The organism is Halobacillus litoralis, assembly GCF_020524025.1.
Taxonomy (GTDB): domain Bacteria; phylum Bacillota; class Bacilli; order Bacillales; family Halobacillaceae; genus Halobacillus; species Halobacillus litoralis_D.
Genome location: NZ_JAIVKN010000001.1, coordinates 460,137 through 517,807 on the forward strand (window position 1 = coordinate 460,137; position 57,671 = coordinate 517,807).

Genomic DNA, 57,671 nt, shown 5'->3' on the forward strand with positions numbered 1-57,671 from the left:
AAGATATTGAATGGGCAGATGCGATTGTCTTCAGCATGCCGACACGCTTTGGCAATATGCCGTCTCAAATGAAACAATTCCTTGATCAACAAGGTGGCCTGTGGGCGAATGGAAAAACGATAAACAAAGTCGTAAGTGGAATGACTTCCGCACAAAATCCGCATGGCGGCCAGGAAGCTACGCTGCTTTCCTTATACACATCCATGATGCACTGGGGAGCCATTATTGCAGCCCCGGGCTACACCGATCCTGTCACCTTTGGTGCTGGTGGGAATCCATACGGAACAAGTGTAACCGTCGATCAAAACGGAAGCATGGTGGAAGATGTTGAAGCTGCCGTCAAGCATCAGGCAAAGCGTACAATCAACATCGCTGCCATGGTGAAGAACGGAAATCAATAGGGAGAGAAAGAGTCCATGGGTGCGTACCCGCGGGCTCTTTTTTACGAGAAAATTTCACGCGCCCCTGCCTATCGATGCTTATTCGAAATTCTCGATGATCGAGATATACTCATCTTTGGTCAGTGTATTCTGCCCGTCTGAGAACAGCGTGGATATCGTATATGTAATGCCATCTTTCTGCCAATAAGCGTTTCCGTGATTGCTGTATTGAACGTCTACTCCGTTATTGGTTGTGATTTTTTCTATTTGATCGCCACTGGCTTGGATAGGTCCTGGAACCTGGCTCATTTGAATATCTAGGATTCCCTTTTCAGAAGGAGCTTCAATATAAATGTTCAGCAGTTTCCCGTTCGGGGATTCACTGATCTCGGCTTTGGCCTGTTCGGGTTCAAAAGGGAGCAGTGTAGGTATTTCAGGTTTATATCCCAATTCTTCGATTATTGCAGGTAGATCCTTCACTTCAAAGGCATAGCCATCTGCTGAGGCGCTGCATCCAGCAGCTATAAAGATAAAAACCAAACTTGTAAGTAGTAGGACTTTCTTCATCAAATACCTCCTTATCCATAACTACGAAATTGTAAAAAAAAGGTTTCATTTTTTTGGAAGGATTTTAAGATTTTTTAAAATAAAGCTTTGTTAAAGTCTGTGGATGATTTAAGCCCCTGATATGAGAAGACGAAGGATGTTAGATGGCGCCGTTCCGCTTGTTGAGTAAGGGGCAGAGAAGCAAGTGGTTTTCAAGACAACCTTTTACTCAACGAACGGAATTTCTCCGACAACTTAAGTCTTAAAGAAACTAGTAATTTTACTGAGCTTTAACAGAGCAAGGATTTGAGTTCCTTGTACTGTGGAGCAGGATTGAGGAATAGTTGAAGAGAAGAAAGGACTCAAGGGATCGGTGCACTTTTATGGGAAGATGAATTGACTACTGAATAATAGAAAGGGGGACAACTGTGAGAAATAAAATTCAGAGTTGTTTTATTCACCTTGTTCATTTTGAAGAGTCGAAAGCGTGGTATAAAGAGGTGTTGGGATTTTCAGTTCTGGATGAAGGAGAAGGATATGTGAAATTTCAATTGGAAGGCCCGGACCTTATACTCCTGCAGGCACAGGTCGACGCCATCAACCCGCTGCCCTATGCGCCTTTCTTTTTTGAAACCGATGAATTGGAAGCCGATTATGCGCGATTGAAAGCAAAAGGGGTGAAGGTGGAACAAGTCGAACACTTCGGTGGATCGATGTACGGCTGTCATTTTTATGATCCGGAAGGCAACCGTTTATTAGTGTGTACTGCAGATAAGGATTCCTCTTAAAGATTTTCCATTTGCTGTGAGTAGATAAATCAATGGAATTTTTTGAAAACAATATTGACGGGATTTGGAAATTGCTATATAGTAAATGAAAATTTAAAATTTGCGTGATGAAAAGGACACCAGTTATGTCAGACGGTTATCAGAGAGGGAAGAAATGGTGAGATCTTCCTAACGCAGGGGCATAACTGACCACCTTGGAGCTGTAGGGGTGAAAGAAAAGTAGCTTCTACCGTTATGCCGCGATACGGCAGACCAAAGCCACGGACGTTTCATACGTTCTGGGAAATTGGGTGGAACCACGAGTGAACACACTCGTCCCTTACTTTAGGGACGGGTGTTTTTTGTTTTTCATCAAGATGAATCCCTGAATGATTTCAAGTGAAGGTGCATGAAAAAATTAAATCATGAGAAAGTGAAGAAAAGGACAGCAGTTATGTCAGACGGTTACCAGAGAGGGAAGAAATGGTGAGATCTTCCTAACGCAGCGACATAACTGACCACCTTGGAGCTGTAGAGGTGAAAGAAAAGGAGCTTCTACCGTTATGCCGCGATACGGCAGGCCAAAGCCACGGACGTTTTATACGTTGTGGGAAATTGGGTGGAACCACGGGTGAACACACACTCGTCCCTTCGTCAGGGATGAGTGTGTGTTTTTTTATTCTGATAAAAATAAAAAGGAGTGCTTGAAAATGAGTGAAAAAGACATTGTCGTTTCCTTTCCAGATGGAAACAAAAAGAGCTATCGGAAAGGCGTGACATTAGAAGAAATAGCCCAGTCGATCAGTCCAAGTCTGAAAAAGAGATCAGTGGTCGGCGAGGTGAACGGGGAACTTTATGATTACCGGAGGCCGATCCATGACGATGCAGCCATTGCTCTTCATGATTTGTCCTCTAAAGAAGGTGTCCAGGTGATGCGGCACACAGCCGCCCATATCATGGCGCAGGCTGTGCGGAGGATTTATGGAAACGTTCATTTAGGAGCGGGGCCGGTCATTGAAAACGGATTTTATTACGATATCGACGGGGCGGAAAGTATGAGTGTGGATGATCTGCCTGCTATCGAAAATGAAATGAAGCGGATTGTTTCAGAAAATTTAAAAGTGGAACGCGAAGCCGTCTCGAGGAAAGAAGCAGAGCACCTTTTTGCCAAAGACCCATTAAAGCTGGCGTTATTGGAGAAGATTCCTGAAGGGGAAGAGATTACAGTGTATCGACAAGGGGAATTCATCGACTTATGCCGGGGCCCTCATCTGCCTTCCACTCAGCATTTAAAAGCATTCTCGCTTACAAACGTTTCCGGCGCCTATTGGCTGGGAGATCAAAAGAATAAAATGCTGCAGCGGATTTACGGTGTTGCATTTTCCTCAGAGAAAGAGCTGAAGGACTATTTTTACTTCAGGGAAGAAGCGAAAAAAAGGGATCACCGTAAATTAGGCAGCGAGATGGATTTGTTTATGTTTTCTGATGAAGCACCGGGAATGCCGTTTTATTTATCCAACGGGCAGATCATGAGAAACGAACTGCAGTCGTTCCTGAGAAAGCTGCAGGGTTCTTTTCATTATGAAGAAGTCCAGACACCGATGATGATGAACGAGCGTCTGTGGAAGCAGTCCGGGCATTGGGATCATTATAAAGAGAACATGTATTTTTCTGAAGTGGATGATCAGCCGTTTGCTTTAAAGCCGATGAACTGTCCGGGGCATATGCTAATTTATAAGAACAAGCGTCGCTCTTACCGAGACCTTCCCATCCGTATGGCAGAATTCGGCCACGTGCACAGACATGAGTTTAGTGGTGCATTAAACGGCCTGCTCCGTGTACGTGCTTTCTGTCAGGATGATGCCCACATTTTTGCTGCCCCGAATCAGATTGAAGAGGAAATTATGTCGGCATTAAAATTAATGGACGATGTGTATCAAACATTCGGGTTTTCATATGAAGTCGAGTTATCGACACGTCCTGAGGATTATATGGGAGAAACGAGCTTATGGGACCTTGCTGAAGGGGCGCTGAAAAATGTGCTGGAAAACATGAACTATAATTACAAAGTGAATGAAGGGGACGGCGCCTTCTATGGTCCGAAGATTGATATTCATATTAAGGATGCTTTGAAGAGAAGTCATCAATGCGCAACCGTGCAGCTGGACTTTCAGCTGCCGGAGAAATTCGACCTATCCTATATCGACGAACAGAATGAAAAAGTACGTCCTGTCGTCATTCACCGGGCTGTCTTCGGTTCGATCGACCGGTTCCTAGGAATATTAATTGAACACTTTGCCGGCGCTTTTCCTGCATGGCTGGCGCCAGAGCAGGTGAAAATCCTGCCTGTATCAAGTAACGTTCATGAACCGTACGCAGCACAAATAGCAGACCGGCTGGTGGAGAAAGGCTTCCGGGTGGACCTGGATGCCAGGAATGAAAAGCTCGGCTATCGAATCCGGGAAGCGCAGATGAGCAAAGCTCCTTTTATACTCATTATAGGAGATCAGGAAATGGCGGACGGGTCGGTTCAAGTCAGAAAATATGGCCGGCAGGAGTCAGTAAAAATGAACATCGAGGACTTTCTAGTTATGATGACTCAGGTGGTTGAGAAAAAAGAGCTTCGGTAAGAAAAGGGAAGGGTGAAGGTTTCCGGTGCTGACCGGAGTATTTATCCTTCCTTTCTTATGTTTGTTGAACAATTAAAAAAGGTGGTTGTGTAGATGGATTGTTTAAAGAAACCCTATCTTTTGGCTTCCGTGTACAAGAAGCAGAAATTGATCCCTCTCAACCATCTTCACGTATTTGAAACAATTACCTGACTAAAACACTGACATCTTTTTCCTGGTTCCGATATGATAGAAAGAAGAGAGCACAAAGGAGGGAACCATTTGAATAAACCAGAAGTGCTGCTAAACGTTTTTTCATCTATGGACGGGAAAATAACGACGGCTCCCGGCCGTAATGTGTCGGAATGGACTGCGGCAGGGATTGACGGAGAGGCCCATGACGTCACCCATCGATTATACGATGAAATGGAATGTGACGGTCTCATTTCAGGCAGTGAAACGTTGATGGTGTACGGAAAAGACTGGGTACATCTGGAGAATCCAGTGTATGAACCAAAGAAATCAAAAGCCTATATCGTTTTTGACGGCCGCGGGCGGATCGATTGGCACCAGACAGAGGGGCTGCTTGTTGTCACGCGGGAAGATGTGTCAAAGGACTACCTCAATCAACTAACGGATAAGGGAATCGACTACATATTAGCGGGGAGAGGGAAACAGATTGATCTGCCTCTTGCCTTACATAAACTTTATGAAAAAGGATTTCGTAAGCTCGGACTGACAGGCGGCGGTTCCATGAACGGAGCTTTTTTGAGAGCAAAGGTCATTGATGAAATCAGTCTGGTTCTCGCTCCTTTAGCTATTGGAGGAACTTCAACCCCGTCGGTCTTTGACTGTGAGGACTTGAAAGATTTAGAGGGTGTAACCACATTAAAGCTTTTGAATGTCGATCGTGTAGGAAATGATTCTGTTCGGCTTCATTATGCTGTAATTGAATAAAGGGTGAAAATTCTCTTTTGTGATGGATGTTTTTTGATGGACTAAAGAAGCGGAAAGCAGACAGGGTGTATACAGTTGTAAGCCTATAAAATTTTAAAAATTCAAAAAGGCGGGGGATCGTCATGGAATTTGTAAATCTTCAACAAAGAGTAATCGAACTTGTACAGGGGGGTAAAAATAACGAAGCTTTATCCCTTATCGAAGAGGCAAAGCAGCAATTTCCTCATAAACTGGACCGCTTAGGGCATTGGAAAGCGAACCTCTACACCTTAGAAGGAAAGAAAGAGAAAGCAATGGCTGAACTAGAGGAAGTGTTGGAGAACGGACTGTGGTGGAATCCGGAAATTCTCACATCAGACCCTGAGCTCGAAGGGATTAAAGGGATGCCGGAGTTTACAGCTGTCATAGACAGATGTCAGTCGATCTTTGAGCAGGAACAACAAATCACCGAAATGAAGTGGAAAACATCGGGGGACCCGGATAATCAGAAGGTTATATTTCCTCTGCACTGGAAAGGATCCAATATGGAGGATTTCGCCCAGCAATGGTCTGAGGAAGAGATCTTAGCTGATTACTTCCTTGGAATTCCTCAGTCGTCTCAAATCTTCAGCTATAACTGCTACGCCTGGGATGACAGGGAAGTGGCTGTAAGCGACGTTCTTCATGCATTCCGTGCGTTTGAACAAAAGTATGATATAAAAGGTAAAGAAGTGATTCTTGCCGGTGCGTCCCAGGGCGGTCATCTTGCTGCTCTGATGAGTTTAAGAGGGGATGTGGAGGAGTTTAACGAGTTCATTGCCGTTGTTCCTGCCTTTGAAGCGGATGAAATTAAAGAAATCATAGAAACCAATCCTAATCCAAAAGCTAGAGGCTGCATCATCACCGGTGACCGCGATCCCTTTTATAAACAGGCACTGGAAACAGCAGATCTTCTAAAGTCACACAATATCCCTTGTGAACTTATGATGAAAGAAGGCATGGGGCATGAACTTCCGGAGGATTTCCCGGGTGTATTGAAAGAAGCTTCTGCCTTTGTAACAACAAAATAAGCAGGTGAATGAATCAACTGACAACATATGAACATGCATCCTTACGGTTATGGGAATCTCTTATTAGGGAGGTCCTCATGACCGTTTTTTTGTCTTTGAATTAAGAATTCCAAAAAATTCTAACACATGAGTTTTAGCTTTTGGCACACGTGGAAAACCCTCCAAACATTGATTGAATCTTTAATAAAAGGAGAGATATTTTGCGTTTCTTTGGAGTCGGTTTTGTCATAATTGCCGCTGTATTATGGGGAGTGACTGGAGGTCTTGCCGGCATATTAATGGAAAGAGGATGGAACCCGTTAGTCATCTCCTTTTACCGAGGAGCGGTGGGGTTTGTTTGTCTTTTCTTATGGTTTTTAATCCATCCAAAGCGATATGCACAGGGGGATTGTAAGAAAACGATCCTCTGGTCGATATTAGCTGGAGTTGGTGTCGTTGGGAACTTCAGTTTTTACTTCATTAGTATTTCTGAATCAGGTGTGGCTGTAGCTTCTACTCTCATGTATACAGCACCGGTGTTCGTGTTCATGATTTCCTTTGTATTTTTCAACGAGCGTGCGACCCTCTTCAAAATCATGGCTATCTTAGTCGTTATGGGCGGCATAAGTATGCTGACAAACATTTATGCCGTCGGTTTAAGCAATCTGGATTTTGTGGGGATCACGACTGGATTACTATCCGGTCTATCTTATGCTTTGTTTATCATCAGTTTCAAGTATGCCTGCAGTAACGGACGTGCGCCATTCCTATTAAGTATAGCATTTGCGACATTTACAATCCTGGTGTTTCCTTTTATTGATCAGAAAGAGGCATTTTCTGCCCTTTATTCGAGTGATGTTGTTTGGTTTATCCTGCTTGGGATTATGGGAGCAGGTCTCTCTTTTTTCCTGTATATCCAAGGTCTTAAATATACCTCTTCTTCTGCTGCATCGATTGTTGCGATGGTAGAGCCTGTCACAGCCTCTTTGTTTGGAGTAGTCGTTTTGGGAGAAGTGCTTTCTCTCATTCAGGCAGTTGGAGCGGGAGTGATTTTAGTTACCATTACCTGGCTGAGCGTGCGTTCAGGGGATTGAAAGATTTTCACCCGGGTCCTTCATGGACAAATGAGGCTGCGTAACGATCCGTTTTTATACTAGCAGACACTTCTATTTCAATCCTGGATATTAGTAATGATTGAAACGTTTACAGGATGTGGGTCGTATATAGAATAACAACCATGTAGTAGAAGGAGTGCTGAATGTCCTATGCCCAAATGTAATCATTGTCAGAATCAATGGTCGTGGATTGATTGTATGAGAAAAGCTTTCAGGCTGCGCAGTGAATTTATATGCCGTTACTGCGGTGCTAAACAGTACCAGACGCAGGCAAGCATGCGGAGGACTTCTCTGCTTAGCCTGATACCATTGCTTCTATTGCCGGTGGTCATCCTTTTTAATTTGTCGATTCCCATATCCCTTGCTTTCTTTTTTATAGCTGAGGTTCTGTACTTGTCTGTGTTCCCTTTCGTTCTTGAACTGACCAGCAAACACGAGCCGCTTTGGTAATCATGCTCATAGGCATCTATCCTTTTTCTGATCAGGATTCATAAGTGAACGAGTGTATATGATGCTCGTGATAGGGAGAGAGCGAAGCGTGAATCAGGGTCGTTAAGTGCGGTCTTAGTTAGAACAAGCGGTATTTCCTTGTCAGCGGGGCTGCTTTTCTTATAAAACGGAACCGGGATGGGAAACTGGCGATATCCAGACCAATCGCATAGGCTTCCTCATCAATCCGGTTCTTTTCTATAAGGAATTCTTCTGGATGGCCGGCATTGAGGAGCAGTTCCGTGTTGTACCATACATTCGTGCGGCAATAGGTTAGGAAGAAGGAGGACAGCGTTTCGTCACTTCGCTGCATAAAACGGTCGATCCATTTGAGTAAACGGGCGTGATGCTCAATCAGCTCCTCCTGGACGATATCAATAAGGTCGGCGAGTACATCATTGATTCGCTCATGATCTCTGCGTCTGTTTAACATGAGACGGGCATCCGGCCATATTTCATCTTCTTGAAGAATTTCGTGTAAGACAACGGGGAGATCTCTGTTGATGTGGGCGTTGATTCCAAGCAGGGCATCCTGAAGGACAAACGTTTGTTTTTCTTCAGCCATTTGAAAAGCAAGGGTCCAGGCTCTCGGACAAGTCCAGCTCTTCTCATAGGCTTCCATCGCATAAAAATAGTAGTGAGCAAACCGGACGAGGACACGCTCCATCCATATAGAGTCTATGAAAAAACCCGATTCCAGCCTGTGCTGCATTTGTTTTGTCATTAATAAGTAGACTCGATGAAAGACACAGCGGTAATCCTTCGTTTCATCAAGGTTTTTTAACCGGTTCCTCATTTGTTCAATGACGTCCTCCAAGGTTTCCAATTGACTAACAGGTTTGCTGATCGATTTCATTCTCCAGCCCTCCCTGAGTTTTTATGAATGATCAAAAAACAGGAGCTACTTTTAATGAATACATTTCAATAAAAGGATATATTCACCAGTATATCATGCTGTGTTTAATAATGGAGGAGGTTATCCCATCGGCTAGGCTTTACTTGTTTTAATATTCTTACAAAAGGACGTATAATGGCAGGGGAGTTGAAGACTTAGTTTCGATAGGATGGACATTTGAAACTAAGTCTTGTTTCTGTGCGGGTGTTTAATAGAGACTTTCGAAAATCAGAACTCACATGACTTACAAGAACACCTGCCAGCTTTAGTTCAGCTGCCATGAAAAAAGAGAAATGAAGTTTTATAAAAGGGAGAGAGTTACATGACGCAGTCGCTAATTTTTGATATGGATGGAACACTATTTCAAACCGACCGAATTTTAGAACGATCGCTTGAGGATACATTTGATCATCTACGGTCATTAAACGAATGGGACGCAGAGACACCTATCGATCAATACCGTGAAATTATGGGAGTGCCCTTGCCGCAGGTGTGGGAAACATTGTTACCCCATCACTCTATGAAAATGAGAGAATACACAGATACATATTTTCTGGACCGGCTCATTGTAAATATCAAAAGTGGACAGGGGGCTTTATATCCACATGTAGAGGAAGTATTCCGTTTCTTAAAAGAGAATGAGTGCTCGATCTACATAGCAAGTAACGGACTGAAACCATATCTAAAAGCCATTGTCGATTACTATCATTTAGACCAGTGGGTGACAGAAACATTCAGCATCCAGCAAATCGATTCGTTACATAAATCAGAGCTCGTTGGGAAGATCATTGAAAAATACAACCTGACAAGCGGCGTGGTTGTCGGAGACCGATTGTCTGATATTCGTGCTGCGAAGGATAATGGTTTTCTTGCTATCGGCTGCCATTTTGACTTTGCTAAGGAAGAAGAACTTCGGCAGGCGGATCGGGTTATTTTTGATCTGAAAGAGCTTGAAACGCTCGTTCCTCTATGGTCTAATTAAATACAGATGTGAAGCACTTCCAGGTGTGTACGGTGGAAGCAGGAGTTTTCCAATCAAAGTCATTTTCCGTTTATCTTATAAGCGAGTAGGTAAAAGATTAGTGGAGTCGTTTTGATACCCCGACCCCTACAGTATATAAACGGTACCCAAAAAATTTTAAACGTTTATATACCCTTACCTGTATGTGTGTATGGTAAGGATTATCATTCTAAGTGGCTGTGCTCACACCGACTAAAAAAGCGGTGCTTGCGGCAATCCATTCGTTCAAGCTCACTGACAGCGGGATGCCATCACTCACGGACACCTTCCTTTCATCTACTACCGGTAAATGATAGACAGCCATTTGTTTCTGGCCGTAGCACACCATTAGGGCCATTTTGGAAAGAAAGTAAATACGAAGGTTTTACAAACGATTTTAGCTGTAATGATTTTAGATGCAGTTAACAAAAATTTGAATCGAGAATTTTAGTTAAATGGAAAAGGGGAATACGAATGATAGAGACGATAATTCAATGGGGATTGATTATTTTAGTTGCCTGGTTTGTGATGGGGCGTTTTATGCCGGCGAAAGGGGTCGCTTCGATTACAACAGAAGAGGCAAAAAAACGGACGAAGGAACGTAACGTGCAGTTTGTTGATGTTCGTACACCAGGTGAATACAAAGCCAATAACCGTAAGCCATTCAAAAATATCCCGCTGTCAGAGCTCGCTAATCGCTCCAATGAACTAGACCGGCAGAAAGAAGTCGTGGTCATCTGCCAGAGTGGAATGAGGAGCAGCAAAGCAGCTAAAATACTGAAGAAACAGGGATTCAACCATGTAACTAACGTGAAAGGCGGCATGAGTGCCTGGATGTGACTAGTGAAATAAGGAGTGAGTGGTAATGTCAGAGAAACGATTTAATCCTGAGAAAGCTCAGAAGTTGTTAAGTGAAGAACGCAGAGAGCGCATGAACCCAGAGAGACTGATGGATCAATTGGGTCTTGAGGAAGGGGAAGTGACAGCTGATCTAGGAGCAGGTAACGGATTTTTTACTATTCCTTTTGCCAAACGAACGAGTACCACCGTCTATGCGGTTGACATTGAACCTAAAATGCTTGAAATGCTGAAAGAGCGCGCAGACCAAGAAGAGCTGGATAACATTCATTACGTTGTCAGTGATTTAGAAAAAATTGATGTAGCGGACCAATCGGTTACCAAAGTGATGGTCTCTTTTGTTATCCATGAAGTGGGTGACGTCAAGCAGGTATTAGACGAGATTAAACGGATTACCAGGCCTGGCGGAGAAGTGATGTTCATTGAATGGGAAGCGGTGGAAACGGAATCCGGCCCGCCTCTTGATCACCGTATATCATCAGGTGCGTTAATGGAGATCTTAAGTGAGAATGGGTTCAGCCCAGAGTTTATTTCGATCAGTCCGGAAAATTACGCCGTTAAAGGAACACTATAATTCTAAAAGAGGGCCCTTGTTCAAAAATGTTGTTTTTATGTTGTTGCAAGGTTTCTTCATTGTGTACATTAAAGAGTGGTTTTGATTTGTACAAATATAAACAACACTCTTTAACAGTGGCTGTTTAGATAATAAAAAAAGCACGATCTCTTTTCTAAAAGAGATCGTGCTTTTTTACATTAACTGCCCGTCTGAGACAATCTTTTCCGCACATTTTCATTCAATGCATCCATCTCTTCAATAAACTGCTTACTCGAAGCAATAATCCGCTCCGACGACTGCTCTGTTGTTTTCAGCGCATCAAATACGTTATCAAAAGACTCCTGAAGAGCTTCCATACTGATCGCTGGATTCTCCATCATTTCTGTCGTCTCTTCTGCGTTCTCCTTCAGATTCCTGGAGTTCGAAAGCAGCATCTCCTCAGTAGCTTTATTGACACCGTTCACCGTATCGATGACTTTTCGCTGATTATTCAAAGCGATCTGGATCGAAGCGGAGACGGTGATGATGTTTTTCGTCAGCGTTACCGCATTGCGGATTGATTCCTTCAGCTTTTCATTGTTTTTCTTGATGATGTCCACAGAAGAAATACTCTGATGCAGGACACTCTTCATCTGCGTCATATTTCTCGTCCGCGTAATGATCTTCTCTTTTCCTTCGGTAAGCAGGGCCGGATCGTATTCGCCTGTCGCTTCTTTTTCTTGCAAAAGCTCAAACAGCTTCTTCCCGAGGTAAATCTGCTTGTCCAGGTCATAAATTCGCTTCTGGGCGTTTTCTTTGATGAGCTGTAGTTCGACGCTGTCTTCTTCCAGGCGGTCTTTCCCTGCCAGCAGGCTGCGTACGACGGTATCAATCTTCGAGTCGACGGTTTCATATTTCTTCATGTAGCGGTCGATGGGCTGCTTTTTGCTTAGTTTGTAGAAGAACTTCTGTACGCCGTTGCCTTCGGTGCGCTTTGGATCAAGGTCCGATACGATCGTTTCGAGTTCTTTCAATGTCTCGGGGATGTCATTGTTGCCTTTGGTCATGAGGTCGTTGACCGGACGCTTCAATGTTTCCATTGTCTCCCCGGCGACGCGCTGTTCTTTTTCTCCGAGGTCCCCGAGTTCTCTCATCACATCGGATAGGGAGTCGTCTCTAGATGAGTCGAACCTTCCTGCGTAGGCTTCGGCTTCTTCGTTCAGGCGGTCGATATCTTCTTTATCAATAAGCGTCATCGCTTCTCTCAGATCCTGTTGGTTCATTTCCGCTTCTTTATCTTTATAGAGAGAATGTTTACTCATGTCCATACCTCCTGTATGTCATTCGTTGGTTTTAAGAATAACAAAACGACCGTTTACTTTCGCGAAAGGAAGTTTTCGTCTTCCTTATTATATTTGGAAGCAATGATTCGTTTGGTTCTGGAAAAATTATGTGTATGGCTTTCTTCTTCTTTTCGCTCCAGTGTTTCGATAAACTTCTGCAAATCATACATCGTCTCCACCAGTTCATGTTTCCGATTTTCCTTGTTTTTATCAGACAATCGTTGAAACGATGCGATGAAGTCAGGAACGTCTTTGTCCATCATGGTCTCAAGGGCGTATTGTTCTTCGATATCGAGTTCATCCATCCGTCTGAACTGTTTCTCTGTCCGTTCCTTCAAAGACGCCCACTCCTTTTGAAGGTCAGGATGGTTCTCGAGAAATGGGAAGTCCCATTCTTCGAAGATTGTGTCCTCAGGATGTTCAAACATTGTACTTTCAACGGATACTTCCATATGGTCTAAGTAAGTATTCAGATGGGCAAACAACACTTCCGAAAAATCTCTCAGCGTGCCTCCGAGCCCTTTTCTTCTCGTGAATTCTTCTTTTAGAAAAGTAGGAAAGAAGGCTTTTTCTTCTTCAATCATCTCAAACCGACCCAGCAGCATTTTCGGCGGCTTGCCGTAAAACTCGATCGTGCCCCTGAACGTGTTGGACTTTGGAATCACGACGGTGAAAAAGACGCCGTTCCAATATCCATCCATAATATTTCTCTTTTTCATCTCTACCAGTTCTTTGATATCCAGATCGAAATATACAGGGCGTTTCCCTTTAATCACCTGCTTCATATCTCTCATCGTTTGGAAATCGATGTAGTGCTGATATTCGGAGGTATGTGGCATAAAGGCTCTTTCCAAATTCTCAAGCGTAAAAGAGTAGAGGTTTTCCATGCTTCGTCAGCCCCTTTATAGTCCTTTCTTTTACCGTGACAAAACGTTTCTATGATACTTCAATAATATCACGAATTGGTATTTGAGACTAAAATAGTCCTGTGTCGCCTCCCACTGATAGGGCGGGGAGGGAGCCGTTGATAATTGAGGAGAATCTATCTTGCATTTGATAAGAATATACGTAAAAACATAGTGCAATGTTTCAAAATTTCACATGGAGGATTTAAGTCCTTTAATAATGCTAAACTGCTTGGCTGGAAGTGATGTTTAATAGAGATTTTTTAATTCACTAGCTCCAAGCCATTAATTAAGACATATGAAAAACATCTCGAAGTTGAGTCTTATAGAAACGTAGGCGATTGTCCAATAAAGGCGATCACTTTTTACTCACGAAGCCGTTTAGTTCAAGAACGGTTTAAGATGTTACAATTATGTTTGGAAAGAAAAGGAGTAACTGGGGGGGAACAAAATTGGATAGTGAACAAAAATTATATCAAGCAGCAAAAGAACTGCTTGAAGAAAGATACCCGACCGGCTGTGGTGGTGCAGCAGCAATGTACACGAACGAGGATGAGATATTGACGAGTGTTGCTCCAGAGGTCATAAATGCTTCAACAGAGTTATGTATAGAAACAGGTGCGATTTTGGAAGCACATAAATTGAATACCAAAATTACTCATTCTATTTGTATTGTAAGAGACAATGAAAATGAAGAAATTAAGGTGTTAACTCCTTGTGGGGTCTGTCAGGAAAGATTGATTTACTGGGGAAAAGATGTAAAAGTAGCAGTAACTTCAAATGACGAGAAGCCATTACTTTTCAAAACACTAAAAGAAGTTCAGCCTTACCATTGGTCTGAAGCATACAAAAATGAAGAATTATTTGACTAAAATTTGATTTATATTGAAAGTTAATTGACCCATTTTATAACTACAGTGGTTGAAATAAACTACTAAACTAACGAAGAAGCAGGAGTGCTAAAAGTAAAAACCCATGTCGAATATTTGTAGATCAATTCGATTTTCCTAATACCCTCAAGAAGAGAATCGTTTTTCTAAGCTCTAGAATGAAAGGGGAATAATACATGTTTACATATAAAATTAACGAAGACACCGAACTTCGTTTACTAGAAGTAAGGCATGCTGAAGAACTATTTCAACTCACTGATGCTTCAAGAAATAGTTTACGTAAATGGTTACCTTGGATTGATAGTACAAAGACAGTTGAGAACACAAAGGGATTTATTGAGGGCACATTAAAGCAATTCTGTAACAATGATGGCTTCCAGGCGGGGGTCTGGTATAAAGGAGAATTAGCAGGTGTCGTTGGGTTACATACGATTGATTGGTCAAATAAATCTACTTCCTTAGGTTACTGGCTTGGAGATTCTTTTCAAGGAAAAGGATTAATGACAAAGTCGTGTCAAGAAGTCATAAATTATTGCTTAAATGAACTTGAACTTAAGCGTATAGAAATACGCGTGGCAGCTGGGAATGAAAAAAGTTTAGCCATTCCACACAGGTTAGGCTTTAAAAAAGAAGGCTGTCTTGAAAAATCTGAATTGCTGTACGACGAATATGTAGACCATTATGTTTTTGGACTAATTAAATAAACTTAAAATAAATGTCTTGGTTTCCTGTATCCTTGTATCGGGGCAATAGCTATTCTTTTTATCTGAGGAAGCTCCGAGAATACTGTGCTGGTGACAAGGAAAATAGAATGGATAACGCAGGAAATGAATGTTATATACATCCTGCTAAGGGGGTACTTATGAAAACTCACTTTTATTTAGGTTGGTTCAGAAACTTTTTTCCAGAGGGTCTGAAAAGGGTTTTACAGGAGGATATCATTGATAGAAAATCAATGGTTATGATCAGCTCGAATCCATCTACTTATGAAGATGATGGTGCTACTGAACGGTCATGGCTTGATCAGGCAGGCATTAAGTTTGATGAATATCATTTAATTAATGACCGCATCCAGAAGGAAGATGCCCAAAAGTTAATTCACAACGCTTCTGTTATTTTCTTACTGGGTGGAAATATTCTTAAACAAAATGGTTTTTTGATGGAATATGAATTGTCGGATTGGATTAAAAAAAGCAGAGCCGTTGTGATGGGGGCAAGTGCTGGTGCAATCAACATGTCTGCTAAATGGTTATGCTCAAAAAATTTTGGAGATGAAGTTGAAGTAAGCTCTGTTTACGAAGGAATCGGCCTTGACGAGTTCTCCGTCTTATCTCATTTTGATCTTGAAAATAACATGGAGCTTGTTCATAGAGAACTGTCTCCCTTGTCAGAAGAAATAAATATTTATGCGTCGAACAAAGATTGCGCAGTACGCGTAAAGGGAGAAGAAATTGACATCTTTGGTGATGTATATTTAATTTCCCGCTCAAAGATTCAGAAATTGGAAGAGTCGCTTTAATCGAGGGTAATGGCTAAAGAGGCTGGAGGTTAATGAGTGAAGAATATTTATAAAGAAAGAATAAGAGAGGTTTTTCCTGATCTGAAGATTAATCAAGTCGAAATAAATGATACCGGACAAAATAATGATGTGATAATCGTAAATAATACGCTTGTTTTCAGGTTCCCCAAATACATAGAAGGTATAAAAAAATTAGAAAAAGAAACGAAAGTATTGGATCATATAAAGGGGAAGGTTAGTTTACCTATTTCTTATCCTCAATACAGATCTTTTGATCCTTATGAAGTAGGAAAGGTGTTTACGGGCTATCCATTTATTCAAGGTACTCCCTTGTGGCCTCAAACAATGAATGAAATAAATAATGAAGAACAAATACAGGACATTTCCTCTAAATTGGTTGAATTTCTTTCTGAACTACATTTTCAACCTATTGACAACTTAGATATAAAGAAACAGAGTGTTGAGCATATACACCAATCGATAGTAGGGTTATACGATAATTTTAAAGAAAAGCTATTCCCATATATGAATAAAAAGTCAAAGTCAGAGGTCTCTCAAAGCTTTGAAGACTTTTTAGCTAATGATAAACTTCTGAATTTTAATACGGTTCTAATCCACGGAGATTTTGGTGCATCTAATATTTTGTGGAATTCAAAAAGTAAGAGCATATCTGGAGTTATTGATTTTGGAGAAACGGAAATTGGCGATCCAGCATACGACTTTGCAGGATTATTAGCGAGTTATGGTCAACCTTTCCTCCAAAGGTGTTTAAGTTTATATCCAGAAGGCGGGAAAATTCTAGAAAGAATAAACTTTTATAAAGGCACATTTGGTTTGCAAGAGGCCCTTCATGGATTCGATAATAATGATTTAGTGGCATTCAAAAATGGAATTAAAGAATATAGATAACTAAAATTATAAGTAGGATTCTACCAAGTAACTCAGTTTCTAGTCTTAAGCTTACAGGGCGATTATTCAATAAGAATAGTCGCTTTTTCATTGATAGAGTAATCAAATATTCAAATATCAATATTCGATACAAAAACGATATTATAATTTTTTTGAAGAACAGAGTTGTAAAGCGCTTTCATTATATGTATAATACGAATCAAGTTAAAAAATCCAAAACGTTTTGGAAGTGATTATTTAGGCTATGGCAACCATCAAAAATATTGCAAAACTCGCCGGAGTTTCTGTTACAACAGTATCAAGAGCTTTGAACGGATATCCTGATGTAAATGAGAATACAAGAAAGCGTATAGAAGAAATTGCAAAAGAGATCGAATACAGTCCGAACGCTTTGGCTAGAAGTCTTGTGATGAATAAGACTAAGACTATTGGATTACTGGTATCTGGTCTTTCACGGGAAGGTGCAAAGGATAACATTGTATTCGACGTGCTGACAGGTATTAATGAATTCTGCGGTGAGGAAGAATATGACCTTGTTCTTTTTAATACGACTACCTCGAAGCAGAAGGAAAAGACCTATGCTCAACTATGCAGAGAGCGTCGGGTAGAAGGAGTCATTGTTCAAGGAATCAAAAATGATGATCCTTACCTTCAAGAGATCTTTGACAGCAATATCCCATGCGTTCTCATTGATGTTCCCGTCGAGAGTGAAACTGCAGGGTACGTCACAACGGATAACGTTGATGGATTAATGAAAGCAGTCAGGCATCTTGTAGAGCTTGGACATGAAAACATAGCCATGATGAATGGACATGATCAGGCCTTTGTAAGTAAAGAACGATTCAAAGGATTTGAGCTCGGGATGAGGGAAGCTGGCCTTTCGGTACGCAAAGAATGGGTTTGCAACGGGGAATACAGTGAAAAAAAAGCTGAGAAAGTAGCGTTGGAACTGTTAACCGCTTACCCTGAGATTACCGCAGTTGTCTGTGCAAGTGATCTTATGGCACTTGGGGTAGTACGTGCAGCTGAACATCTGGGACGAAAAGTGCCTGATCTATTATCAGTAACCGGTTATGACGACATTACACTTGCGTCATACGTGACGCCGGCTCTTACGACGGTGGGACAGGATTGGTTCCGAATGGGATATGCCGCCGCAGATCTGCTGCTTAGTATTCTCCAACATAAATCGGGGGAAAGAGCACGATTAATTGAAAATGAATTAAAAATAAGAAATACAACAAAAGAAAAACAATAATTTTTTTGATATTACCCAAAACGTTTCGGTATATTTTTTTTCAGCAAAATCCAAAACGTTTCGGGTGGAGGGGGATATGTATGGATTACCGTGTATTAAAGGATAATGAGTTATTTTTACTTACTGATAAGAGTGGAGATATTCCACGTGATCATCCGTATGGTCTTGGATTGTACAAGCAGGACACTCGGTTTTTAAGCGAAATGTCGCTGACGATTAACCGAGAACCATTAATCCTATTGAAATCCGAGGCGGGTGGAACCTATGAATCTTCTATGTTGTTAACTAACCCGCATATGGAAGAGGATGGAGAAATCGAGCTGTGGAGAGAATCGATAGAGATCGAAAGGTTCCGTTACATTTCGGATGACGTTCTTTATGAAACGATTCAAGCGAAAAGCTACTATCCAACACCTGTCAGTTTTTCATTGGAACTATCGTTTGAAGCGGACTTTGCTGACATGTTTATCATTCGCGGTTTTCAACATGGTGAAGTCGGCACAAAGCAGGAAACGAAAGTAGAAGATGACCGGTTAATCTTCGGTTACGAGGGTTCAGATCAATTGAATCGCTCTACTCAGGTAATTTGGGAGCCGACTTCAGGGGCTCATGCAGAAGGAAGCACAATTACGTTTCCATTTGAATTGGTTCATGAAGAAGTAAAGGAAGTGACGGTGCGGGTCGTCCCTCTCGTCGGTGAAGAAAAGAAAGAGGCCCTTCCTGCTTCTGAAGCTCATCAGAACCTTAAAAAAACTTACGAGGAGTGGAACGATACCATCACGAAAGTTATCACCGATCATACTCCGTTGAACCGATTGATAGAACGGGGGGTTCAGGATCTTCGAGCTTTGTCTACTGATGTCGGTTTCGGGTCATTCTTTGTGGCGGGGCTTCCCTGGTTTGGTGTTCCTTTCGGACGAGATAGTCTCATTGCAGCCCTTCAGACGCTTCCGTTCAAACCGGAGATTGCTAAAGGAACCTTACGTACGTTGGCCCATTATCAGGGCACTAAGAAAGATGAATGGCGAGATGAAGAACCTGGAAAAATCATGCACGAAATTCGCTATGGTGAGTTGGCAAATACCAATCAGGTTCCGTTCACTCCTTACTATGGAACGATTGATGCAACACCGCTGTTTCTTATCCTGTTAACAGAATATGTTAGATGGTCGAAAGATCTGGAGTTGTTTAAAGAACTTCTACCAAATGTTGAAAGCGCTCTCGAGTGGATTGATCAATATGGAGATCGTGATGGGGATGGGTTTATCGAGTATCATCAGGAATCGAGTAAAGGCATTGCCAATCAAGGATGGAAGGACTCAGCAGATTCAATTGTCCATCGAAACGGGGCGTATGCCAAATCACCAATCGCTTTAGCCGAGGTTCAAGGGTATGTGTACCAGGGACGAATCGGAATTGCAGAGCTGTACGAAGCCGCGGGATCTTCTAAAAAAGCGGAAAAGCTGAACGCTCAGGCAGCCGACTTAAAGAAAAAGTTCAATGAATCTTTCTGGATGGATGATGTCGGTTATTACGCCATTGCTCTCGATGAACACAAAAAACAGGTGGGTACGATTACATCCAACCCCGGACATGTGTTGTATTCCGGATTGATTGATGAAGATAAACGGAGACAAGTGCTGGATTCCCTTGTTTCCTCCACGATGTTCTCGGGATATGGAATCCGCACGATGGCGGAAGGAGAAGCCGGATATAATCCAATGAGCTATCACGATGGAAGTGTCTGGCCGCATGATAACAGCATGATTCTGCTTGGAATGGGATATGTTCAAGGACACGAGCAGGCCAACATTGTCATAGAGGGACTGATAGAGGCATCGCGTTCGTTTGAATATCAACGCTTGCCAGAATTGTTCTGTGGATATGGGAAGGAAGAAGGAAAGCCGGTCCCTTACCCGGTTGCTTGTTCCCCACAAGCCTGGGCTGCAGGAACGCCTTTAACATTTATCCGCACGATGCTTGGATTGTATCCCACGTATGACAGCCGAACAATTACACTTTCTCCAAGCTTCGTAAACGGCTTGAATGAAATGTCCGTACAGGACCTGCCATTAGCCGGGGGAAGGGTCTCCTTTACCATCAAACGAAACGAAGGTCAGTACGAAATCGACGTTACAGAGAACACGACTGGTTTAAATGTAAGTCTTTACTCAGACTCAAAAATTCATGTATAAAACTATTTGAAGGAGTGGATTAATGATGAAATTTAACAAAATGCTGGCGGCTGTAGGTGTCACGGGAATGTTAGTAGGAACTGCTCTTGCGGGATGCAGCAGTGATTCTTCCGGTGATGGTGGATCAAGCGATGGTGAACAGGTAACCGTAGAACTTGCGGGGTGGGGAAGTACTCCTGAAGAAAAGGAATTGTTAAATCAGACACTTCAAGAGTTTGAAGACGCTCATCCGAATATTAAAGTCGAACACGAAGTAATTGCCGATCAATACATGGATGTGATGAAAACACGTCTTGTTGGTGGAGAAGCTGCAGATGTGTTCTATCTTGACGCCTTTGAAGCTCCAGGGCTTGCCAAAACTGGTGTGCTTGAGCCTCTTAATGATTACATAACAGATGAATTCGATGTAGATGACTTCCAGGACCCGCTGCTCAATGCTTTCAAATTTGATGACAAACAGTATGGTTTTCCGAAAGACTTTTCCACCCTTGCTTTGTTCTATGATAAAAAAGCCTTTGAAGAAGCGGGGCTTGAAGGACCTCCAAAAACGTGGGATGAACTTAGGGAATATGCTGAAAAACTGACAGTAGATGAGGATGGGGACGGACAACCAGATCAATACGGACTTGGTTTTTCTTCTGAACTTGCCCGTCAATTCTATAAACTCCAGCCATACGGAGCGAATGTAGTTAACGAGAACGATGAAGCTGCTTTTGCAAGTGATCACGCCATTGATGCACTAAAACCAATCGTTGATATGAAGCAGAATAAAATTGCTGCTCTTCCATCTGATGTCGGAACAGACTGGGGCGGAGATATGTTCGGGCAGGGGAAAGCAGCGATGGTGATTGAGGGCAATTGGACTGTTCCGTTCCTTGAAAACAACTTCTCAGATAAGGACTATGCAACAGCTGAACTCCCAACCGTCAATGGAGAAAAAGCAACAGCTGCATTTACGGTCGCCTACGTCATGAACAAACAATCAGAAGTGAAAGACGCTGCCTGGGAATTGATTTCCTATCTTACTGGTAAAGAAGGAATGAAAACGTGGACAAGTAAAGGCCTTGCGCTTCCGACGCGTGAATCGGTAGCCGCTGAGCTTGGATTTGATGAGGACCCTATTCGAAAAGCGTTCGTTGAGGGAGCGTCTTATGCTCAGCCGTGGCAGGCAGGACCAAATCTTCCAACCATCAACAACAACTTTAACAACCAGTTCACGAGTGCCCTGCTTGGAGATCAGTCCCTTGAGGAAGCCTTGAAGAAAGCTCAAGAAACGGCGAACAAGGAGATCAAAGCATCGAACTAATCAGCTCGAAGAAGGTGGTCTGATGGATCAGTAGGAAGGAATCTTATTTCCTTCCTACACCCTTCATGTTTTTGCTTAAAGGAAGTCGGCAAAATGGTATCAAGAATGAAAGAGGTGGCGGTATGGAACCGGCTAGAAAAGAAACCCCTGCTCATGAAGAAAGACAGTCGAAACCTCCGAAAAAAGGAAAACGGCCGAAGCGATACATGAGTAAAGGAATGAAAGAAGGACTTTCGGGCTATTTGTTTATGTCTCCGACGATTTTTACAATTGGAGTATTTGTTGTTATCCCTATCATTTATGCCTTTTATTTATCCTTAAATGATGTACAGCTGCTCGGAGGTATCGGCTATGAATTTATCGGACTTGAAAACTATACCCGAACATTGGACGATACAAGGGCTATAATAGCCCTTAAAAACACTGCAGAATATGTGCTCATTGTGGTACCCGTTCAAACGTGTCTAGCTTTATTACTCGCGGCAGCCTTAAATTCAGATATTCGGGGAAAAAATGCGTTTCGAATTATTTTCTTCCTGCCAACGGTAACGTCTTCTGCGGTCCTTACCATTATTTTTATGTGGATGTACAATCCAGATGGTTTAATCAACTCGTTTCTTTCGTTTTTAAGTCTCCCAACGTATAACTGGCTGGCGGACCCTGATATTGCTCTGAAGTCAATTATGATTATGAACATCTGGGCAACCGCGCCATTCTTTATGGTCATTTACCTGGCTGCGATGCAGGATATCTCTGATTCCGTATATGAGGCGGCTACCATCGATGGAGCCAACTGGTGGCAGAAATTCATCTTTATTACGGTTCCTATCCTGAAACCTGTGACGTTCTTCGTCGTTGTAATGGGAGTTATTGGAACCTTCCAGTTGTTTGATCAGTCTTACATCTTCTCGGGTGGATCGGGTGGCCCGAATAACTCAACATTGACTGTTGTCCTGTTGATCTATCAATACGCCTTTAAATCTCTTGATATGGGGTATGCTTCAGCGCTTGCTGTCGTGCTTGCCTTCATCATTATGATTGTAACGATCATCCAGAAGAAATTCTTCGGTGAGGAAAAACTTCATGACTAAGGGAGGAGAACAATGAAGAAGAAAACATTTACGAAGCCATTTGTGTACGGAATATTAATCATATACGCCGTAGTTACCTTTATGCCTTTTCTATGGGCGATCCTTTCTTCCTTTAAGCCTTTAGAAGAGATTGTATCAGGCATCACGTTCTTCCCTGAGAACTTTACCTTCAATAACTATACAGAGATTTTCTCAAGGGAACCGCTTTTTCTAAGATGGATGTTCAATTCTCTTTTTATTACGGCCTTTATGGTCGTCTTGAATATCATCTTCAACTCGATGGCGGGCTATGCCCTGGCGCGGGTGAAATTCGCTGGTCGCAAGTTCTGGTTCTTTCTTATCTTAGTCGTATTGATGATTCCTTTCCAAGTTACTTTAATTCCTAGTTATCTCATTTTGAAGGCTTTCGGCTGGCTGGATACATATCAGGGACTCATTATTCCAGGTATGGTGAATGCCACCTTCATTTTTATGATGAGACAGTTCTTCCTAAACTTCCCTAAAGAATTGGAGGAAGCGGCACAGATGGACGGCCTCAGCCGAATGGGGACATTCTTCAAGATTGTCATGCCTCTGGCGAAGCCTGCCCTCGCTGCTCAGGCCGTATTCATTTTTATGTCTTCCTGGAACGACTTTATGAGACCGCTGATTATTATGTCTTCCGAAGAAATGTTCACGCTGACTCTCGGATTAAATTCATTTAAAGGGCAGTACATCAGCTTCTGGAATTTAATCATGGCAGCGTCGACGCTAATGACTATTCCTTCGCTCTTAATTTATGCGTTCTTTAACCGCTATTTCATTAAGGGTGTTACGTTTACAGGTGGAAAATAAGTGATGTCCCTTAAGCTTTATAGTGAACGATAACCCGCATAACGGACCTTATATAAAAGGGCTCCGTTATTCGGGTTATTTCTATTTGATGTACCGTTAGCAAAACTCGAAAACGTACGCTAAGAGTTATGTAAATGGTTGAAACAGATGATACCTTACATGGAGAAGATTCGAGAAGAACTTAAAAAGAATAGAGGTACAAAATAACTTATGTTCCGAAAGTCAATATGAAAAAAAGCGATTAACCATTTAAGTTAATAGACACCCTTAGTGTGTAAGGGATAGAATTTTTGAAACGAATCCAGTTTACAGCCGTAAGTAATGGAAGGATGATCTTTTTATGAATCCATTCACTTTAATAGCTGGCGAGGAGCATGAATATGAGTAAGTCAAAGTTCCGCGGGTTAGGAATTGTCCTTGGTGCAGGGATTGGCACCAGCGTGGGAGTAGCTGTAAATCAACTGTCGGTTAGTCTTCCGTTAGGTATCGTGTTAGGGTTAGTTATTGGTTCCACCTTGGACAATCGGAGTAATTGGTAACATATCGGATTTATTACGCTCTAGGGGGATTGAAAATGGAGAATATTCATGAGCTGACATCACTTGAAGAATGGCGGAATGTATGGAAACGTTCGATGGAGACTCCGATATTAGTCTATAAACACAGCACAACCTGCTTGATCAGCGCTAGAGCTTTCAAACATCTGAAGACTTTCCAAAAGGGAGAGGAAGATAATATAGACTGCTTTATTGTGAAGGTAATAGAGAACAGAAGAATATCCAATGAAATTGCAGAAGCTGCAAACATTCCTCATAAATCGCCTCAAATCCTCCTCATAGATAAACAACAAGTTGTATGGAATACATCCCATTGGAAAATCACAGAAAAGCGGATACGAAAAGCCGTTCGTTTATGATCAAGCATGGCAGCAAAGGGGTTGTCAGAAGGTGAACGTTCGTGTGTCGGCGTGGGCCTTACAAAATGGTTCACACAAAATGCCTCGAAATTAAATCTTGCAGGAATACAGCCCATCCGTTTAATTAGCCCCTTGAAAAAATAACTTCTACAAAATAGGAAGTTATTTTTTTTTGTCATTCCAGCAATAAACGTTAACTGAACCAATAATTTTAATGTAGGTACCTTATGGTTGGAAACTTATTGATAATGATTATCAGTTGCATTAAACTGTAATTACCAACGAAAAAGGGAGCGGTAGCAGTATGCATGATGTAACCATTATTGGTGGAGGTCCTGCTGGACTTTTTTCAGCGTTTTACAGCGGATTACGCAAAATGAAGACGAAAATCATAGAGAGCCATCCTTTCCTGGGTGGCAAAGTAAATGTTTATCCTGAAAAAATGGTTTGGGATCTCGGGGGTGTTCCACCGGTTTCCGGTCAACAGTTGATTGATCAACTCGTCGAACAGGGAAAGACTTTTGATCCTGATATTGTACTTGGGGAAAAGGTGACGTCGATTGAGGAAGTGAACGGCGCATTTAAACTCCTGACAAGTTCCGGTCAGGAGCACTGGTCGAAAACGGTCATCGTCGCTGTCGGGGGAGGCATCATCGAACCGAAGAAGCTTGACATTAAAGGGGCAGAGAAATTTGAAGTCAGCAACCTGCATTATACAGTCCCATCGTTTCAACGGTTTGTCGAAAAACGCGTTCTTATTTCAGGTGGAAGTCATTCTGCGATTGACTGGGCAAATGAACTTGCTCCATTGGCCGAACAAGTGCACTTAGTCTACCGGAAAGAGGAATTGAAGGGTCACGAGGCGAGTATTGAATTACTGACCGAACAGGGGGTCCAGCTGCATGAGCAGTCCTCAATCCAAACGCTGGCGGCAGACCCGGACGGGCAGCACATTGATCAAGTGGTTCTCGAGCACCCCCACAATGGCATAAAGTCTGTTCAAGTCGATGAAGTCATCATAAGTCATGGGTTCAATCGTGATTCTTCAATGCTTGATGAGAGTCCGATTGCATTAGATCGTGTGAAGGATTTTTTCGTAAAAGGGAATTCCCAAAGCGCTTCATCTGTACCTGGTCTATATGCTGCAGGGGACATTCTCCATCATGAAGGTAAGCTCCACTTAATCGCAGGTGCCTTCCAAGACGCAGCGAATGCGGTCAATCAAGCTAAGCTTTTCATTGATCCGGATGCAGCGGCGAGCGCGATGGTATCTTCTCATAACGAACGTTTGGATGAATACAATAAGAAGCTGAAAGAGAAACAAATGGCTGAAATCTAATAATATGTGAACAATAGATTTTGCCTCTTCATCTAAGTAGGAGAGAGGTTTTTGATTAACGTGATTTTTAATCACATCCAACCGTCATCATAGCTGCAGTGTTTTCATTAGAGGTTGGTTCAAACTCTATATTAAAACCTGATCACATAAAAAAGAGGACGTCCTGTAATAAAAGGGCGTTCTCTTCAATTTGTGGAAAGAGCATGAAGGATGGTTCTTTTACCCCTGTAGTATTTAGTGAAAACAGGGAGTGGCTAAAGCCTGAATCACTTCACCGCCTATTTTACTGGCTGGGATGTAAATGCTTTAGACTCTATCTCTCATATGTATCGTATGTTTCCACATTTGGTATTAAATTCACTGTTCACGTTAAGGAAACGTTCCATTTTTCCACACGTTCAGAGAAAAAATAAAAAACTTTCATTTTTATAGACACCAAATCTCGACCCGGTTCGATTATAGTTATAGACCGGCGAAAGAGGTGGACGTAACAATGAACATGGATTGGATTCGGAAATACCAGCCATTTACGAGTAAAAAAGAGTTAGATGAACATGTCAGAAGCTTTCTATATAAAAGGAAAGCGGCTTTATCTGACGGGACACTGGATGTGCTGCGTTTCATTTGGAGACATGCAGTGAAGTATCCCGGGGTCGCTTTTCCTAAGAGAGCAACGATAGTGAAGGGTACAATGCGAAGCGAAAGTACTGTTGTACGAGCCCTCCGGTGTCTCGTTCAAGAAGGACTGATTGAAAAGATAGCTACAAAGAAACCGAATGGCCGTCAAGGAGGGAATCTCATTATTTTTCTCCCTCAGACGGATGTTTTTTTACCCACCGATGACACCCCTCGTGATACCCTCAAGACACCCTTCCGAAAACGCAGAATCCTTATTGTGACAAGCCTGAACAGCTGAAATCAAAAGCGGAAACAGAGAATAAACAAAGAAAAGCTTCTTTTAGTAAATTTGAACTCCTCGATCATTCTTACCTGCCATCTTTTATTCCTTCTTCTTTTATCGAAACAACTCAGCCTTTTCTTTCCCCATTAGAAGTCCTTCAGGCATGGCGTACAGTAGAAAATGCCTATCGAAAATCCACTTTAACATTTGCTGTGACGGAATATGCAGAAGAGATTACCGTTACTTTTAAGCGATCGGTGTTTGCATTTAAAAACGGCCTTGTGAAGAAGAGTCTTCTTGGCTATTTTTATGGCGGATTGGTAGAGACGTTTAAAAAGAAAGCGCGAAGTGAAATGAGGAAGAACCTGCTTAGGTACGACTGGATTGAGGGAGGATTATAAAGTTTCAGCCCTGTGTAAATGAATAAATGAGAAAGATTATCATTGACACGCAAATAAGCCTGGGGTAGGATATAAACTGTAATGATAATGAGAATCTTTATCATTTGGGATTATCTACATATATCTTGATAAACGGTTCTACATAAGAAAACAGAAGAGAAAGGATGCTTGACATGAAGAAATTTTGGCTGTTTGCTTTAACACTTGGACTTGTTCTCCTTACTGCCTGTGGCGGGAAGACAGAGGATGGTTCACAAGATACAGAGGCAGAAGAGGAGACTTCATCTGAAGAAACCCGGAGCGTAACGATTGAGGATGCAATGGGGGAAAAGACGATTGAGGGGACGCCGAAGAAAGTCGTTGTTCTTGAGTGGACGTACGCGGAAGATCTACAGGCATTAGGGATGGAACCAGCTGGTGTAGCTGGACTTGATTCTTACGGAGACTGGGTGGATGTAGGCATTCCATTCAGTGATAAAGTAGAAGATGTCGGTACCCGTGCTGAGCCGAACCTTGAGGCAATTTCCCGTCTTGATCCAGACTTAATTATTGGTGTGAAATTCCGACATGAGGCTATAGCTGATCAGCTTGAGGACATTGCGCCAACAGTTATGTTTGCCCCTTATTCTGAAGAAGCTGCCCAGGATCAGTTCGCTAACATGGAGGAAGAATTCCAGACGATTGCTAAGGTTGTAGATAAAGAGGACAAAGCGGAAGATGTATTAACCAAGATGGAAGATACTTTTGCTGAGCAGCAGTCCCGCCTTGAGGAAGCAGGAAAGGCCGGCATGAATTATGTCATCACACAGGCTTTCACGCTTCAGGATACTCCAACTCTGCGTTTATTCACGGACAACTCCATGGTGGCACAGATTATGAATCAAATGGGCATGGAGAATGATTATGAGTCTGAAAAGCTGGAAATCTATGGATTTACTGAAACGACCGTAGAAACCTTGCAGAACTACCAGGACTCAAACTTCTTCTATATCGTCCAGGAGGAGGACAATATCTTCAGTGAGCAGCTGGCAGATAACCCGGTGTGGGAAAACCTGGCATTCGTAAAAGAGGATCGTACGTATCAGATGCCTGGAGATACCTGGACTTTCGGAGGCCCGTTATCAGCAGAAGTATTGGCTGAGCAGGTGGCGAACGCGGCTCTTGAACAAAACTAAAGTGAGTGGTCTTATATGAACGTGACACTGCGGAACACAATGACTGCGGTTTTCACCTTTGGAGGTGGAACCGCCTTGTTGTGTCTATTAACCTTTATACATATCAATCAGGGGAATGTCGATATTCCTCTAAGGACTGTCTTAGAGGCAGTGGTAAACCCGCAGGACACGCTGCAGCATCATACCATCCGGACGTTAAGGATGCCGCGTGCTGTGATGGGCATCATCGCAGGCGGGGCGCTTGCTGTTTCGGGTGTAATACTGCAGACCGTTACTAAAAATCCGCTGTCATCAGCGAGTACGCTCGGCATACATTCCGGTACCTATTTTGCAGTGGTCGTCACCACGATATTCGTTCCAGCGGCAATGCTCGGGAATGGGATAATCACAGCCTTTCTAGGCGGCGTGTTGACGTTTCTTTTGGTCTATCTCCTCTCAGGAGCGGGAAACGCTTCTCCTGTCCGCATGGTGCTTGCGGGCATGATTGTAACATTCCTGTTTTCCTCACTCACCTCTGTATTGCAGATCTTTTATGAAAATGAAACGCAGGGGTTGTTTTTATGGGGAGCGGGTACCCTTGTTCAAAATGACTGGGACGGCGTTTCTTTTTCTCTGCCTTTCATACTGATTGGAACGGCCGTTTGTTTTCTATATGCCGGAAAGCTTGATACCCTCACATTAGGTGATGATGTTGCCGTCGCGCTTGGTCAACAAGTGAAATCTGTTAAGTTAATGACAATACTGGCAGCCGTCTTATTGACGAGTGTGACGGTCAGTATCGTCGGACCGATTGGTTTTGTAGGATTGGTCGCCCCGCACTTAATGAAGCTCATCGGTTACCGCTCCCACCGTTTATTGATCATAGGTTCGTTTCTATGGGGAGGGAATGTACTTTTACTTGCTGATGTACTGGCGCGTATCATTGATCCTTCCTTTTCTGAACTTCCTGTTGGTGCAATTACCGCTCTTGTTGGCTCCCCCTGGCTTATCTGGCTTGTGCTGAGAATGAAAAAAGATAAGCACAGTCAAGAGAGCGGAGCTGTAATAGCCGGGAAAAATAGAGTTTCAGTCTCTTTGAAAAAAATAATTCCTATTCTCGGTGTATTCATTTTCTGTACACTGCTGATCAGTTTAGCTTCTGGGAATTATGGATTTGAGCCATTATACGCCTACAACGCTTTTTTTGGGGGAGCAGACAGCTTCATGCAGGATCTGATCCTGAACCTGCGTCTGCCACGGGCACTTGTGGCCCTGTTCAGTGGGGCAGTGCTTGCAGTGAGTGGATTGATTTTTCAAGGCGTACTTAGAAACCCGCTGGCTGATCCAAGTGTAATCGGGATCACCTCAGGGGCTGGCGTCGGGGCTTTAATGACGATGTATTGGTTCAGCGTTTCTGCTCTTTGGGTTCCCATTGGTGCGATGACAGGGGCTGTTTTATTTTTTCTTATCGTCATGATCTTAGGTGCAAAAGCGGAGTTTCAACCGACCGTCCTTGCATTGCTTGGAATCGGTGTCTCTGCTTTCGGCTCAGCTATAATTCAAATCATCATCGTTCAGTCCGACATGGGAGTCGCCTCTGCCCTTACATGGTTGTCCGGGACGACTTACGCCAAAGGCTGGGAAGAACTTTTAAAATACTTGATCTGGCCTGTCCTTTTACTGGTACCGCTTCTTACGTTCTATATTAAAACCCTTGACGTTCTGTCGCTTGGAGATGATACCGCAAAAGGTCTCGGTCTTCCGGTTGCTTCTGTTCGGTTTCAAATGGCTTTGATTGCGACACTTCTTGCCGCATGTAGTGTTGCGGCTGTTGGTTCCATCGGATTTGTTGGGTTGATTGCACCACATCTTGCCCGTTTGCTCGTCGGCAGTATGAATCAAAAACTGCTGCCTGTTACCATGCTCATCGGCGGGGCGCTTTTAGTGGTTGCGGATCTATTCAGCCGTACCCTGATGGCACCAAGTGAAATTCCTTCAGGGATTTTAGTAGCACTCATCGGTTCCCCTTACTTTCTATGGTTAATGAAAAGGCGTTCCGCTTAATAGAAGGAGGAGGTTAGGAAGAGCGATAATTTTTCCCGCTCTCCACACATACATTAATTTGAATGGATTCAATGAGGGGGGAGAGACAATGAATGAGGAGCTTCAAAAGCTATTTAACCGGCTGATTGAAATCGAACACGTGTCCACTACGTTATACTTAGCCATGTCTGCTTACTTAGGGAAGAAGAATTTTACGGGTATGGCATCCTGGCTGCGTCTCCAGTCAGAAGAAGAACGGACCCATCTGCTTAAATTAATCGACTACGTGGTTGATAAGGATGGAACCGTTCAGTTATCCGCCATTCCAGCACAGCCAAGCGATTTCGGTACGCCGTTAGAAACGTTTCAGAGAGTGTTGGAACACGAACAGTTTGTTACGAATTCCTATCGTCAGGCATACAATTACGTCATTCAGGCGGATCCTCAGGCAGCGGTGATTATTCAGGATTTCCTGCGGGAGCAAATTGATGAAGAAGCACAGACCCAGACGATTGTGGACCGGATGACTCTTGCTGAAAACAATCCTTCTGCATTACTCCTTATCGACCAGGAGCTGGGGCAGAGGCAGGCGGTATAAACGAGCAAAGAAAAGGATTTCTCTTTTGAGAAGTCCTTTTTTAATGGTAATTCATTGAACTAAATACTCTTAATGTGTAAAATTACACTATATTAATAAAAAGAAAGGAGAACAGCATGTATCTCATACCTATGGTTCTTTACGTTTTTCCACTTTGTTCTTTGATTATAGGGGCTGTTGGTTATTTGCGCTTGAAAAAGACATGGATTGCTCCAGGCCTCGTATTTGTCGTAACCCTTGCTGCTCATTTTGTATTCTTTTCTGCGTCATTTTTTCTATGGGTCTGCATATATACGGGGTTGTCTTACATAGGAGGACTTGTCACAAAAGTAGTCGTAAAGAAGTTTAACCCTGACCACCGTGTCGTAAAAAAGACTGGCTGGATCATCATTTGTTTGACGTTACTTATAGGTGCAGCTATATTCGCTGGTCCAGCAATACGAGGGATCGTGATGGAATATAAGGTGAACAATCATCTGAGGTCTGCAGGGTACGAACAAAGTGAGGTGAAATCTGTAGACACTTTCCATCAATCAAAGCTCAATACACCCCGGACCAAACCAACGGTTGCGGAGGTTGTCTTTGTCGATGATCCTGAACATATCTATCGCTATATTGAATTGAGAAAAACAGATCAGGTTGTCCAGATGTGTGAATATGAGAAAAGTCCAAACTTTTATGTGGAAGAATACACAGACACACGTCCCCATATGGTTAGGGACTGCTATTAATGTGCATTACTATTTTTTCATTATAAGAGAGAAAAATTAAACTTTATAGCAGAGGTTAACCATGAGAGATTCTAACGTTTCTGTGTTTTTTTAAGGTTCCCTTACAGAGGGAATCTATTTTTTTGGGTATAAATGGAATTTAATTCCTATTATTTTATAATTATTGGTAATTTTTTGTTAATTATTCCGTGGGGGTATTTAAGACTATGCTAATATTTGCATAGTCTTAAAGTGTGATGGTTTTTATTTTCAGTCAGGCAGCTTTCTGAGAAGAATCCCCTTCATTTACAGTAATGTTACAAAAATTGATGATTTTTGATATAAAACTAAAGAACTATTAGTAACTTTAACGCTTTAAATTTCGAAATAGTAAATATTTATTATCTTTAGAAAATTGCCAAAAATGAATTGATAATGTTGAATTTTCTGATAAATTAGAGTGTGCAGCAAGATTTATCGATAAGAGAGGGGAGAAAGTCATTGAAAAAACAGAACAAAATTTTAACTTCAGCTCTAGCCTTGGCGTTAACGGTAGGACCGTTAAGTACAAGTGCGGCTGAAAAAAGTGTGGAGCCTTTTAAAGATCTACATAGCTCTCACACTCATCAAGCACACAGTGCACAGGGGTCTCCGTTTGATGCTGGTATCGCCAATGATGAGAAATTGATTGAGATGCTGAAAAAGAACGGAAAGATCAGCGAAGATGCGACAGCAGCGGAAGCACAGAAAGGTCTCCAGAAGTTCTTAAAGCAGAAGACGAAATCAGCCAAAGAACAAGGGGAACTAAGTAAAGAAGAGGCAGATACAAAAGCAGAGTTAAAAGAAGCTATGTCCAATAACAGCCTGACAAATGGCAAAGGAAACAAACTGGGGCAGGCGAAGAAACAGGAAGTGGAATCAGTCAAAGAGGAAGCTTATAACGGAGAAATGCGGGAAGATAAGGTGCTTGTCCTTCTTGTCGATTACGAAGACAAACCTCATAACTCTATGACAGCTGATGAAACCGATATGCACTATGACGGAGAGGACGCCTACTCTCGTGAGCATTATCAGGACATGCTGTTTGGTACAGGTGGATGGACAGGCCCTGATGGAGAAACGTATGTTTCGATGAAGCAGTACTATGAAGAGCAGTCCGGTGGCAGCTATTCTGTTGACGGCGAAGTAGCCGGATGGTACAGAGCTAGTCAGCCGGCAGCTGCTTATGGCGGCAACTATCCAACAGAAGATGACAGTGACGTCAATGCGCGCGGACTTGTCAAAGAGGCCTTGGAATTAGCGGCTGCAGATCCAACTGTAAATATCGCAGACTATGACCAATGGGATCGTTATGATTTAGATGGAGATGGCAATTATCTTGAACCAGACGGACTTGTCGACCACTTGATGGTCATTCACTCCGGCGTGGGTGAAGAAGCTGGCGGCGGATCTTTAGGTTCGGATGCAATCTGGTCCCACCGATGGAACCTTGGAGGAGTAACTCCAATCTCTAACACAGAAGCAACGGTTGATTACTGGGACGGACCGATGGCGGCTTATGACTATACGATCGAACCGGAAGACGGTGCGGTTGGTGTTATGGCTCACGAATTCGGACATGACTTAGGTCTTCCAGATGAATACGATACGCAGTATTCAGGTTCTGGTGAGCCGGTCAGCTACTGGTCCATCATGTCGAGCGGAAGCTGGGCTGGAGATATTCCAGGAACGATGCCGACAGGATTCAGTCCTTATGCTAAAGAAATGCTGCAGGCATCTGCTGTCGTTGACAACGAAGGTACAAAAGGAAATTGGTTATCTGGTACAGAAGTGAACGTTGAAGACGTTACAGAAGAAGGTATGGAAGTCCTTTTAGATCAGGCGAATACAAAAGGGACCAACAACGATGTAGTGAAAGTAAATCTTCCGCAGAAAGAAACGGTCATCAATACACCGGCCAGCGGAGAGTATGAATACTTCTCTGGAAGTGCAGATGATTTGAATAATTCTCTATCAACTACAGTCGATTTAACGAATGCAGCGAATGCTTCGTTTGACTTCAAAACTTGGTACGATATTGAAAAAGACTGGGATTACGCTTATGTGACGGTTGATGGTGAGCCTATTGCAGGTGAAATCACAACGAACGAAGACCCGTATGATGCAAACAAAGGCCACGGTATCACTGGCTCATCTGAGGGCTGGAAAGACGTCAGCTTTGATCTTTCCGCTTACGCTGGTCAGGAAGTAGAAGTTGCGATTGAATATGTCACAGACGGTGCTGTATCCAACCCTGGTTTATATGCAGATGACCTTTCTGTAACAGTTGATGGTGAAAAGGTATTGTTTGATGATGTAGAAGGAGAGCCACAGTTTGGTCTTCATGGTTTTGAGAAAAGTGACGGTGTCAAACGTTCCGACCACTACTACCTTATGGAGTGGAGAACTCATAACGGTGTTGATGAAGGACTCGCTAACATCCGCCGTGGCAACAGCCTGATGACGTTTGATGATGGCCTTGTTGTCTGGTACGTTGATAACCAGTATTCTGAGAACTGGACAGGCATTCACCCTGGCGATGGTTTCTTAGGCGTTGTCGATGCTGATCAGAAGATCAACACGTGGAGCGACGGTTCCGAGGCTTTGACTCGTTACCAGATGCACGATGCTGCCTTCAGCTTAGAGAAGTCCGAGAAAATGTTCATTGATTACAGTGACATTCTTGGAGTGACGATGAAGGACAACTATACGAAACGCACACCACTATTTGATGATAGTGCAAACTATCTCAATGAAGGTCTTGTTGATGCAGGACGTAATGTTCCTGAATACGGCCTGAAATTCCGCGTCATCGGTCAGAGTGATGATGGTACGGTTGGTAAAGTGTTGATTTCTAAATAAGTGCTTTTGTACAAAAGCGACGTAAGCAATTAGGAGATGACCCCGGTATTGAGCCGGGGTCATCTTTTTTATAGGTATTTTTATAGCAGTGTGTAATGACGCTTCTGGATCAACCCAACCTCTTTGCTTACTTTTAAAAAAATGACTCGCACGCCTATGGGCTTATGCGAATATGGTGTACGAATAGGAGGAATCAGCATGAATTCATACCATCAACAGCAACCCCAATCCGTTGAATCACCTTACCGGACACTTGTCGAACCTTGTGTGGTCAATCGATTACAGTCCGTCGTAGGGGCTCAATTAGTGATAGAAACGACGAAAGACACGATTCGAGGGAAGTTATTGGAAGTACAGCCGGACCATATCGCCCTGCAGGCTGGAGACTCGACGTTTTTTGTGCGGATACAGCAGATTGTCACCATAATGCCTCTATAAGAAATGAGTCTGCCACTGAACTGTATTCTATAAAGAGGACCAAACATGACTCCGGCATTTAAGCCGGGGTCTTTTTATTTGCACTCCTTTATAAAAATGAATCCGGGATGGGGGGGGAGGCGATCCCTTTCCGATATTCTGATAACAGCTCAATCATCGGGCTTTTTTCTATGGCTGAACGCTTTTTTTCTTTTGTAAATATGCTATGATAATGAGAAAAATGCGCGTAAGGGAGAGGTATGTAATGCAAATTCCATATATCAAATGCCACGGGTCGGGGAACGATTTCATCCTCATCGATGAAATCGAACAATCGTTTCATTTTTCCGAAGAAGAACGCCGTCAGCTGTCACTGCTGCTTTGTGACCGCGAACAGGGGATAGGTTCCGACGGGATATTATTTGTAATGCCAAGTGAGAAAGCCGAAGGTCGGATGCGGATGTTCAATTCGGATGGGACCGAAGCGGAGATGTGCGGAAACGGCCTTCGCTGTGTAGCCCGTCATATGATCGAAAAGCTCGGGAAAACGTCGATTGCGATTGAAACAGCAGAGGCTGTACTTGCAGTGGAACAAGTAGAGGAGATCTTCCCGGAAATCGATACATTCTCCGTTATGATTGAACCGGTTTCTTTCGCTGCTTCGTCTCTGCCTATGGAGACAGATAAAGAGGAGGCTGTTAATGTCGTCATTCCGGAACTTTCTGAGGAGAAGACGTTTACAGCGCTTAGTGTCCCGAATCCTCATATCGTAAGCCTTGTCGATGAGGTTGTTCAGGAAGAACTTTTGACTATAGGAAAAAAAGCGAACAATCTGCCGGAAGTTTTTCCAAATGGCGTGAACGTCAGCTTTGTTCAGGTTCTTGAGAAAAATAAAATCTTTGTCCGCACGTTTGAACGTGGAGTCGGCTTGACGAATGCCTGCGGTACAGCGATGTCTGCATCCTCTCTGGTTTCCACCATCCTGGGTCCGAATGACCTTGATACGCCGATTGTTGTCATTAACAAAGGTGGCCTCGTCAATTGTGTGGTCGAGAAGACCGAAGGACGTTTCTCTATTCAACTGCGGGGGAATGGAACCAATGTCTACAAAGCTGTAGTGGATGTTGATTTGGATGCCGGAAAGATGGAAGTATCTGAACAAACCTATTTTAATGAAGAAAATGCAAGGTATGAAAAATTAGAAGCATTTGCTGCTTCCGAAATTGGAGGGTAACCAATGCTGAAAACGTTCCATGTTAAGACGGATCATCATGATCAAATGATCGATGTTACAAGTGAAGTGCAAAACTGGGTTCAGGATCAAGGGGTGAAGGATGGTGTGGTCGTCGTTTCCTCGATGCATACGACAGCCGGACTTACCGTCAATGAAAATGCTGATCCCGATGTGAAAACAGATATGCTGCGCCGCTTTCGAGAAGTTTATCCATGGGATCAAGCAGAAGATCGTCATGCAGAAGGAAATACAGCTGCGCATATGAAAACAAGTACCGTTGGTCACGCTCAGATGCTGATTGTAGAAAATGGCCGCTTGGTGCTTGGCACATGGCAGGGGCTTTACTTTTGTGAGTTTGACGGGCCGAGAAATCGAAAATTTGTCGCGAAATTGCTATAAGGATAGAGTGGACTTCGGTCCGCTCTTTTTTTATGTCGAGTCAACGGGGAGAAAAAACGCTGAATGGAGGGGGTTACAGATGGTGTTATCGACTTTTGCCATAGTCCGAAAATCCTCTCTCAATTAGACGACAGGCATGGTATAATTTGGAGAGGATAGTGGTTTTGCCAACTGAATAGGGTGTCGGCTAATCCCCATGTCAGATCACTGAAGGGGGTGATGCCTCTGAGTATGTATGAATCGTTGATGGTGATGATCGCGTTTAGTTCATTTACCGTATCCGTTCTCGGTTTAATTGTCGCGATTTTACGCATAAAAAAATAGACTCCCTATTCTGTCGTGAATGCGGGTGAGTCTATTTTGAAGTAGGCTGCGCCCTAAGGCGGACCAACTATCCGGGAGGGATCACAGTGCCAGCTGTGGTCCCTTTTCTTATGTGTATCCTTTATCTGTGTCCATCATACCACATTTCTAGGAAAAAGTCTCTGGCAGCTTTGTCTTGAACTATTCGTGTGGCAGCTATGGTCAACTTGAAAGTTCTTTTATTTTCGCTGCTGCTTTTTCCAGGTGAAATGCTTCCATTATTAAAAGCTAAATCCAAAGTAAAGGCCCAGGGCAATGATAAAGCTGGACAGGAGTCCGCCTTTCACCATCTTTTTAACAGTCCCCTGTGAAAACTTGAACAGCAGCTCATGTGTAATGGCAAACAACACCACCATGACGATCATTTCGTACCCGAAAGTAAAATAAGGGTTCAATATCATCCATACAGCCGCACACGCCGGCAGATATAAGCCTACCTTTATGAAGAAACGGCCGATCTCCATCCGCTCCACCATTCTATTGATGACAAGAGATAACGGGAACAGCACCAATAGTAACAGAAGGAACAACCCTATATAAACGCCATGTATATCTTCCATTGAGAATTGGAAATAAGTATCCCCAGGGGAAGTCGTAAATCTTGGGAGCATCATAAGGAACGAAAGGTTCCAAACCACTAAAACAGCTAAAAAATTCCGCAATCACTACACTCCTTATATTTTACAAACATGGTATCTCGATACTGTATTCATGTAAAGAGGCATAACACTTGAATAGAACATAAAAAAGAAAGGGATGATTCAGCCTTAAGCAGCCTCAATTGCACCTTTATTTCCATGGAAGTGGTTCTGTTATTCTTACAGGTCTCTAACAAAGAAAAAACCCGAGCCTTCTAAGAAGGACTCGGGAGTTTACTTAACAAATGGAGTCTTTAGGGTTCGGGTTTTTCATGCCGAACAGTGGACGGAGGAACAAGGCTACATAGGTTCCGCCAAGTGCCATAATCATCCAAACCCAGCCGTGGAGACTGAAGGATGCGATGCCGCCAAAGTAGGCACCAATGTTACATCCGTAAGCCAGACGTGCGCCGTAACCCATTAAGATTCCGCCGATAATGGATGCGATACCGATCCCTGGTTTAATTTTTCCAGGTTTAAAGTTCCCTTGAGTGCTTGCGGCGATAAAAGCACCGAGGATAATACCAAAGTTCATCACGCTGGTAGAATCAGCTAGAACGGTTTGATTAAGTGGAGCGGGGTTACCGGACCAATACGTCCAGTTTGCAACGTCTACACCAAATAGTTGAATGAATTTGGATCCCCAAAGAGCAAACGCAGAAGTGATGCCCCACGGATTTCCTCTTACCGCAAGTGTAATCGCATTTAATACGCCGAGTATAACGGCAGCAAGAAGTAAAGGCCATGCGCCGCGCCAAAGTTTCTTCAATCCGGTTGTCGTTTTAAGTGGTTCCATTTTCGGTGGGTTCTTCTTCTTGGCAATCTTAACAGTAACTCCATATATACCAAGGAAAATCGCCAGCTGTAAAATCAACCCGCCGAAGTAACCAAAGCCTGTCGTTTCTGCTAATGAAATAGCTGGAAGGGAAGGAGTCTCCCGCCAAAAACCGATATGGTACGCACCTAGAACAGATCCGCCGATAAATCCTAAAAGTGTTAAAAGCATGGAAGACTTCCCGCCTCCGACAGTATAAAGTGTTCCGGAAGCGCAGCCAGATCCAAGCTGCATGCCGATACCGAACATAAATGATCCGGCCAGCACACTAATTCCCACAGGGAAGACATACCCTTGAGGAGCCATCCCTGTAAAACTGAAGCCAGTGCCGAGAATGACCGCAAATCCAGTGGTGGCCACAGCAAGCATCAGCATATGTGCCTGTAACCCCTGAACGTTCCCGACAGAAAGCAGGCGTCTAAAGGCGGAAGTGAATCCGAAGCGTGCGTGCAGGAGGACAAGCCCAAAAGCGAGTCCAATCAAAAATAACACGCCCTGTGTAACGTTTGTAACACTAATAATCGTTATAAATAAAAGCATGGAAACGACCGCACCGATCCAGACGAATGGCTTTTGTACCGGATTCAAGGGAGCGACTACAGTGGAACGGTTGGAGTTTCCAGAGGCTTCTTGTACGGTTTGCTGCTGTATCATGAAAGATTCCTCCTAATTCCGATTTGTTTACTTTGAATTATGACTTTAGATATTCTAACGGACAACTCGTCTATTTGTAAACATTTTTGCATACAATAGGTGTACAAAGAGACAAAGAGAGCAATGCTCAGTCTTTACGTAGATTTAACACTAATCCATAGAGACAAGTGATAAACTCGAAGTGTAGACAGGCCGATTGATCACAAATACTGGAGGGATGTCTTATACCTGTCGTTCGCTCACATGTTACCCGCTGGTTTTTCTTTGTTTGTACAAAATCCAATCGAAGAAACTCCTGGCGTACATCCGGCGCACCTCCCCCTACATAAAGACTGATGAAAAAAGCGACGTTCCTATGAACGTCGCTTTCTTATTTATTTTATTGAAAAATCGATGTATGAGTTTTAAAATGAAGATTAAACTATAACCTAGCTGGGTAAAAGTAAACAGACTACATAACGAGGAGTGATCAAATGGCGAAGAAAAAAGAATGGCATGTCATTTTCCTGCTGGATAGTAAGCGCGTCATTACACATGATTTAGATCTTAGTGAAGATATGGATGAGCGGGAGGCTACTGAATTTATTACTAAACAGCTTGACCGCGGAACGTGGTGGTTCCTAGAGGACGGAGTAGCGCTGCATACAAGCGGTGTGGAAGCCTTTTACTTAGACAAGTGTGCACGTCGTACACGTTTCAGCAGAGATTGATTCATTCCTTTCCTGCAAATAAAAACTCTTCCCTTAATGGGAAGAGTTATTTTAATATCTCGACTTCTATTTGGCGGCGTCCGTATTCCAGGGCGTCGCTTTGTTGTGCCATGAACAAGTCAATGCGATGACCTTCAATATCTCCGCCAATATCTCCGGCAACGGCTACGCCGTAACCAGGTACGCGTACTTTAGAGCCTAACGGAATGATGGAGGGATCAACGGCAATCACCTTTTGAGCTGGGTTGGCACGTAGGTCGATGCCTGTGTAGGTTGTTCCACTGCATCCTTCACAGAAGGCTGTGTAAGCGGTGGATTCAACAGCTACCGTGCGTTTTACATCGCTGGCAGCCCCTTGAGAAGCAGCAGTCTGTGCTTTCTTTTGTTCGCTTTCTTCTTGATAACGGTCATGTTCTGTCTCTTTTTCATCAAGAGAGACCGATTTTTCTTCTATATTATGAGCGGTCTTGTCCACTTCTTCAGCTGAGGTCTGCAGGCTTAAAGCTGTGAAAAAGATCGGTAACAACAAGAGGGAAGTAAGCAGCTTTTTCATGTGGTACAGCCCCTTTCGTATCTATCCTACATGAAGTTTAACAACCAGTACCCTTACGAAACAACAACAATAGTCCTACAATATCTTTACATTCCTGTGACAAAATCCCCCTGATTATTTATGGATTCATATAGAGATAGGCGTGTTGAATCATACACTCGCCTTATTATTTTCCTGAAAATGGATAGAAATAAGTTGGTCAAAAAGGATGGCTGACGTAGGAAGTCGTCCATAATCGAAAAAAGAGGTATACCATTTATTAGTTAAAAATAGTTTGAGTGAAAGATAGATTCGTTTGGTAGAAATGAGCTGGCTTCATTTCCCTCTTGAAAAAAATAAAAAAAAAGGGACAATTGACGTTTACGAATCTATGAGATGACATGCTATAATAAATAAGGATTCCTATGATTCCAGATTTTATGAAAGTGGTCAAAGAAGGAGGACCGGACGATGATCAAATGTCCTCAATGTAAACATCAAAATGCAGACAATTCCCGTTTTTGCTCGCAATGTGGGCATGCACTGGGAGATGATCCTGAGCATAAAGGCAAAGGGAAACGATTGTGGCTGCCATTGTTCACACCCGTGTTCGCACTGGTTGTGATGGGGGGAGCCCTTTATTATGTGTATGACTATCAAAAAGATGTCAACGCAGAGGTAGTTTCCATGAAACAGGAAGCGGAAGAAGTGGCACTTGAAGGCGAATATCGCGAGGCGGAAGCCCTTTTAGCGAAGGCGATTGACCGCAGGCCGGAAGCAGATGCCCTTCAGGTCGAGCTTGAGCATGTGCAGACAGCTGTGCAGTTTGAAAAGAAGCTGGATGAGGTAGCAGGTATGCTCAAGGAAGGTCAATTGAAAGACGCCGATCAGCAGCTGTCAGCGATACAAGATCAGCTGAGAAAAAAGGACGGGCGCCTCTATCAAACGCTGATTCCTAGAATGAATGAAATGGATTCCAGATTAACCCTTCAGGAAGTAAATGAGGAACTATCCAAAATTACAGATGTGGATGAGCTTGCAGCTAAATTAAATACATTATCGGATCTGAACTTAGAAGAAACAGCAAAAGTAAGAGAGAAAATCTTTGAAAAAATTGTGAACCGCTCGACAAAGGAAGCAGAAGCAGCAGCCGAGGAAAAGCGGTATACAGAAGCGATAGCCCTTATCGATCAAGGCCTGCAGTATGTCTCTAATGATGAGAAACTGATTCAGCTGAAAGAGCGGATCCAAACGGAGAAGCAGGCGTTTGAACAGGCCGCGCAGCAAAGGATGGAAAGTGCGATGCAGCAGGCGGCTCAAGATGAACTGCGAAATCAGACCGATGCTCTTGAGGTGCTAAATATTTCTATTGAAAAAGATGAGTTTGGAGACTACAAAGTCAGCGGACAGATTGAGAGCGTGGCTACACAGGTCATCAGTACGGTGACAGTCATGTATGATATCAAAAACAAAGATGGCGAAGTTGTACGCTCAGAATCAGCTAAAGTTTACCCGAATTATTTGAACCCCGGTGATAAGGGAAGCTTCGAGAAATTTTATTATGAACTGGAAGAAGGGGAATATTCTGTTGAGACAACTGAAATGGAATGGTTAGTAGAATAGGAGGATGTATGATGAAACGCTCCTGGATCATCAGCATTCTCGCTTCTTTATTGATTCTTGGAGGCGGGATTGCGGGCGTTTTTTATATTATGGATGTTGTACCAGGGCAGATGAGTGTATCAGCTGTCCTCGATCAACCACCTGTTGAAGAGGGAAAGAAATCAGAAGTTCCCAAAGACACCCAGGAAATTATTTTTGAATCACAAAAACTGGTCGTCCAAATTGAGCTTGAAGACGGAACCATTGGTTCAGGATTCTTGTACAATGATAAAGGTGATGTGATTACAAACGCTCACGTAGTCGCCAATACAGAAACAGTGAATGTGGTGACAGCAGATAGTAAAAAGATGCCCGGGGATGTCATCGGCGTCAGCCGGGATACAGATGTCGGCGTTGTGCGTGTTCCTGGGTTAGAAGGGAAAGACCCGCTCCCGATTCGTTCCGAGGGCGGTGCGGAGCTACTTGATGAGGTGCTGGCTCTTGGAAGTCCGCTCGGTCTGCAGAACACCGTTACCCGCGGAGAGATCAGCGGGGTGGACCGGACGCTGGATATTGAACCGTTCCACTATGAGAACATGTATCAAATATCAGCTCCTATTTCTCCAGGGAACAGCGGCGGGCCGCTTCTCGACAGGGAAACAGGGGAAGTCATTGGAATCAACTCTGCGAAGTTAAATGAAGAAACGATCGGCTTCAGCATCCCGATTGCGGATGTTCTCCCTATGGTTGAGCGCTGGAGTGACTCTCCAATGAAGTCTCTGCCGGAGTTTCCGGAACTGAACGATCAAGTGTACTCTCCTGTAACAGGAACAGATGCCGAGCAGGCGACCTATATGGTGCAGTATTTCTATGACAGCATCAATCAGGGGGATTTTGTCACGGCCTATTCCTTAATCAGCAGCAGCTGGCAGGAAGACATTTCGTTTGAAGATTTCCGGTCCGGCTATAACAATACGCTGAGTGTGAAAGTGGATAACCTGGTTGCTGATCCCCAGGGCGGGAAGGTAGTTGTCACGGCTTTTCTTACGGCAGAAGAAACCGTTGATGGAGAAGTGCAGATGAAGAAGTATAAGGTTGTCTATCCGGTTAAAAAAGAGAACCAGTCCGTAAAAATTATGAGCGGAACCGGTGAAGAACTGAGTACAGAAGAACAGAAAGAAGAATAACAAAGAACCGCTTATCCAAGCTGATAAGCGGTTCTTTTTCTGTACGGGGCAGCGTTATCCTAGCGGGGGCGTTGGTTGATTTCACAAGCTGCCCGGATACCTGATTCAACGGCTCCTTCAATCCACCCATGAAAGGAAGACGTGTGCTCACCGGCATAATGAATACGACCTTCCGGAGCAATGATCACATCGGACAAATCCCTGCTTTGACCAGGGGTGAACAGGGTAAAGGCACCGGCGGAATAAGGGTTGCGGCTCCAGTTGTAGACCACGCTGTTCATATAAGTCTCATAAACGACGGATCCATAAATCCGGGCTAAGTCATCTAACACGACCTGCACGGCCTGTTTTTTGCTTAAACTGTTAAAAAGCAGCGCATTCTGTCCCCATGAATAGCTGGCGAGAATGATGCCTGGACCTGCTTTTCCCTGGTCATGACTTGGCAGATAGATAAAACGCGAGGGGTAATCTGTTACTACATTTCCAAACGGATAATCTTCCCAAAACTTGCAGGAAAACTCAACACCTATCTTCACCGATGGGACGTTGACGACTTCATGAATGGACTGCCATTTTTTTACCGATACACTGGTGTAAGGTTCAATATCAACCAGCTGGAAAACACTGAAAGGGATGGTTGTAAGCAGGAGGTCGGCTGTCCAGCAGTTCTTCTGGTGATAGAGCTGATCTTCTGCTTCAACCCTCACATGATCATGAAACTGCTGGATGCGGGTGACTTTTTGGTTGAAACAGATATTTTCTGACAGATAAGGAAGAAAGGCACAAGGCAGACGGTCGTTTCCACCCTTAATTTCTCTGAATTCCGTATCTCCTTTAAAGATCGGAAATGTAATATCAATCAGAATGTTTAAAAACGAAAACTCGGGAAATCCTTCAATTCCCAGAAGCAGTTTAATGAGTCTTACTGCATTCGTGGATAAGGACGGGCCGTACGGGTTGTTTCGCAGATACTGATCCATGGAATAACCGGAAAATTGGTCGCGGAGCTTTTCTTTTCCAACGTCATCGCTGTTTTGGTATAGATCAAGAAAAGGCTGGACAGCAGAGAGGAAAAGCTCTTTCGCTGTTTTTCCCCGTTCAGAAGGATCCACGGGGAAGTCCAGCATAGAAGGGTCTTTATCATAATCCGATTGGTAAATCTTCCTTCCGTTAATAAGGTATAAATCACCCTTTCTTGTATTAATAAATGGCTGTGTAGGCAGTCGGAATTTCTTAATGTAGGCATAAACCAAGGAATGGTTCGTCGGTAGACGCATGGCTCCGGCGTCTATGTAGTTTCCATTCGTAAAAGGAGTGCGGATGGTATAAACACGGCCACCGATTCGGTCGTTCGCTTCAAGGATCGTAACGTCGTGTCCTGCCTGTTTTAAAAGGGAACCAGCAACGAGCCCGGCCATCCCGGCACCTAATATAAGCACGCGCTTTCGCTGCGCCGGCGCACACAGTCCATTTTCAATAATTTTCAAGAAGTCTTCAGGATAATCAAAGGATGGGGATTGGTAATTGTTCACAGACACACCTCCTCTTACAATTTATTCAAAAAGGATGGGAGAAAGTATGGTGATTTTTTCCTTATCATAAAAGCATAAACATTCTTCCTCTTTCATCAAATAAATAGAAGGAGGGGATGGATCGTGTATTATCCACCAACGAGGCAGTCAGCAAGAGAGCCAGGAGAAAGCCGACTGCTTCGAGTGAACGGCGTTGGGAGAGTCGAAGTGAAGCCGGATGTTGCCAAAGTCAAGGTCGGCGTTGAAACGCAGGATGTAAATCTGGAAAAAGCCCAGCAGGAAAATGCCGCGAAGATTGAACAGGTGAAAAATCAATGGATCGCAGCCGGGATACCGGAAGAAAATATCCAGACAGCCGACTACTTCATCTTTCCGGAATATGATTATGTCGATGGCAAGCAGGAGTTCCGGGGATATCAGGTTACCCACACGCTGCTCGTGACCGTTGATGATATTGAGCGTACCGGCTACATCATTGATTTAGCCGTTGCCAATGGTGCCAACCGGGTATCCAATATTGAATTCACTGTGAGTGAGCCTTATGAAAATTACCAGCAGGCGTTAAATCTTGCGCTGGGTCAGGCGCTTGCAAACGCACAAACGATCGCCAATACGATGGGATTGAAGCTTGATCAGACGCCTGTGAAGATTTTGGAAATTGGAACTCCGCCAGCTGCTCCTGTGCAAAGTTTTAGTAAAGGGCAGGTCATGAGCGCAAGTACCACGCCGATTGAACCTGGGACTCTGGAAACAACCGCTCGTATAGAAGCCTACTTTCAATACTTGCCCTGACGGATAAACGTCAGGGTTTTTACTTAGGTGATGTTTTTCAAGTTTGGTTTACGGGATATAGGAAAAGGATGAATCATCATGATTGTATGAATGGAGCCAACACATATAGAAATGGAAGGCGGAGAAGACGACTTTCGCAGAAAAAATGGTTCATCTTATAGGAGAATATGTCAATTATATCAATACAGACTCCTCTATTATTGGCTCGAGGTTATTAGGACAAGCTTCCTTCCTTTCGCCTCATCACAAAACCTAACGAAATCTAAAAATGTTGCAGTTAGGAAAAACATCGATTACAATGGGCTATAGCTTAGGTTCGAATTGAAGGAGAGGTATTATGGAAAATGTACTGCTGGCCTTCGGACTCACCCTGTTAGCGGGATTAGCTACAGGCGTCGGGAGTGTTCTGGCCTTTTTTACATCCACAACAAATACACGATTTCTTTCTTTGGCTTTAGGCTTCTCAGCTGGAGTCATGATTTATGTATCGATGATTGAAATCTTTTATAAAGCTCAGGATGCGCTCATTAGTGCACTTGGCAATGAAGCGGGTCATTGGGTAACAGTGGCTGCCTTTTTCGGCGGCATGGTGGTTATTGCTCTTATTGATAAATTAATTCCTAAAGCCGGAAACCCTCATGAAGTGAAGAAAGTCGAAGATATGTCTAAACCAAAAGCGGCTGTACAGGATTCCCACCTTCTTAAGATGGGAACGTTCACAGCCCTGGCCATTGCGATTCACAATTTTCCTGAGGGAATTGCGACGTTTACCGCTGCTTTGAATGATCCAGCCCTGGGAATGGCGATTGCTGCGGCCATTGCGATTCATAATATCCCGGAAGGAATCGCTGTATCCGTTCCGATTTATTTTGCGACGGGGGATAAGAAAAAAGCGTTTAAGCTCTCTTTTTTAAGCGGGTTATCCGAACCGGTCGGCGCTATACTGGCTTACTTAGTCTTGATGCCGTTTTTAAATGATATGGTTTTTGGAATTTTATTTGCCGGTGTTGCGGGGATCATGGTCTTTATTTCTTTAGATGAGCTGCTTCCAGCTTCCAGAAGATACGGGGAAGCGCACTTATCCATTTATGGTGTAGTTGCTGGTATGGCTGTCATGGCACTCAGCCTGCTGTTGTTTATTTAATCCAAAACCTTCTTAGATACAAAGTGTTTCGTACGCCTGGTCGTGCCGAAGTGTTTCCAGGAGAAAAAAAGAGAACGGGTCACCCAGGGAAGGTTTTGACTTTACATACGAAGCTGACAATAAAGCCCAGCAGGTAGACGCCTGCTGGGCTTTGTGTTGTGTTAATATACGTTTCCTTCTTCTAAATCCTTAAGAGTCTGCTGGGTCTTTGCTTTTGACTGCTGGACGAGACGCCAGTTTAGGTAGAAACCATCCTCTTCCTTAACTCCGAGTCGTGTGCAGTCCTTTTCAATATAAACAGGCTGCTCTTCGGATAAGTCAGGCAGTTTATCTTCTGCTTTTTGCTGCAGCCAGTTTTTAGTCAGTATAATCAATTCTTGAACGGCACTCTCTTCCTGCTTACTCGGATAGGTAAAATAAAACTTTCCTTTTTGAAAAGCAAAGGAAGCTTCCCTGACTGCATCAGACGGTTCAATGAACAGACGGTAGGAACGGCCGAGATAGCTGATTTTCTGTTCGCTTTCAAGATTGAGTTGATCCACTTTGTATAAAGACGGATGCGTTTTCTGCCATTTTTCTTCGATCCAGGCGGCTTTCTTTTGAACGAAGGCTTCAATCCGGGCATCTTCTTTCTTTTCAGATGCTGTTACACAAATCCCGTTCAAATCGTCAAGATAGATTTTAATAAACGGAATGTCTTTCTCTCTATGTAGGTGATAACGGATATATGTATCTCCATAGGTAATCGCAGGCATCGTGCCTCCCCCTTTTATGCTGATCTTATTATTGTAAGGGAGGCTGATTCTTTCGTCAAAAACGATGGAAGATGTCGGTGAACTGGTGAGGACAATATAGGAGTGAGAGATTTAGAGACAAAAGCTGGAAAGGTAGTTGTGTGTAAAAGGATTGTTTGAAATAATTAGTAGGAATCTTTTGGAAGGTTGGTGGGGATTCCCCCATTTACCTCAAGGATAGGATTGTACAACGAACAGGATTTCGCACATGTGCGTCAAAGGAGAGAACTACAAATGATTGGATCTACGTTAAAAGATGCAGTGAATATACTGAATGGAAATTGGTTGAAGATTATTGGTATGGTTGTGTTCACCTATTTTATTAAACTGGTACTGGAGACTCTGCCTGTTCAGGGAACGGTCAGTATACAAATGACACCGATGACTGTGGCGAGTTCAGAAACTATTCTGTCTTTACTAGTCGCATCTGCTGTGAACAGCGTGCTCTTTTTTGTTTTGGTTGATTACATTACACAGACTCAGTATACCATGCGGAAAAGGTTCGTACGTGCCTGCACGTATCCCTTTCGCAACTGGCAGCTATTGTATAAAGGATTGATTGTCTTTTTCCTTTCGAATTTTTTGATCTTTCTTATAGGCATGATGCTAATCTATGGAGGAATTGGATCGCTCTTTACTTATGCAGCCGGGATAAGCATAGCGACTAGTTTACTAGTTATCGCTTACCTGTTGTTGTTCACTCTCTTAATCTGGCTGTTTTTAGGCATTTCGCAGTCCATGTATATCTTATATGACGATCCGGATGTCGGTGTTTTCAAGAGCCTGAAAGACAGCTTTTCTCTAATGAAGGGACATAAATGGGCGCTTCTAGCACTGTTTGTGTTAACGGGTCTCGCCTTGATCATCGGCGTGTTGTTAGTGGTCATCGGAGCCATTTTGTCTCTTGTTCTCTATGAAGTGGCTCGATTCGCTTTTTATAGGGAGCTTAAACGAAAGAAACGCCTGTTGGATTGGCAGGAAAAAGTAAACGGGTGAGCTATATCTTGCCAACAACTTACTAAAAGGGAACGTCCACTAAGCGGGACGTTCCCTTTTGATTGAACTGAAACGAATCTTAATCAGCTTCGTATAAAAGGTAGGGGAAATGCGTTGCCTTTTCTTCCTGAAGATCCATGAAAATGGCGGGAGTTTCGGTGTTTTAATAAAACTCGCTGTTTATTTTTTGTTTGACTGAAGCGGGTTACTGTAGATGGGGAGGGGAAAGATGAGATGAGTGAGAAATTGCTGGGGAAAGTCAGGCGTGGACTTCTTTCCATTGCCTTTGTAATGGCTGCATTTGTTTTGTCCTATTGTATTACTTATCCGCTCGGGTATTCTCCACTTGGTTATGAAGTGCTTGAAAAAAAGGAAGGCTCAGCTGTGCTGCAGTCATATAACACATGGGGGCAAAAAGAAGTCATCCTCACCTATCACCCTCCAGAAGGGGAGGAGTGGAAACTGGATTGGCTGATTGACCGGATCCATGGACAGGAGCAGGAGTATCTTTTCTTTTTTACTTCCATGATCGTGGCGGTCGGATGGATAGCTTTCGATGTCCGGAAAGGGAAACCATTGAAGAAGGTCCTGCCACTCAGCTGCCTGTATGTGTTCATCTCCGGCCTGTCTCTGATTACACACTTACATGATATTCAAAGCATGCTGTGAAGGCCGCCGTTAGCCGTTCTTGAATCGACCTCTTTCTTACTGATTCAGCTTAACAAGCACACGTGAAGAATTGTGAAAATATTGCAGAAGGAGAACGTCTTTTTTTATGGAATAGGATGATAAGGCGGAGTTATGAAGGAGGATGAACGATTTGAAACCATTAGAAGGAAAAGTGGCCGTTGTCGCAGGGGCTACCCGGGGAGCGGGAAGAGGTATTGCGGTTAGTCTTGGAGAAGCAGGAGCGACGGTCTACTGCACAGGACGAAGTACAAGAGAAAACAAGTCTTCCATGAATCGTCCTGAAACGATTGAGGAAACAGCAGAAATGGTGAACGAACGCGGAGGTACCGGAATACCAGTCCGAGTGGACCATTCCATTGAAGATGAAGTAAAAGCACTATTTGAACGTGTTCAAGAAGAACAGAGCGGGCAGTTAGACATCCTGGTCAATGACATCTGGGGTTCCGAATCGCTAATAAAGTGGGATAAAACATTTTGGGAAGACGATGTCCAAAATACGTTTAAAGTATTAGAAAATGCCATACATACCCATATGATTACCAGCCGGTACGGTGTGCCGTTAATGGTGGAGCGTGGGGAAGGTTTAATTGTGGAGATTACGGACGGGCAGACGTACCAGGTTCGCGGACCGATGTCCTACAGCCTTTCTAAAATAGGCGTCATTCATATGGCAGAGGTAATGGCTGAGCAGTTGGAGGGAAGAGAGCTTTCCGGGATTACTTCCCTATCTCTTACACCAGGGTTCCTTCGTTCAGAGGAAATGCTTGAAATCTTCGGTGTCACAGAAGAAAACTGGCGGGACGGAGAAGAGACAGATCCCGATTTTGCTATGTCTGAATCCCCCTTCTATGTCGGCAGGGCTTTGGCTTCACTTGCCGCTGATCCTGATGTACATCGCTACCATGGAAAAGCGCTGTCTTCATGGGATCTCATGCACGTGTATGATTTCACGGATATCAATGGAACCCAGCCGGACTGGGGGGAGCATTACAAAAAGAAATACGGTCCTGATGTAAGATGAAGATCATGCCAAACGCAGCACTGAAAAAATTTGGAGAAGCAGACTTCGAATGTTACTACAGGCTTGTTTCCAATAGAGACGTGATGGCTCAAATAACGGAAAGGGCGGTCCCTCTCAAAGAAGCTCAATCAAACTATAAAAAAATTCTCCTGCAGAATAAGCAGGAGGAGATTCTGTGTTCCTATAAAGTTATCAATGCTGACACTAACGAATTCGTCGGTCTTGGTCATTTAACGTTAAAGGAGAAGCGGAAAAAAGAAGCTGAGATTGGCTATATGCTTCTTCCTGAACATTGGGGGAAAAGGTACGGGACGTATATAGCAGAAATGCTGGTCGACCTCGCCAAACAAACGAATGTAACAAAGCTGAAAGCCGTCATTGACCCTGAAAACAACGCCTCTAGAAAGATTTTATTCCATAAGCAGTTTGTTTCTGAAAAAGTATGTGAAATGGATGGTTTACCTGCTGAAGTTTTAAGTAGGAACCTGTAACCTTTTAGTCTCCATGTATTTTCTAAAAAAAGTTTATTCATAATAAAAAAAGCTTGAGGTGAAAAATTCCTCAAGCTTTTTTGCATTCTATAAACATGGGGATACGTCAGTTCACTTCATAAAGGCTTTTTTATAAAGTGATTTTTGTTTCCCGCTTTTGGAAATCAACATCTGAATAATAGGTATTCTTTACAAGCACATTCGGACCAAGACACTGGACGGCCGGGCAGTGACAGTTTAAGGATTTTGCTGTCTCGGTGGTCATCCACTGCTGATAGGCATCTTCAAGGTTGGTGTCTTGAATATTCCCAAGTCCGGGCTCGTCCCCGAAGTCCGTCACAATGATATCTCCGCTGAAAATGTTGACGTTCAGACGTGAGCGCCCGTCAGGATCGTTGCGGACGGTAACGTTTTTTTCTTTATACAGACGTTTGAGCATAGTTAAATCATCTTCAGATGAACTGCAGGGGTAATAGGGCAGAGTACCGAACAGCATCCACATGTCTTGATCACGATGATCAAGCAGACGATTGATTCCGTCCCGCATTTCATCAAGGCTGAGTGTTTCCAGGCTTGAAGCGAAGTCGACGGGGTACATAGGGTGTATTTCATGCCTGGCACATTTCATTTCTTTCACATGATCATGGATCGATTCAAGATAAGGGAATGTCCGGCGGTTCAGCATCGTTTCCGCTGATACCATAACGCCTGCATCCGACAGCCGCTGGGAGTTCTCTACCATACGGTCAAAAAACTTCCTGCGGTTTTCTTCTGAAGGCTTACGTTCCATCCGTGCAAAGCCTGTGTGAATGAACTCTTCGATTGTTCCCCAGTTGTGAGAGATATGTAGTACGTCCAAATAAGGGATAATCGGAATATAACGTTCATAAGGGAGCGTAAGATTGGAATTGATCTGTGTGCGTACTCCTCGTTCATGGGCGTACTTCAGTAGAGGCAGGACATAGTTGTCGACAGACTTCTTCGACATCATAGGCTCGCCGCCGGTGATACTGAGTGTACGTAAATGCGGGATCTCATCCAGTCTCTGGCGGATAAGATCCATAGGCAGTGCTTCCGGGTCTTTCGCCTGGAGCGTATAGCCGACCGCGCAGTGTTCGCAGCGCATATTGCAAAGAGTAGTTGTCGTAAATTCAATATTGGATAAGGTCATTTTTCCATGTTCCTGAACGTCCATGTACGCTTCCCACGGATCGTATTCAGGTGTAAGCTGTTGAAGCTTCATGTTCGTACTCATAGATATGAAACTTCCTTTCTATAAATATAATTCGGTATAAACCTTCCTTAGTCTAACATTATTCAAGGCAGAACTATACCATTCCTTGATAAGTAGATTCTTTTAAACAGGGGAAGGGGCTGTTTAAGAAGAGTGCCTGTAAACGATCTTCATGTTGTTTCTCTAATATGGAGAATGGATGTCTCCGTTTATGGGGGAAAGAAGGGAATTCTAAATATCTTTTTAATGAAAAACTTTTAATAAATAAGCAGGGCAGCTTCTATTCCAAGCCGCTCTGCTTTTTGCTCTTCCAATCTTATTTAGTCTTAGGTAATGTTGAAATGAAATAGGCAAGGCTAAAGATTCCCACCATGATGAATAAGGGAATGGAGACGCGTCCAAAACTTACCTCACTTACTAAATTAGGCTTAGCAGATGCAGCATCTGGGTTATGTAGGAAGGTGATCAATAGACCGGACCCTATTTGGAAAATGAAATAAAATAAGAGAAAGCTTCCAATGAAAATGAAATACCTTTTCAAAACAATCATCCTTTCTATTTCCTTTTCTTTACGATACTAAGAAGGAAAGGTTGCAGATAAAAAGGTTTTTTCAAATCTGTTGTGTGACAGCTCACTAAGCTGATCAATGATTTCCTTTATTTTAAGGCTCTGTTAAAGTTTAGTGTTGATATTTATAGAAAAACATAACTTCCATAAAAGCTGGAAGTTATGTTTGGTTTATTGTCTTATTGAATTAACGGACCCTGTCAGCTTAATAGGTAATTATGATTGCGGGAATCAGAATCATGGATTTTAATAAAATGCCACCGTTCGCTCAAAAAGAATTCGGTTAAATACCCTTACCTCCCTTTGTTTTTAGGGTATTGATTCTCTCCATTCCAGTAATGATTGGTTTCGCACGCCTTATTAAAGTTTGCGTAGACTCAAGAGTTAGAGAGGATTGATGGGCATCTTCATTACTCCACACTTCGTAAACATACACAGCATTTGGTTCATTTTCGGAAGTGTTCACAAGATATATATCGCATTCCTCAAGATCCTTCATTGACTCCGCTGCTTCCAACAAGATATCTACCATTCTGTCACGTTCGCCTTCTTGTACAGTAAACTTACCTAAGATACTAAAATTATTCATTAGGGTCCTCCTTTACTTTGTCATCTGTTAATGGTTTCAACATCTCATCTCCGCAATCCTGTTATTTCTATTATTTAAAGCAACAAAGATTCTTTACCTATCCTGCCTTATTAGTTAAATAAAGAAAGACCTTTATACACTAAACCTAGATAATCTAAGCTTATTAAAGGTTTTCACACTTGGAACCACGCAAGATAATTGTTCAGATACTTGGTCGCCACACCGTTAAATCGCTGCTGCTCCAATCTTTTGTCGTTTCTATGATAAACTGATCTTATCAAAAATTTTCCAAATGTATTTACTTTGTTCAAGAAAAGAACAGGATACCGACATTACGAAAACGGAGTGATTTTTAGTGTGAAGGAGGAATGATCCTATGATTCAAATATTCCTTATTCTTTTCTTGTGCGGCCTATTCCTTGTTATCCTGGCCTGGAATCGGGGACGTGGAGTATCAAATAAACATTATACGCGGTTTAGTTATCTATCTTTAGGTCTTCCAGTCATGTTAATTCTACTGATGTATATGATTCCTAACGATCATTCAATTGTCATCTATTTATTACCCATTGGTTCTCCGACTGCCTTCATTTTAAGCGTATATACACTATTTAAGAGAAATGAAAAAAATACCCTTGCTGTGATTGGTTTATTTCTTTCGTTACTATTGCTTGGAATCGTAATTATTTTTGGGGTGTTTTTAATGACTCCTACTTCACCGTAAATAAAAGGAAACTTCTAATAATGGAAGTTTCCTTAGCTCTCGTCAATCATTAATTCTATGATCCAGCAGGCCTGGAAGATAAAAGGTTACGAACCTGTGAATAGAGGAGAATAGGCGTGTCATCTCGAACAATAGGGGGTACACCTTTGTAGAAGGAGGAATGTCGGAATGGAACAAACGGTTTTGATTACGGGATCATCCAGCGGATTTGGCTATCACACGGCTGTCCAGTGTGCCAAAAAAGGTCTTCGTGTCATTGCTACGATGAGAAATATGGACAAAGCGGATGTCTTTCAAGATGAAGCAATAGCTGAAGAGGTTCGTCATCGTATTGAGGTTTGGCAGCTTGATGTGACGGATGAAGATTCGCTCCAGCGATTCGAGGAAAAAGTTCTGACGCTGGATCGTCTGGATGTGCTTGTGAACAATGCAGGCTTTGCCGTCGGTGGTTTTCTGGAACAGGTGCCAATGGAAGCTTACCGTCGCCAGTTTGACACCAATGTATTTGGGGTGATTGCTGTCACAAAAGCCGTCCTCCCGTTGATGCGCCGGCAGCAGCACGGAAAGATTTTTAATGTCAGCAGTGTGAGCGGTCTCATTGGATTTCCCGGACTCTCGGCCTATGTATCTTCTAAACATGCCTTAGAAGGACTATCCGAAAGCCTGAGGTTTGAACTGCAGCCGTTTGGTATTGATGTAGTACTGATTGAACCGGGATCTTTTGAGACTAACATCTGGTCTTCTGGAATGGAACTCCCGGAGGCGGTCTATGATCCTGAGTCCCCTTACTCGGATTACATAAAAGGGTTGTGGGAAGCATTGAACAAGGAATCTCATGAGAAACCGACAGCGGTGGCCGACTTAATGACCAGTCTCATTGGAAAAGAAAGAGTGAAGAAACTTCGTTATCCCATTGGTGGAGGTGTCCGGGTCAATGTATTAATGAAGCGGGTCCTGCCATGGAGCTGGCTGGAAAAAGGCGTGTTGAAGACAGTGCTTGGAAAAAGAATGGAGAAAGGCGGAATGAATCATGGAAAAGTACAGCGTATGGAGAGAAGCCGAAGAAATACAGTATGAAGGCAATGAGGTGGGGATTTTAATTTCTCATGGATTTACGGGTACCACTCAAAGTATGCGTCCATTAGCGGAGGCGTATGCAAGAGCAGGCTATACGGTGTACTGTCCGCGTTTGAAAGGGCATGGAACAGCACCTGAAGATATGGAAGCTTCGACGTATGAAGACTGGATTGAATCCGTCGATGAAGCGTATCACTGGCTTAAAGAACGCTGTACGAAAATCTTTGTCGTCGGTTTATCGATGGGCGGGACCCTGGCTTTATATATAGCGAGTCAGTATAAGGATATCCAGGGGGTTATTCCGATTAATGCCGCGATCAATATCCCGGCCTTAGCTGAAGCAGCTTCATCCAACGAACGCTTTTTGGATGCTATTGGATCAGATATGAAAGACCCTGATCAAACGGAAGCGGCCTACGATCGTACACCGGTTCAGTCGATTAAACAGATCATTCCGCTGATGGAAATGGTGAGTCAGCGGCTGGATGAAATCCATTGTCCGATTATGATCTTTGTATCAGACGAAGACCATGTTGTACCGCCAAACAACTCAGAAATCATTTTTGAATCCGTCTTTTCTGAACATAAAGAAATTATTCATCTCGAGAATAGTTACCATGTGGCGACACTTGACTATGATCAGGATTTAATTATTGAGCGGAGTCTGGAGTTCTTTCAGATGTATACCAATACAAAGAACAGTTTGTGATTGCCCGGGAAATAAGAAAAGTTTTGTAATCTATGAAAACATTGTTTATAATAGAATCAAATCAAGAAAAGTAAACGGTGTTAAGCCTTCAAGGGGAGCCTTCCGGCTGAGAGTGAACAATTTGTTCTGACCCTTCGAACCTGTCAGTTAGTACTGGCGTAGGGATGGCGGCTAAATGATGGTGCAATGCATATGGGATCCCTCCATCAGGAAGCTTCCCTATTTGGCATTGCTTTTTTTGTGTCTTTTTTTAGGAGGAGTTTTGAAATGAGAAATCGTCGTGTTTTGTTTCTCGTTGAAATTGCAATTTTTTCTGCACTAGCTTTGTTGTTGGACATCATCCCGTTTTTATCGTTTAAGCTTTGGGCTCAAGGGGGATCTGTCTCCCTCGCTATGGTCCCTGTTTTTATTATGGCTTTCCGATGGGGGATAAAAGGCGGGGTGTCAACAGGAGTGCTGCTGGGTGTTTACCAAATCCTCACCGGGGCCTACATCATCACACCGCTTCAGACGTTTTTAGATTATATTGTAGCCTTTGCTGTTATCGGGGTCGCCGGCTTTGTAGCTAAACCTCTCTGGAACGCGATTCGTTCTAAGAAAATGAAAACCTTCGTCGGCTGGATTGTTCTCGGGTGTTTTGTTGGAAGTTTATTACGTTTCCTTGGGCATTTTACAGCAGGGATTGTATTTTACGGACAGTTTGCACCAGAAGGGCAGCCGGTATGGCTTTATTCTCTTCTTTATAATGGGGGATATATGCTGCCGGCCTTTGTATTAAGTACGGTTATTGTCAGCCTTTTATTTATTCAGCGTCCCAAGTTATTGATGCATTAATTCTCCAGACTGGCTTTCTGCTTTCTAGGCAGAAAGCCAGTTTTTTTGTGAAGAGGGTTTAACCGCTCTCTAAACGGTGAAAACATAGATGCACGCTATTGTGGAGGTGAAGCATTTTGGATCGTTTAAAACGATTATTTAAAAAGAAATGGGTTTGGGTTGTCCTTATTATCATTATTATTCTTGGATTTACCATTGCTTACCATACCTCATGGAAAGCCCTTCCTGAGGGGATTTCTTATAAGGGAGAAGTCCATGAGATGGAAAACATAGAATTTTTCCGTGACCTGTCCTATGAAGATGAAGCGGGGGACACCGTTCATGATCTCGAGGTCTTTGAGGAGATCAATAAGACGATTGGGGAAGCCGATGATTTTATTGTAGCCGATATGTTTTTATTTAATGGTTACACAAATGGAAAGCATGAATTTCCAAAGATCAGCGAAAACCTTGTGGATGCGATTGTGAAAAGGAAAGAAGAAGTAAAAGATCTGAAGGTCGTATTCATTACGGATCAGATCAATACGATTTATGGTTCGTACGAGTCAGAAACGATTCGCCGGCTGGAGGATGCTGGTGTGGATGTTGTCTTGACAAACCTGGATAAACTGAGAGATTCCAATCCGGTTTACTCAAGTGCTTGGAGACTTCTGTTTTCCTGGATGGGAACAGGCGGCAGCAACTTCATCGGCAATCCGATCGCGAAAGAAGCGCCGGATGTTACGCTGCTCTCATACATGAAGCTCTTAAATATCAAAGCAAACCACAGGAAAATACTTGTAACAGAAGATTCAGCGATTGTTTCAACGGCTAATCCGCATGATGCCAGCGGCTACCATGAAAACGTGGCCTTTAAGATGGAAGGGCCGATTATTAAAGATATCCTGGAAGCTGAAAAAGCGGTTGTCGATTACTCTGGCGAAGCCGACTTTCCAGATTATGAAAACATGTCGTGGGAAGAGAAAGAAGGTCCGTTAAAAACACAGTTCGTCACAGAAGGTAAGATTTATCGGGCGATTTTGGATGAACTGGGGAACGCGGGTGAAGGCGATAACGTCTGGCTTGGTATGTATTACCTGGCCGATAAGAAGATCACCGAGGCCATTGATGACGCAGCCAATCGTGGAGCGGTCGTGAACATTACATTAGACCCGAACAAGAAATCGTTCGGTCATGAAAAGCCCGGTCTTCCGAATTTACCAGTCGCTTCAGAACTGCAGCGTTTAGGGAATAAGAACATTCATTTACGCTGGTACGATACCAATGTCGAACAGTTCCATACAAAAATGTTGTATGTGGATCATCCAGAAGAGGATGTCATTATTGCAGGTTCTGCCAACTATACAAGAAGGAATCTGGCAAACTTGAACCTTGAAGCAGATGTTGTCATCAAAGGTCCTGGAGAAAAAGAAGTATTCCAGGAAGTAGATGACTACTTTAAAACCATTTGGAGCAATAAGGACGGCCACTATACAGCGGATTATTCTAAATATCAGGATAACCTGACATTTAT

The 57,671-nt window shown here is 43.2% G+C and carries 59 protein-coding genes, 2 pseudogenes and 1 riboswitch (2 of these 62 cut by a window edge); of the genes and pseudogenes, 48 read left to right on the top strand and 13 right to left on the bottom strand.

The genetic code is table 11. The features are described from left to right. Positions 1-401 carry the 3' portion of an NAD(P)H:quinone oxidoreductase gene (gene wrbA / locus LC036_RS02515; RefSeq protein WP_226577775.1) on the top strand. 211 nt of this gene lie to the left of the window's left edge, so only the last 401 of its 612 coding nucleotides appear in the window; the start codon falls outside the window, past its left edge; the stop codon is at positions 399-401. A gap of 78 nt (positions 402-479) precedes the next feature. Here the strand turns inward: wrbA and LC036_RS02520 are convergent, their stop codons facing one another. Next, positions 480-947: a hypothetical protein gene (locus LC036_RS02520; RefSeq protein ID WP_226577778.1), complete on the bottom strand. Its 468-nt coding sequence runs from the start codon at positions 945-947 to the stop codon at positions 480-482. Positions 948-1,354: 407 nt separating this feature from the next. Here LC036_RS02520 and LC036_RS02525 point away from each other — a divergent pair, with 407 nt between their 5' ends. The 6 genes from LC036_RS02525 (at position 1,355) to LC036_RS02550 (ending at position 7,852) form a co-directional block, all read left to right on the top strand. Then, positions 1,355-1,714: a VOC family protein gene (locus LC036_RS02525; protein ID WP_226577781.1), complete on the top strand. Its 360-nt coding sequence runs from the start codon at positions 1,355-1,357 to the stop codon at positions 1,712-1,714. A 689-nt stretch (positions 1,715-2,403) separates the two neighbouring features. Continuing rightward, the gene (thrS, locus tag LC036_RS02530; protein ID WP_226577784.1) at positions 2,404-4,323 is read left to right on the top strand and encodes a threonine--tRNA ligase; all 1,920 of its coding nucleotides are present in this window, start codon (positions 2,404-2,406) and stop codon (positions 4,321-4,323) included. Positions 4,324-4,584: 261 nt separating this feature from the next. Then, positions 4,585-5,259 carry a RibD family protein gene (locus tag LC036_RS02535; protein ID WP_226577786.1) on the top strand — a complete coding sequence of 225 codons (675 nt, stop codon included), beginning with the start codon at positions 4,585-4,587 and terminating at the stop codon, positions 5,257-5,259. Positions 5,260-5,381: 122 nt separating this feature from the next. Next, a complete protein-coding gene (locus LC036_RS02540) occupies positions 5,382-6,308 on the top strand; it encodes an alpha/beta hydrolase (protein WP_226577790.1) in 927 nt (308 codons plus the stop codon). A gap of 200 nt (positions 6,309-6,508) precedes the next feature. Then, positions 6,509-7,381, top strand: a complete 873-nt coding sequence (locus LC036_RS02545) for a DMT family transporter (RefSeq protein ID WP_226577793.1) — start codon at positions 6,509-6,511, stop codon at positions 7,379-7,381. A 171-nt stretch (positions 7,382-7,552) separates the two neighbouring features. After that, positions 7,553-7,852: a TIGR04104 family putative zinc finger protein gene (locus LC036_RS02550; RefSeq protein ID WP_226577796.1), complete on the top strand. Its 300-nt coding sequence runs from the start codon at positions 7,553-7,555 to the stop codon at positions 7,850-7,852. A gap of 118 nt (positions 7,853-7,970) precedes the next feature. On the opposite strand, the gene LC036_RS02555 is transcribed toward LC036_RS02550, so the two are convergent. Further along, a complete protein-coding gene (locus tag LC036_RS02555; protein ID WP_226577799.1) occupies positions 7,971-8,747 on the bottom strand; it encodes a DUF5995 family protein in 777 nt (258 codons plus the stop codon). Positions 8,748-9,093: 346 nt separating this feature from the next. Between LC036_RS02555 and LC036_RS02560 the strand changes: the two are divergent. Continuing rightward, a pseudogene (locus LC036_RS02560) lies at positions 9,094-9,768 on the top strand (HAD family hydrolase); the annotation flags it as partial. Between the two features lie 208 nt (positions 9,769-9,976). Here the strand turns inward: LC036_RS02560 and LC036_RS02565 are convergent. Continuing rightward, the gene (locus LC036_RS02565) at positions 9,977-10,135 is read right to left on the bottom strand and encodes a hypothetical protein (RefSeq protein ID WP_226577804.1); all 159 of its coding nucleotides are present in this window, start codon (positions 10,133-10,135) and stop codon (positions 9,977-9,979) included. Between the two features lie 125 nt (positions 10,136-10,260). On the opposite strand from LC036_RS02565, the gene LC036_RS02570 reads away from it, so the two are divergent. Further along, positions 10,261-10,626 (top strand): rhodanese-like domain-containing protein, encoded by a 366-nt coding sequence (locus LC036_RS02570; RefSeq protein ID WP_226577807.1) that lies wholly within the window; start codon positions 10,261-10,263, stop codon positions 10,624-10,626. Positions 10,627-10,651: 25 nt separating this feature from the next. Further along, entirely contained in the window at positions 10,652-11,218 is a 567-nt protein-coding gene (locus LC036_RS02575; protein ID WP_226577810.1) for a class I SAM-dependent methyltransferase, read from the top strand. 179 nt (positions 11,219-11,397) lie between these two features. Here the strand turns inward: LC036_RS02575 and LC036_RS02580 are convergent, their stop codons facing one another. After that, entirely contained in the window at positions 11,398-12,501 is a 1,104-nt protein-coding gene (locus LC036_RS02580; RefSeq protein WP_226577813.1) for a toxic anion resistance protein, read from the bottom strand. 53 nt (positions 12,502-12,554) lie between these two features. Then, positions 12,555-13,409: a hypothetical protein gene (locus LC036_RS02585; protein WP_226577816.1), complete on the bottom strand. Its 855-nt coding sequence runs from the start codon at positions 13,407-13,409 to the stop codon at positions 12,555-12,557. A gap of 470 nt (positions 13,410-13,879) precedes the next feature. On the opposite strand from LC036_RS02585, the gene LC036_RS02590 reads away from it, so the two are divergent. The 24 genes from LC036_RS02590 (at position 13,880) to LC036_RS18605 (ending at position 36,766) form a co-directional block, all read left to right on the top strand. Further along, complete coding sequence (locus LC036_RS02590) at positions 13,880-14,299, top strand: cytidine deaminase (protein WP_226577819.1); 420 nt, start codon at positions 13,880-13,882, stop codon at positions 14,297-14,299. 194 nt (positions 14,300-14,493) lie between these two features. Next, the gene (locus LC036_RS02595) at positions 14,494-15,021 is read left to right on the top strand and encodes a GNAT family N-acetyltransferase (protein ID WP_226577822.1); all 528 of its coding nucleotides are present in this window, start codon (positions 14,494-14,496) and stop codon (positions 15,019-15,021) included. Positions 15,022-15,179: 158 nt separating this feature from the next. Continuing rightward, positions 15,180-15,836: a Type 1 glutamine amidotransferase-like domain-containing protein gene (locus tag LC036_RS02600; RefSeq protein ID WP_226577825.1), complete on the top strand. Its 657-nt coding sequence runs from the start codon at positions 15,180-15,182 to the stop codon at positions 15,834-15,836. 36 nt (positions 15,837-15,872) lie between these two features. Beyond that, entirely contained in the window at positions 15,873-16,745 is an 873-nt protein-coding gene (locus tag LC036_RS02605; RefSeq protein ID WP_226577827.1) for a phosphotransferase family protein, read from the top strand. Positions 16,746-16,989: 244 nt separating this feature from the next. After that, the gene (locus tag LC036_RS02610; protein ID WP_226577830.1) at positions 16,990-18,003 is read left to right on the top strand and encodes a LacI family DNA-binding transcriptional regulator; all 1,014 of its coding nucleotides are present in this window, start codon (positions 16,990-16,992) and stop codon (positions 18,001-18,003) included. Positions 18,004-18,083: 80 nt separating this feature from the next. Then, positions 18,084-20,198 carry an amylo-alpha-1,6-glucosidase gene (locus tag LC036_RS02615; protein WP_226577833.1) on the top strand — a complete coding sequence of 705 codons (2,115 nt, stop codon included), beginning with the start codon at positions 18,084-18,086 and terminating at the stop codon, positions 20,196-20,198. Between the two features lie 25 nt (positions 20,199-20,223). Beyond that, positions 20,224-21,504 carry an ABC transporter substrate-binding protein gene (locus tag LC036_RS02620; protein WP_226577836.1) on the top strand — a complete coding sequence of 427 codons (1,281 nt, stop codon included), beginning with the start codon at positions 20,224-20,226 and terminating at the stop codon, positions 21,502-21,504. 206 nt (positions 21,505-21,710) lie between these two features. After that, positions 21,711-22,595 (top strand): carbohydrate ABC transporter permease, encoded by an 885-nt coding sequence (locus tag LC036_RS02625; protein WP_226579954.1) that lies wholly within the window; start codon positions 21,711-21,713, stop codon positions 22,593-22,595. Between the two features lie 12 nt (positions 22,596-22,607). Continuing rightward, on the top strand, positions 22,608-23,429 hold the full coding sequence (locus LC036_RS02630) for a carbohydrate ABC transporter permease (protein WP_226577838.1): 822 nt from the start codon (positions 22,608-22,610) through the stop codon (positions 23,427-23,429). Positions 23,430-23,809: 380 nt separating this feature from the next. Next, positions 23,810-23,968 (top strand): hypothetical protein, encoded by a 159-nt coding sequence (locus tag LC036_RS02635; RefSeq protein WP_226577841.1) that lies wholly within the window; start codon positions 23,810-23,812, stop codon positions 23,966-23,968. Between the two features lie 35 nt (positions 23,969-24,003). Continuing rightward, the gene (ytxJ, locus tag LC036_RS02640) at positions 24,004-24,345 is read left to right on the top strand and encodes a bacillithiol system redox-active protein YtxJ (RefSeq protein WP_226577844.1); all 342 of its coding nucleotides are present in this window, start codon (positions 24,004-24,006) and stop codon (positions 24,343-24,345) included. A gap of 6 nt (positions 24,346-24,351) precedes the next feature. Continuing rightward, positions 24,352-24,489, top strand: a complete 138-nt coding sequence (locus LC036_RS02645) for a hypothetical protein (RefSeq protein ID WP_226577847.1) — start codon at positions 24,352-24,354, stop codon at positions 24,487-24,489. A gap of 160 nt (positions 24,490-24,649) precedes the next feature. Next, on the top strand, positions 24,650-25,684 hold the full coding sequence (locus LC036_RS02650) for an NAD(P)/FAD-dependent oxidoreductase (RefSeq protein ID WP_226577850.1): 1,035 nt from the start codon (positions 24,650-24,652) through the stop codon (positions 25,682-25,684). 493 nt (positions 25,685-26,177) lie between these two features. Continuing rightward, on the top strand, positions 26,178-26,600 hold the full coding sequence (locus LC036_RS02655) for a helix-turn-helix domain-containing protein (RefSeq protein WP_226577853.1): 423 nt from the start codon (positions 26,178-26,180) through the stop codon (positions 26,598-26,600). A 197-nt stretch (positions 26,601-26,797) separates the two neighbouring features. Further along, the gene (locus LC036_RS02660) at positions 26,798-26,986 is read left to right on the top strand and encodes a hypothetical protein (protein ID WP_226577856.1); all 189 of its coding nucleotides are present in this window, start codon (positions 26,798-26,800) and stop codon (positions 26,984-26,986) included. A gap of 173 nt (positions 26,987-27,159) precedes the next feature. Then, complete coding sequence (locus tag LC036_RS02665; protein WP_226577859.1) at positions 27,160-28,161, top strand: ABC transporter substrate-binding protein; 1,002 nt, start codon at positions 27,160-27,162, stop codon at positions 28,159-28,161. A gap of 15 nt (positions 28,162-28,176) precedes the next feature. Then, the gene (locus tag LC036_RS02670; protein WP_226577862.1) at positions 28,177-30,204 is read left to right on the top strand and encodes an iron ABC transporter permease; all 2,028 of its coding nucleotides are present in this window, start codon (positions 28,177-28,179) and stop codon (positions 30,202-30,204) included. Between the two features lie 88 nt (positions 30,205-30,292). Beyond that, a complete protein-coding gene (locus tag LC036_RS02675; protein ID WP_226577864.1) occupies positions 30,293-30,781 on the top strand; it encodes a ferritin in 489 nt (162 codons plus the stop codon). A 131-nt stretch (positions 30,782-30,912) separates the two neighbouring features. After that, positions 30,913-31,512, top strand: a complete 600-nt coding sequence (locus tag LC036_RS02680) for a DUF2651 family protein (RefSeq protein ID WP_226577867.1) — start codon at positions 30,913-30,915, stop codon at positions 31,510-31,512. A 480-nt stretch (positions 31,513-31,992) separates the two neighbouring features. Then, positions 31,993-34,392 carry an immune inhibitor A domain-containing protein gene (locus tag LC036_RS02685; protein WP_226577870.1) on the top strand — a complete coding sequence of 800 codons (2,400 nt, stop codon included), beginning with the start codon at positions 31,993-31,995 and terminating at the stop codon, positions 34,390-34,392. Between the two features lie 198 nt (positions 34,393-34,590). Beyond that, positions 34,591-34,830 carry a YuzF family protein gene (locus LC036_RS02690; protein WP_226577872.1) on the top strand — a complete coding sequence of 80 codons (240 nt, stop codon included), beginning with the start codon at positions 34,591-34,593 and terminating at the stop codon, positions 34,828-34,830. 244 nt (positions 34,831-35,074) lie between these two features. After that, on the top strand, positions 35,075-36,043 hold the full coding sequence (gene dapF, locus LC036_RS02695; protein WP_226577876.1) for a diaminopimelate epimerase: 969 nt from the start codon (positions 35,075-35,077) through the stop codon (positions 36,041-36,043). Positions 36,044-36,046: 3 nt separating this feature from the next. Continuing rightward, positions 36,047-36,442 carry a secondary thiamine-phosphate synthase enzyme YjbQ gene (locus LC036_RS02700; RefSeq protein WP_226577879.1) on the top strand — a complete coding sequence of 132 codons (396 nt, stop codon included), beginning with the start codon at positions 36,047-36,049 and terminating at the stop codon, positions 36,440-36,442. 231 nt (positions 36,443-36,673) lie between these two features. Beyond that, the gene (locus LC036_RS18605) at positions 36,674-36,766 is read left to right on the top strand and encodes a putative holin-like toxin (RefSeq protein WP_226577882.1); all 93 of its coding nucleotides are present in this window, start codon (positions 36,674-36,676) and stop codon (positions 36,764-36,766) included. Positions 36,767-37,026: 260 nt separating this feature from the next. Here the strand turns inward: LC036_RS18605 and LC036_RS02710 are convergent, their stop codons facing one another. Then, the gene (locus tag LC036_RS02710) at positions 37,027-37,467 is read right to left on the bottom strand and encodes a hypothetical protein (RefSeq protein ID WP_226577885.1); all 441 of its coding nucleotides are present in this window, start codon (positions 37,465-37,467) and stop codon (positions 37,027-37,029) included. A gap of 214 nt (positions 37,468-37,681) precedes the next feature. Beyond that, positions 37,682-38,932 carry a YeeE/YedE family protein gene (locus LC036_RS02715; RefSeq protein ID WP_226577889.1) on the bottom strand — a complete coding sequence of 417 codons (1,251 nt, stop codon included), beginning with the start codon at positions 38,930-38,932 and terminating at the stop codon, positions 37,682-37,684. Between the two features lie 473 nt (positions 38,933-39,405). Here LC036_RS02715 and LC036_RS02720 point away from each other — a divergent pair, with 473 nt between their 5' ends. Beyond that, complete coding sequence (locus tag LC036_RS02720) at positions 39,406-39,642, top strand: hypothetical protein (RefSeq protein ID WP_226577892.1); 237 nt, start codon at positions 39,406-39,408, stop codon at positions 39,640-39,642. 46 nt (positions 39,643-39,688) lie between these two features. Here LC036_RS02720 and LC036_RS02725 read toward each other — a convergent pair whose 3' ends face one another. Beyond that, on the bottom strand, positions 39,689-40,195 hold the full coding sequence (locus LC036_RS02725) for a 3D domain-containing protein (RefSeq protein WP_226577895.1): 507 nt from the start codon (positions 40,193-40,195) through the stop codon (positions 39,689-39,691). A 450-nt stretch (positions 40,196-40,645) separates the two neighbouring features. Between LC036_RS02725 and LC036_RS02730 the strand changes: the two genes are divergently transcribed. Next, a complete protein-coding gene (locus LC036_RS02730; RefSeq protein WP_226577898.1) occupies positions 40,646-41,797 on the top strand; it encodes a zinc ribbon domain-containing protein in 1,152 nt (383 codons plus the stop codon). Then, entirely contained in the window at positions 41,782-42,963 is a 1,182-nt protein-coding gene (locus tag LC036_RS02735; protein WP_226577901.1) for a S1C family serine protease, read from the top strand. Before LC036_RS02730 ends, LC036_RS02735 begins: the two co-directional genes overlap by 16 nt. A gap of 59 nt (positions 42,964-43,022) precedes the next feature. On the opposite strand, the gene LC036_RS02740 is transcribed toward LC036_RS02735, so the two are convergent. Then, positions 43,023-44,495 carry a flavin monoamine oxidase family protein gene (locus LC036_RS02740; RefSeq protein ID WP_226577903.1) on the bottom strand — a complete coding sequence of 491 codons (1,473 nt, stop codon included), beginning with the start codon at positions 44,493-44,495 and terminating at the stop codon, positions 43,023-43,025. Between the two features lie 123 nt (positions 44,496-44,618). On the opposite strand from LC036_RS02740, the gene LC036_RS02745 reads away from it, so the two are divergent. Both LC036_RS02745 and zupT read left to right on the top strand, forming a co-directional pair. Further along, positions 44,619-45,287, top strand: a complete 669-nt coding sequence (locus LC036_RS02745) for an SIMPL domain-containing protein (protein ID WP_226577907.1) — start codon at positions 44,619-44,621, stop codon at positions 45,285-45,287. Between the two features lie 337 nt (positions 45,288-45,624). Then, entirely contained in the window at positions 45,625-46,431 is an 807-nt protein-coding gene (zupT, locus tag LC036_RS02750; RefSeq protein ID WP_264188061.1) for a zinc transporter ZupT, read from the top strand. A gap of 161 nt (positions 46,432-46,592) precedes the next feature. Here the strand turns inward: zupT and LC036_RS02755 are convergent, their stop codons facing one another. Beyond that, on the bottom strand, positions 46,593-47,186 hold the full coding sequence (locus LC036_RS02755) for a YgjP-like metallopeptidase domain-containing protein (protein ID WP_226577910.1): 594 nt from the start codon (positions 47,184-47,186) through the stop codon (positions 46,593-46,595). A gap of 273 nt (positions 47,187-47,459) precedes the next feature. Here LC036_RS02755 and LC036_RS02760 point away from each other — a divergent pair, with 273 nt between their 5' ends. From LC036_RS02760 to LC036_RS02775, 4 genes are all read left to right on the top strand, one after another. Further along, the gene (locus tag LC036_RS02760) at positions 47,460-48,221 is read left to right on the top strand and encodes a DUF975 family protein (protein WP_226577913.1); all 762 of its coding nucleotides are present in this window, start codon (positions 47,460-47,462) and stop codon (positions 48,219-48,221) included. Between the two features lie 234 nt (positions 48,222-48,455). Beyond that, on the top strand, positions 48,456-48,890 hold the full coding sequence (locus LC036_RS02765; RefSeq protein WP_226577916.1) for a hypothetical protein: 435 nt from the start codon (positions 48,456-48,458) through the stop codon (positions 48,888-48,890). A 151-nt stretch (positions 48,891-49,041) separates the two neighbouring features. Next, entirely contained in the window at positions 49,042-49,932 is an 891-nt protein-coding gene (locus tag LC036_RS02770) for an SDR family oxidoreductase (protein ID WP_226577918.1), read from the top strand. Positions 49,933-49,937: 5 nt separating this feature from the next. Beyond that, positions 49,938-50,423, top strand: coding sequence for a GNAT family N-acetyltransferase (locus LC036_RS02775; RefSeq protein WP_226579959.1), 486 nt, complete (start codon positions 49,938-49,940; stop codon positions 50,421-50,423). 130 nt (positions 50,424-50,553) lie between these two features. On the opposite strand, the gene yfkAB is transcribed toward LC036_RS02775, so the two are convergent. From yfkAB to LC036_RS02790, 3 genes and pseudogenes are all read right to left on the bottom strand, one after another. Then, positions 50,554-51,678 (bottom strand): radical SAM/CxCxxxxC motif protein YfkAB, encoded by a 1,125-nt coding sequence (yfkAB, locus tag LC036_RS02780; RefSeq protein WP_226577921.1) that lies wholly within the window; start codon positions 51,676-51,678, stop codon positions 50,554-50,556. Between the two features lie 830 nt (positions 51,679-52,508). Then, a complete protein-coding gene (locus LC036_RS02785; RefSeq protein ID WP_226577924.1) occupies positions 52,509-52,814 on the bottom strand; it encodes a putative quinol monooxygenase in 306 nt (101 codons plus the stop codon). Between the two features lie 176 nt (positions 52,815-52,990). Further along, positions 52,991-53,119, bottom strand: a pseudogene (locus tag LC036_RS02790) (IS1595 family transposase); the annotation flags it as partial. Between the two features lie 71 nt (positions 53,120-53,190). On the opposite strand from LC036_RS02790, the gene LC036_RS02795 reads away from it, so the two are divergent. The 5 genes from LC036_RS02795 to LC036_RS02815 form a co-directional block, all read left to right on the top strand. Then, complete coding sequence (locus tag LC036_RS02795) at positions 53,191-53,538, top strand: hypothetical protein (RefSeq protein ID WP_226577927.1); 348 nt, start codon at positions 53,191-53,193, stop codon at positions 53,536-53,538. A 168-nt stretch (positions 53,539-53,706) separates the two neighbouring features. Next, a complete protein-coding gene (locus LC036_RS02800) occupies positions 53,707-54,615 on the top strand; it encodes an SDR family oxidoreductase (protein WP_226577930.1) in 909 nt (302 codons plus the stop codon). Beyond that, entirely contained in the window at positions 54,566-55,324 is a 759-nt protein-coding gene (locus tag LC036_RS02805; RefSeq protein WP_413229845.1) for an alpha/beta hydrolase, read from the top strand. Before LC036_RS02800 ends, LC036_RS02805 begins: the two co-directional genes overlap by 50 nt. Before the next feature lie 81 nt (positions 55,325-55,405). Then, positions 55,406-55,506: riboswitch (TPP riboswitch) on the top strand. 85 nt (positions 55,507-55,591) lie between these two features. Further along, the gene (gene thiT, locus LC036_RS02810) at positions 55,592-56,158 is read left to right on the top strand and encodes an energy-coupled thiamine transporter ThiT (RefSeq protein WP_226577936.1); all 567 of its coding nucleotides are present in this window, start codon (positions 55,592-55,594) and stop codon (positions 56,156-56,158) included. Positions 56,159-56,274: 116 nt separating this feature from the next. Continuing rightward, positions 56,275-57,671: the 5' portion of a phospholipase D family protein gene (locus tag LC036_RS02815; RefSeq protein WP_226577938.1), read on the top strand. It continues 52 nt past the right edge of the window; only the first 1,397 of its 1,449 coding nucleotides appear in the window; its start codon is at positions 56,275-56,277; its stop codon lies beyond the right edge, outside the window.

Coding starts and splice junctions, on each gene's coding strand:
- thiT (WP_226577936.1), top strand. CDS start 55,592: ATGAGAAATCGTCGTGTTTTGTTTCTCGTTGAAATTGCAATTTTTTCT.
- LC036_RS02680 (WP_226577867.1), top strand. CDS start 30,913: ATGGTTCTTTACGTTTTTCCACTTTGTTCTTTGATTATAGGGGCTGTT.
- LC036_RS02520 (WP_226577778.1), bottom strand. CDS start 947: ATGAAGAAAGTCCTACTACTTACAAGTTTGGTTTTTATCTTTATAGCT.
- LC036_RS02730 (WP_226577898.1), top strand. CDS start 40,646: ATGATCAAATGTCCTCAATGTAAACATCAAAATGCAGACAATTCCCGT.
- LC036_RS02765 (WP_226577916.1), top strand. CDS start 48,456: ATGAGTGAGAAATTGCTGGGGAAAGTCAGGCGTGGACTTCTTTCCATT.
- LC036_RS02540 (WP_226577790.1), top strand. CDS start 5,382: ATGGAATTTGTAAATCTTCAACAAAGAGTAATCGAACTTGTACAGGGG.
- LC036_RS02775 (WP_226579959.1), top strand. CDS start 49,938: ATGCCAAACGCAGCACTGAAAAAATTTGGAGAAGCAGACTTCGAATGT.
- LC036_RS02665 (WP_226577859.1), top strand. CDS start 27,160: ATGAAGAAATTTTGGCTGTTTGCTTTAACACTTGGACTTGTTCTCCTT.
- LC036_RS02675 (WP_226577864.1), top strand. CDS start 30,293: ATGAATGAGGAGCTTCAAAAGCTATTTAACCGGCTGATTGAAATCGAA.
- LC036_RS02580 (WP_226577813.1), bottom strand. CDS start 12,501: ATGAGTAAACATTCTCTCTATAAAGATAAAGAAGCGGAAATGAACCAA.
- LC036_RS02650 (WP_226577850.1), top strand. CDS start 24,650: ATGCATGATGTAACCATTATTGGTGGAGGTCCTGCTGGACTTTTTTCA.
- LC036_RS02785 (WP_226577924.1), bottom strand. CDS start 52,814: ATGAATAATTTTAGTATCTTAGGTAAGTTTACTGTACAAGAAGGCGAA.
- LC036_RS02720 (WP_226577892.1), top strand. CDS start 39,406: ATGGCGAAGAAAAAAGAATGGCATGTCATTTTCCTGCTGGATAGTAAG.
- LC036_RS02715 (WP_226577889.1), bottom strand. CDS start 38,932: ATGATACAGCAGCAAACCGTACAAGAAGCCTCTGGAAACTCCAACCGT.
- LC036_RS02630 (WP_226577838.1), top strand. CDS start 22,608: ATGAAGAAGAAAACATTTACGAAGCCATTTGTGTACGGAATATTAATC.
- LC036_RS02570 (WP_226577807.1), top strand. CDS start 10,261: ATGATAGAGACGATAATTCAATGGGGATTGATTATTTTAGTTGCCTGG.
- LC036_RS02755 (WP_226577910.1), bottom strand. CDS start 47,186: ATGCCTGCGATTACCTATGGAGATACATATATCCGTTATCACCTACAT.
- LC036_RS02625 (WP_226579954.1), top strand. CDS start 21,711: ATGAGTAAAGGAATGAAAGAAGGACTTTCGGGCTATTTGTTTATGTCT.
- ytxJ (WP_226577844.1), top strand. CDS start 24,004: ATGGAGAATATTCATGAGCTGACATCACTTGAAGAATGGCGGAATGTA.
- yfkAB (WP_226577921.1), bottom strand. CDS start 51,678: ATGAGTACGAACATGAAGCTTCAACAGCTTACACCTGAATACGATCCG.
- LC036_RS02550 (WP_226577796.1), top strand. CDS start 7,553: ATGCCCAAATGTAATCATTGTCAGAATCAATGGTCGTGGATTGATTGT.
- LC036_RS18605 (WP_226577882.1), top strand. CDS start 36,674: ATGTATGAATCGTTGATGGTGATGATCGCGTTTAGTTCATTTACCGTA.
- LC036_RS02735 (WP_226577901.1), top strand. CDS start 41,782: ATGGTTAGTAGAATAGGAGGATGTATGATGAAACGCTCCTGGATCATC.
- thrS (WP_226577784.1), top strand. CDS start 2,404: ATGAGTGAAAAAGACATTGTCGTTTCCTTTCCAGATGGAAACAAAAAG.
- LC036_RS02620 (WP_226577836.1), top strand. CDS start 20,224: ATGAAATTTAACAAAATGCTGGCGGCTGTAGGTGTCACGGGAATGTTA.
- LC036_RS02575 (WP_226577810.1), top strand. CDS start 10,652: ATGTCAGAGAAACGATTTAATCCTGAGAAAGCTCAGAAGTTGTTAAGT.
- LC036_RS02795 (WP_226577927.1), top strand. CDS start 53,191: ATGATTCAAATATTCCTTATTCTTTTCTTGTGCGGCCTATTCCTTGTT.
- LC036_RS02565 (WP_226577804.1), bottom strand. CDS start 10,135: ATGGTGTGCTACGGCCAGAAACAAATGGCTGTCTATCATTTACCGGTA.
- LC036_RS02645 (WP_226577847.1), top strand. CDS start 24,352: ATGGCAGCAAAGGGGTTGTCAGAAGGTGAACGTTCGTGTGTCGGCGTG.
- LC036_RS02690 (WP_226577872.1), top strand. CDS start 34,591: ATGAATTCATACCATCAACAGCAACCCCAATCCGTTGAATCACCTTAC.
- LC036_RS02585 (WP_226577816.1), bottom strand. CDS start 13,409: ATGGAAAACCTCTACTCTTTTACGCTTGAGAATTTGGAAAGAGCCTTT.
- LC036_RS02635 (WP_226577841.1), top strand. CDS start 23,810: ATGAGTAAGTCAAAGTTCCGCGGGTTAGGAATTGTCCTTGGTGCAGGG.
- LC036_RS02615 (WP_226577833.1), top strand. CDS start 18,084: ATGGATTACCGTGTATTAAAGGATAATGAGTTATTTTTACTTACTGAT.
- LC036_RS02760 (WP_226577913.1), top strand. CDS start 47,460: ATGATTGGATCTACGTTAAAAGATGCAGTGAATATACTGAATGGAAAT.
- LC036_RS02700 (WP_226577879.1), top strand. CDS start 36,047: ATGCTGAAAACGTTCCATGTTAAGACGGATCATCATGATCAAATGATC.
- LC036_RS02600 (WP_226577825.1), top strand. CDS start 15,180: ATGAAAACTCACTTTTATTTAGGTTGGTTCAGAAACTTTTTTCCAGAG.
- LC036_RS02555 (WP_226577799.1), bottom strand. CDS start 8,747: ATGAAATCGATCAGCAAACCTGTTAGTCAATTGGAAACCTTGGAGGAC.
- LC036_RS02725 (WP_226577895.1), bottom strand. CDS start 40,195: ATGAAAAAGCTGCTTACTTCCCTCTTGTTGTTACCGATCTTTTTCACA.
- LC036_RS02670 (WP_226577862.1), top strand. CDS start 28,177: ATGAACGTGACACTGCGGAACACAATGACTGCGGTTTTCACCTTTGGA.
- LC036_RS02655 (WP_226577853.1), top strand. CDS start 26,178: ATGAACATGGATTGGATTCGGAAATACCAGCCATTTACGAGTAAAAAA.
- LC036_RS02800 (WP_226577930.1), top strand. CDS start 53,707: ATGGAACAAACGGTTTTGATTACGGGATCATCCAGCGGATTTGGCTAT.
- LC036_RS02595 (WP_226577822.1), top strand. CDS start 14,494: ATGTTTACATATAAAATTAACGAAGACACCGAACTTCGTTTACTAGAA.
- zupT (WP_264188061.1), top strand. CDS start 45,625: ATGGAAAATGTACTGCTGGCCTTCGGACTCACCCTGTTAGCGGGATTA.
- dapF (WP_226577876.1), top strand. CDS start 35,075: ATGCAAATTCCATATATCAAATGCCACGGGTCGGGGAACGATTTCATC.
- LC036_RS02610 (WP_226577830.1), top strand. CDS start 16,990: ATGGCAACCATCAAAAATATTGCAAAACTCGCCGGAGTTTCTGTTACA.